Origin of the sequence: Kitasatospora sp. NPDC058190 (genome assembly GCF_042883685.1) — a bacterium.
In the GTDB taxonomy this organism is placed as follows: domain Bacteria; phylum Actinomycetota; class Actinomycetes; order Streptomycetales; family Streptomycetaceae; genus Kitasatospora.
The window spans coordinates 1-55,365 of sequence record NZ_JBHVVI010000027.1; the positions used below are offsets into that span (position 1 = coordinate 1).

Here is a 55,365-nt window from a genome sequence, read left to right on the forward strand (position 1 = left end):
GCCGACCCCGAGCGCCGGGGCCGGTTCACGCCGAAACGCACGCGAGCGGGGCCACGGGGCGATCCGCCCCGTGGCCCCGCCTCCGTCTCGCAGGCGGGTGACGCGTGCTCAGCAGTCGCCCGCCGGGCGCTCGCGCACCACCAGGTCGGCCCGGCCGGGCGTGGCGTCCAGCCACACCACCCGGGTGCCCTGGTCGGCGGCCGGGCTGTACTGGCCGCCGCGGTCGCAGGACAAACGCTGCGGGGCGCCGCCCGCCAGCGGGACCTGCCAGAGCTTGGGCAGCGCGGCGTTGGTCCAGCCGCCGGCCGGCCGCTCGGAGGTGAGCTGATAGGTGACGGCCTGGTCGGAGGCGGTCAGCGTGGTGTGGCGCGGGGCGTTCGGGGAGTCGGCGGACAGCAGGTCGACGACGCCCGATCCGTCCACGGCCCCGGAGCGGATGGTGCTGCGGGCGGTGGCCTGGGCGGGGGTGGTGAACCGTTGGCAGCTGAGTGTTGTTGAGTGATCTTTGGTGTTCATGAGCGGACTTTGCCGGTTTCTGCTGAAGTGTTGTCGAGAAGGTTCCGCTTTGCCTGTTTCGGGCCGTTGATGCTGCAGCGTGTGCCAGCATGTGCGTGGTCGAAGGATTCGCGAGGGTCGGGGGTCGGGGTGGCGGTGTTGCGGCAGATCGCCCGGCCGTTCGTCGCCGATGCCGTGTCGGGTGTGTGCATACGGGACCGGCTCAAGGGCCTCACCGCCAAGGACGACGCGGTGCTGCGCCTGGTCGGCGGGCACCTCGGTTCCCTCGCCTCGCGGGATCTGGCCCGGCGTGTCGCCGACGGCCTGGAGCACTCCGCCGGGACGTGGTCCGCCCGCAAGCGGGACCTCAGCCCGGAGTCGTCGTCGCGCTGGGCCGGGTCGATCACGAAGGCCACGCACGACCAGTGGGGCTTGTCGCGTCGCGCGCAATGGCAGCACCTGCAGACGCTGGAGGCGGGGATCGCCACGGTCCGCCACCGCCTCGCGCTGCCACTCGGATGAAAGGGCACCAACCGGCAGCCCGGCGGCTACCGGTCGCGGCGGGAATGGCACGCTAAGTCCCGCCGCCTGGCACACCTGGAGCGCGAGTGCGAACGGGTGAAGGCCGACCGCGAGGCCGGCCGGGTCGCGGTGGTGCGCGGCGGGTGGAAGCTGCTCAACAACCGGCACAACCTTCAAGCCGTCGGCAGGACTGTCGAGCAGTGGCGCGCCCAGTGGCATGCCGCTCGCTGGTTCCTCTCGGCCGACGGGGAGTCGGGCAAGCGCTACGGGAACGAGACGATCCGGGTCACCCCCGACGGTGAGATCAGCATCAGGCTGCCGGCGCCGCTCGCTCACGTGGCCAATGCCCCGAACGGCCGGTACGTTTTGGCTTCCAAGGTGTCGTTCCCGCACCGGGGCGAGGAATGGCGCGATCGTATCGAGGCGAATCGGGCCGTGGTCTACCGCATCCACGTCGACGTCGAGCGGGACCGCTGGTACCTGGACGCGAACTGGCAGCGCAAGGACCTGCCCGTCGTGCCGCTGGAAACCCTGCGGTGCGGCGAAGTGATCGGCGTGGACATGAACGCCGACCACCTCGCCGCCTGGCGGCCGGACACCCACGGCAACCCCATCGGCCGGCCCCGCCGCTTCGACTACACCCTGTCAGGGACCGCCGATCACCGGGACGCGCAGGTCCGGCACGCGATCATCCGCCTCGTGCATTGGGCGCGGGCCACCGGCGCCAAGGCGATTGCGATCGAAGACCTGGACTTCACCGACTCCAGGACCCGCGAGAAGCACGGCCACAAACGCCGCTTCCGGAAGCTCGTCAACGGCATGCCCACCGCGAAGTTGCGCGCCTGGCCCCTCGCGATGACCGCCGAAGCGGGAATCTCGGTCATCGCGGTCGATCCCGCCTGTACCTCCATGTGGGGAGCCGAGCACTGGCAGAAGCCCCTCACTGCACCGAAACGCCCCGTGAACCGCCACCAGACAGCGAGCGTGGCGATCGCACGACGCGCCCTCGGATACCGGATCAGGCGACGGACGGCACCGCCCCGTGCACACCAGAGTGATGTGTACGGGCATCGGACCGGACAGGCCCGACCCGGCGACCGGGGGCGTGAGGGAAACCGCCCCCGCGTACCCGGACCACGGACAGGATCCGCTGGCGCTGAACGCGGCAGGAACGCGGTGGACCAGAACGCCCAAGACCGTTCGGGGCGTTCGGCTGAGCAAAGGTCCTGGCAACAGGACTCACTCCCGCTCAGTCTTTAGGAACGGTGTCCAGCCACAGCAGGCGGCCGCCGGCCAGGCTGGCGGAGGAGGTAGTGCTCGCGCCGGAGCCGGCCGGGGCATGGACGGGCGCTTCCACAGCTGGGTCGCCACCGACGGCACCACCGTAGCCTGGGCGGCCCGGGGCGGCTCCCGGGGCCCGGGCCAGGAGGCTCGCCGTGGCCGTCGGTGGTGCCGGTGTACAGCCCGGTGCCGTCGGGGCCGTTGGCCAGGACCACCCAGTGCCCGTTCGCGGCGACCGGGGTGGCCATGCCGTTGGGGATGCCCGGCAGCAGGGTACGGCTGTCCATGCCGAGCCGGTGCTGCCAGCCGGGGCGGATCCCGTGGGCGTCGAAGGCGGCGTCCAGCGCGTGCAGTTGGCAAGGCCGCGGGCGGTGACCTCGATCGCGTCGCCGAAGTAGTCGGCGATCCCGTCGTTCTGGGCGGTGCGCCGGCACGGCGGCCGGCGCACCGCCCATAATAGGCAGTCCGGCGACATATGTCGATCGACTGTCCATGTGGCCGCCCATGGGCGCGCAGTGCCGCCCCACTCCCGTCCACGTCCGTGCGCGGGCGATCCGTTCAAGGCCGCACCCGTCGCCAACCCCTGGTGGCCCGTCAGGCGGAGCCCAGGGTGATCCCGAGCATCCGCGCGCCGGTCTCGGTGCGCGGCCGATGGCTGCTGCCCGGCGCGAACACCACGTAACTGCCCGCCGGATGGCGCTCGTCCCCCTCGATCACCTCGCCGCTGAGCACGTAGTAGCGCTCCTCGGTGTGGTGCACGTCCACCTCCGGCCACTGGCTGCCCGGCGCGAAGTCGATCAGCCAGCCGCGCGCGTACCCGGTGGCCGTCAGCCGCCGCCGCACGATCCCCGGCCCCACCGCGACCGGCTCCACGTCCCCGGCCAGCAGCGTCGTCTTCAGCCCGTCGTTTCCGTCGTTTCCGTCGTTCTCGCTCATGTCCCCACTGTGGCCGCCGCCGCCCCCACCGCCCCAGAGTCCGAAAAGACATCCTCAGGTACATTCCTGCCATGGACGCCTCCGCTGCGAACCCGGCCCGCCACCGCGTGGTGGCCCTGCTCGGCGCGCCCCAGGCGCCCTTCGAACTCGCCTGCGCCGCCGAGGCCTTCGGCACCGAACGCGCCGGACTGCCCTCCTACTACGACTTCACCCTGTGCGCCCGGACCCCCGGCCCGGTGCCGACCACCCTCGGCGTCCCGCTGCTGGTCCACGCGGGCCTGGAGGCGCTGGAGCGGGCCGACACCGTGGTCGTCCCCGGCTGGCAGCCGCCCGGCTCCCCGGTACCGTCCGCCGTCCTGGACGCGCTGCGCGCCGCCCACGCCCGCGGCGCCCGGATCGTGTCCATCTGCAGCGGCGCCTTCGTCCTGGCCCAGGCCGGACTGCTGGACGGGCGCCGCGCCACCACCCACTGGGCCCGCACCGCCCAACTCGCCGCCGAGTACCCGGCCCTGACGGTCGACCGGGACGTGCTGTACGTCGACCACGGCGACGTCGCCACCAGCGCCGGATCCGGCGCGGGCATCGACCTGTGCCTGCACCTGCTGCGCCGCGACCACGGCGCGGCCTACGCCGCCCAGGTCGCCCGGCACATGGTGCTGCCCCCGCACCGCGAGGGCAGCCAGCTGCAGTACGCCGCCGTCCCGGCGCCCGCCCGGGCGGACGAGTCGCTGGCCCCACTGCTGGAGTGGGCCGAGGAACACCTGGGGGAGCGGCTGGCCGTGGAGGATCTCGCCGCCCGCGCCGGGCTCTCCGGGCGCACCCTGGCCCGGCGCTTCGCCGAGCAGCTGGGCACCAGCCCCGGCCAGTGGCTGCTGGCCCGGCGCGTCGACGCCGCCCGGGTGCTGCTGGAGCAGACCGACCTGCCGGTGGAGGCCGTCGCCGTGCGGGTCGGCCTGGCCTCCGCCGTCAACCTGCGCCGCCGCTTCCGCGCCGCCCTCGGCACCACCCCCGGTGCCTACCGCCGTACCTTCGGCAGCGCCCGCGCCGACTGAGTACCGGGTGCTCGGCGGGCTCGGAGACGTGATCGCCGAGGGGGGCGGTGGCCGTCGCGACCGGCATCGACAGCCGGGAGGGTTGTCCGATTCATGTATTTATGCGGCGCTTTGTCAGCCAATGTGGCATTCCATCAGATCTTTGCCGAATTTTCGTGTGATGTGGATGATACGAACTTGTGTCTTCCGGGTCGATCTGCCTAGCGTTCGACCTGTTCGCACCTGCGGACCCTGCCGCCGGGACGCCGAGTCCTGTCCACCGGTCGGCCGGACGTCGAGCAGTGCACCGGGCAGGAGCGGGGGAACCAGGTAGTTCGCCGCGCCCTGCTCGGTCCGTTCGCGGACGAGACGGGTGTGGCTAGGGGTGAAGCCGCTGCGTGCGGCCGGGCTACCTCACGGCCCGAACCCGACAGCTCACCTCGCAGGCGTCGCAGAGGGACGCCCCATGCTGACTTCAAGTACCGGCCGGCATCGCCGTGCGCGCCGGAGACACACCCCGCGTCTGGCCGCCACCGTCGGGATCGCCGGTGCCGGCCTCATGCTGCCGCTGCTGAGCGCGAGCGGAGCCTCCGCCGCGCCCGGCTCCCACACGTACGCGAGCCACGTCGGGTGGCAGGTGCACCACCAGCACCGGCACCAGAGCGACTCCGATGGTCAGCACCGCCACCAGGCCGACCCGCACGCGGCGGGGCCCTCCGCTGCGGCCTCGGCCGAAGCCTCGCACGCCTCACCGTCGCCGTCCGCCCCGGCCTCCCACGCTCCGGAATCCGCGACCGCGCGCCCCGGCGGCGAGTCCCAGGGCTCCCACTCGGCGCGGCCCTCCGCTCCGGCTCCGGCCCCGGTGTTCCACACGTCCGCGCCGTCGTCCCCGTCCGTCCCGGCCACGCACGCCCCCGCCCCCGCGGCCACACCCACCGCCCCGGCTGCGCAGACCGCCCCGGCTGCACAGACCGGTTCGAGCTCGGACGCCGTGCAGCAGGTCCTCAAACTGATCAACCAGGCGCGAGCCGCCCAGGGCCTGCCCGCCTACACCATCACGTCGGGGCTGACCAGCAGCGCCGGGGCCCACGACCAGACGATGGCCGGCGGCTGCGGCATGTCCCACCAGTGCCCGGGCGAGGCCGAGTTGGGGGCGCGGGAGACGGCCGCAGGCGTCCAGTGGAACGCCGTCGGGGAGAACATAGGCTACGGCAACGGGGTCTCCACCTCGGCCCAGGACATCGCCGCCATGGCGGTCAGCCTGACCCAGGACATGCTGAACGAGACGCCGCCGAACGACGGCCACCGCAAGAACATCCTCAGCAGCGAGTTCACCCACATCGGCATCGCCGTCCACCGGGATGCCAGTGGAACCGTCTGGCTCACCCAGGACTTCTCCAACTGACCCGTCCGTCAAGGACGTAGGACGAGCCTGACCACGGACCCCGATCCACCGGGCCCTACGTCGTACCGCCCCACAGCGGTGCCACCACGCCGGGGCGCAGCGGGATCGCCCCGGCCTGGTGGACGCGGTCGGTCAGCCCGGCGGGGCGGGCCTCGAAGAGGACTTTGCGGACGGTGTCGGCGTGCCGTTCGGCGGCCGCCGACCTGCGCTCGGAGGCGCGGGGCATCGCCTACTCACCCTGGAGCAGGCGGGCCGGCTCGCCGTCCATGTCGACCTTCCCGGTGTCGACCGCGGTCTCGATCCAGTCGGGGGTCGCTCGCACCCGCGCCCAGAGCGGCCTGATGGCCGACCACGCCGCCGAGACCCTCGCCCTGTGCGACCTCATCGGCGAACTCATCGACGGCGTCAGCGAGTTCTCCGACACCTTCGCCGAACGCGCGGCCGGCCTCGCGGTCACCTACCCCGGCGCCCCCGACGCCCACCCGCTGACCGGCACCCGCGCCCCCGACCTGCGCTGGGACACCACCGGCCTGTTCACCCTGCTGCGCCCCGGCCGCCCCGTCCTGCTCGACCTCGCCGGCGAGGTCGAGCAGGACGAACTCGCCCGCCCGGGCCCGACCCTGCACAGCGGCCCGCCCAGCCGCCCCACCCCGCCTGGCACGACGTCACCGCGGCCCTCGTGCGCCCCGACGGGCACCTGGCCTGGCTCACCGAGGAGCCCGACGTCCCGTCCGCGGCTCGAACCGCCCTCGCGGCCTGAGCGCTCCCGGTACGGCCGGACACGGCGGGGCCCGCTGGCCCGCCACGACCGGGACCGTGCCCCGGCTCCCTGTCGCGCGGTCACCGGACCGCTGTGGCCCGGGCGGTGAACCGGTTCGCCCGCGAAGACCCACCGCCTTTCCCCGGCACACCGGTCGGCCGGTTGCGTTTGGATTACGGCGTGTCCGATTTGTGGATCTTGGGCGGGAGTGCGGTGGTTGAATTTGTTGGCACCGCTGTCATCGAACTCTCATAATGCCTGCTGAGCCACGTGGCGGACGGTCCGGAGAGCCGCGGGGGAGCGGAATCCGAGAGTGGTCCGCGTGCGAAATCCACTTTTCCCCTGGGGGAGTCCTTTGTCCGCGCCCGAAAACGAGAGCGCTTTCACCGATCCGCCGCCGAAGCCGGTCGCGGAGCCGGAGCCCGCCGTCGTGCCGGAGCCGGCCGTGAAGCCGGTGCCCGAGGTCGTCGCGGGTCCCGTACCAGGCCCCGCCCCGCGCCGTCTGCCCCGCGCCGTCGGCGTCGCGCTGGCCACCGCCGGGCTGCTCGCCGTCACGGCGGCCAGCGCCGCGGTGACCGTCGCGGTCGGCAAGCCGGACAGCCGCCCGGCCGCCGCGGCGCCCGCCCCGCGCGCCACCGCTTCGGCGAGTGCGAGCGCGAGTGCGACGCCCTCCGCGACCCCGGTCCCGGTGCCGACCGCCGTCCCGACCGAGCCCAAGCCCACCAGCACCGTCAAGGGCACGGTCAACGGCTCCAAACACGAGGGCGACCTGCGCTACTTCCTGCTCCCGATCCCCGACGGCGGCGAGTCGTACGGGCCCGCGGACGGGATGGCGCTGACCCACGACAACGTCTCCGAGATGTTCGGCAAGCCGGACGACATCGACACCCTCCTCGGCAACATGGGCTACAAGGACGGTGCCACCCGCACCTACCGGACGGCCGACGGCAAGGCCGAAGTGACGGTCACCCTGCTGCACCTGGGTTCCGCCGACATCGCGAGCAGGTTCGTCAAGTTCTACAACATCAAGTCGGAGGAGCCGATCGACATCGACGGCGACCCGAACGCCCACGGCTTCCGGAAGAAGCCCAAGAACGAGGCGTTCACCGGCTCGATGACCGGCATCGGCAGCCAGGGCGACGTCCAGTACACCATCGACGTCGAGGTGAAGGGCACGCCGGACAAGGCGCTGCTGAGCGACGTGATGAAGCGCCAGCGCGAGTGGCTCGCCTCCGGCGGCTGAGCCCGCGCCCGCGCCCGCCCTCCGACGCCACCCCTTCCTCCTCTGGAGCCATTTCCGTGACCACCGAACCCACGCAGCCGCCGCCCGCGCCGGCCGCCGACCCGGCCGCGCCACCCGTCCCGCCCGCGCCACCCGTCCCGCCGCAGCCCCAAAGCCCGCCCACCGAAGGCGAGTTGACCGGCAACCCCGACCTCCCGACGGCCGCCACCGAGCCCGAGGCCGCGCCCGAGCCCGAGGCCGCGCCGCGTGCCCCGCGCCGCCCCCGCCCGGTGCTGCTGTCCACCTGCGCCCTGGTGCTGGGCGCCCTGGCCGGCGGCGGCGTCGGCTACGCGATCCAGGCCCAGCGCCCGCCCACGCCGCTGCCCAAGCTGCAGGTCGCCCGCCCGTCCTACCCGGCCCAGGTGGTCGACCCGGCCGCCTTCGCCGCCGAGCAGCCGGCGCCGCCGGCCATCGACGGCGACCTGCGCAAGCTGCTGGTCAGCGCCCCGGCCGGCAGCGGCCCCTGGAGCGACCTGCCGGACAAGCCGAGCTGGGTGTCGGTCGGCGACCTCGCCGAGCTCAGCGACAAGCCGGAGCTCGCCTTCAAGAACCTGAACTCCACCGGCTTCCGGCGCGCGGTCGAGGTGAACTGGAAGAAGGACGACATCAGGTACCGCGTCCTGCTCACCCAGTACGCGCCCGACCACTCCAACGAGGCGAGGACCCGCCACGGGGAGCCCTTCGCCGACGACGCCAACGGCGGCTACACGGTGGACGACGTGCCCGAGCGCTGGTCCGACAGCAGCGACCAGTACTACTACGGCTTCGCCACCGCCAAGCGCGGCACGGTGCAGATGTCGGTGGAGATCTTCAGCCCCAAGCCGGTGGACTCCGGGGCCCTCAAGGACCTTGCGAAGCAGCAGTGGGAGCGGCTGGTATGACCGACGACACCGTGACCGGAACCCTGTCCGGAACCCCGTCCGCCCCGGACACCCCCGCCCCGGACGCCCCCGCACCGACCCCGCCCGCCGCGGAACATGCCCCGGAGCAGCCGCCCGCCGCGGAGCCCGCTCCGGAGCAGCCGCTTGCCCCGCCCCGCCCAGGCTCCCGCCGCCTGCTGCGCGCGGGCGCCGCGACCGTCGCGGCGGCGCTGGTGGGCGTGGCGATCGGCATCGGCATCATCAAGACCCAGTACGACGACCCCGCTCCGGCCGCCGCCGGCCCCACCGGCGCGCCCGCCCCGACGGCGAGCGCCACGCCGTTCGGCGCCAAGTCCAACGGCAGCCACTTCGGCTCCCTGCGCGACCTGCTGCTGCCCGTCCCGGCCGGCTACGAACTCGGCCCGGACCAGGGCGGCTACGGCAATGACAACGAGTACGGCACCGGGCAGCTGGCCGACGAGCTGGAGGCCGACCTCCAGGAGATCCCCAAGGACAAGCGCGAGAAGCTCCGCTCCTACTGGGAGGGCCTGCACATCAAGGGCACCGGCGTACGGACCTACCGCAGCAGCGGGGACGACCTGGTGATCGGGCTCCGGCTGCGCCAGTTCAACCAGCAGGAGGTGCAGAAGATCAACGAGTACACCGCGGTGTTCACCGGCGACACCGGCATCTTCCGCGTCGGCCCGCAGATCCCCGGCCACCCCGAGGCGCACTGCTACCTGATGCCGGCGCCGCCGTCCGCGCCGATCGACCACCTGGAGTGCTCGGCCGCCGAGGGCGACCTCCTGGTGGTCATGGAGACCGAGGGCGTGGCACCGCTGCCCAAGGACAAGATCGTCGCTCTCTTCACCCTGCAGCTCGACCGCCTCGCCCTTCCGGGAGCTTCCGTTTGACTTCCTCCCCCTCCTGAAGGGAGGGGGATTCCCCTCAGCCTCGCGGCTGAGCCGCTGCGCGCATGCGCTGCGGTGGGACGACTTCCTGCTTCACCGACGACCGCCCGCCCGGAGTGCTCCGTTGAGGTCTTACACCGTCTCCACAGGCTGCAACCGCCAGTCCGGCGGCCAGGATGTTGCGTGCCGCGTTCACGTCCCGGTCGTGGACTGCTCCGCAGTCGCACGTCCACTCCCGGATGTTGAGGGGCATCTTGTCGCGGATGGTTCCGCAGGCCGAGCACAGCTTGGAGCTGGGAAACCACCGGTCGACGGTTACCAGGTCTCGGCCGTACCACTGGGCCTTGTACTCCAGCATGGTCCGCAGCTCGGTCCAGCTCGCGTCCGAGATGGCTCGGGCGAGCTTGCGGTTCTTGAGCATGTTGCGGACCGTCAGGTCCTCGATCACGACCGTTTGGTTTTCACGGACGAGTCGGGTGGTGAGCTTGTGCAGGAAGTCCCTGCGCCGGTCGGCGATCCTCACGTGGACGCGGGCGACCTTGCGCCGGGCCTTCTCATGGTTGGCGGATCCCTTGGCCTTGCGGGACAGGTCCCGCTGGGCCTTGGCCAGTCGCTCGCGGTCGCGGCGTTCGTGCCGGGGGTTGGTGATCTTCTCCCCGGTGGAGAGCGTCACAAGGGACGTTATGCCGGCGTCGATTCCGATGGCCGTGCTCACGGGTGCGGGCATCTTCGGCCCGTCGTCGCACAGCAGGGAGACGAACCAGCGGCCGGCCGCGTCCTGCGACACCGTCACCGTGGACGGAACGGAGCCCTCCGGGAGACGCCGGGACCACACGATGTCCAGCGGATCGGCCATCTTCGCCAGCGTGAGCAGACCGTCCCGGAACCGGAACGCCGACGACGTGTACTCGGCCGACTTCCGGGACTTCTTCCGGCTCTTGAACGTCGGGTACTTCGCCCGCTTCTGCCAGAAGTTCGAGAACGCCCCTTGGAGATGCCGGAGCGCCTGCTGCAACGGGACAGAGGAGACCTCGGAGAGGAACGCCAGCTCCTCCGTCTTCTTCCACGCCGTCAGCATCGCCGACGTGGCGTTGTAGTTCACCCGCTCCTGACGCATCGTCCACGCCTCGGAACGGGCGGCCAGCGCCTTGTTGTAGACGAGCCGCACGCACCCGAACGTGCGCGACAGCTCAGCCGCCTGTGCATCGGTCGGGTAGAAGCGGAACTTGAAAGCCCGCTTCACGCGAGTAGCCGTCACGGGTCACACCATAACAGTCATCCTTGTAACCATCTGACGGATGATCAGCTACGAGGCGCCATGCCGCCTTGGTAGCGGTCCAGCTTCCCCCGCCCCGCTACGCGGGAGCCTCGTTTCCTCCCTCGGCTGAGGCCGGGGGCATCCACGAAGGAATCCTGATGACCGACCAGCCCGCCGCGCCGCAGCCCGTGCCGGACCAGACCGCCCCGGCCGAGACCCCGGCGGCCCCCGTCACCCCCGAGGCGCCGGAGGCCGGCGAGGCCCCCGAGGCCGCGCAGGACCCCGGAACCCAGGAACCCCTGGAAACCCCCGAGGAGCAGGCCGCCCGGCGCACCCGCCGCCGCAAGGCCGCCGTGCGCTGGAGCTGCGCCGTCCTGGTGTTCGCCCTCGCCGGCACCGGCGCCGCGCTGGCCGTCACCACCCCCGAGCGCACCGACATCCCGGGCCTGGCCACCGCGAACGACGGCCGCTACACCTTCCCGCCCCTGACCCTGCCGCCCCTGCCCTCGGGCAAGGCCGCGCCGGACGCCAAGGGCAAGGCGCTGCACTACGCGGACCTGCGCTACCTGCTGCTGCCCGCCCCCAAGGAGGCCGGCGGCTCCCTGACCGCGCCGGTCTTCCCGGTGCCCACCGCGACCCCCGCGGCGTCCTCCTCCGCCACGCCCTCCGCCACGCCCTCGGCGAGCGCGAGCCCGACCACCCCCACGGCCTCCGCCGCCCCCTCCGCGCCCGCCGGGACGGCCCTCGCCTCCTGGGTCCCCTGCGACGCGATCGCCGCCGAGCAGAAGGAGCCGGCCAAGCTGCGCGTGCTGCTCCTGCAGAACGCGTGCCGGGCGGCCACCGTCCGGGAGTGGACGGCCTCCGACGGCACCCGCACCCAGATCCGGCTGCTGCGCTTCGGCTCCACGGCCGAGGCCTGGAACACCTTCTCCGGCCTGCGCACGGACATTCCGGCCAAGGCCGCGCCCGACGCGAAGACCGCCCCGCACAGCGACTGGGACACCGTCGACGGCGTCGACGTGACGCTCAAGGACTCCCCGGCGACCGCCGGCCAGGGGGTGCCGACCGCCCGGCTGGCGTACCTGTCCGCCTCCGACGTGGTGGCCGTGGTCACCATGACCAACCCCCAGGGCGTCCCCGCCACGGCCTTCCGCCAGGTCGTCACCCTCCAGTCCGACCTGCTCGCCTGACCGCTCCTCGGGCCCGGGCTCCTCGCTCTTCCCCCGCACACCCGCCCGTCGGCCACCAAGGCCGACGGGCGGGTGTGTCACCGGGCCCTGGGGGAACGGCACTTCGCTTCGGCCGCGCGCGCCCGCCGGGCGGAGACGAAACAGTGACAAACCCACGATGGATCCCTTGCCGATTCCCCGGCCCCCGGGTCTACGATCATCGGCACCCGTGGACAACACACCACACCATCGGGCCATCAGACATGGGGGATCAGCAGATGAGCACACCAGGACCGGGCGGATTCGCGGTCAACCACGACGCGTTGGACAAGGCGCACGGCACGCTGGTCAACCTGGCCCACGACTGTCCCACCGCCGGCGCGGTCGCGAACGACGCGACCGGGACGGCCGTCACCGCGCTCAAGGGCTGGACCAGCGCCGGGGCGCTGAAGGACTCGCTGGACGAGTGGCACCAGCAGGTCCAGCAGCTGACCGGCCGGCTGAACGCCAACGCCGCCGCGATGCAGGGGACCTCGTTCAACTACCGCAACACCAACCTGTCCATCGCCCAGTCCCTGCAGGTGCAGTGACCATGCTCGGATACGAGGACGTACTCGACGCCAACCCCGGCGCCCTGTCCGCCGCCGCCACCCAGTGGCGCGCGATGGCCGCGCGCTTCCACACCATGCAGACCACCATGGAGCAGGACGTGCTGGGCGGGACCGGTGCCGCTCCCGGGGCCGGTCAGTGGTGGACCGGTACCACCGCCAGCCTGGCCAACGCCCAACTCCTCGCCACCAAGGGCCAGATCGTCGACGCCCAGACCGAGGCCAACGCGATGGCCTCGCTGCTCGACGAGGCGCACACCGACTTCGCCGCGGCCCAGAAGCAGACCCGCGACGCCGCCGACGGCGCGGTCAAGGACGGCTTCAAGGTCACCGGCACCGGTACCGCCGTGTTCGACGAGAGCACGCTCGACCCGGCGACCCGCCAGGCGCTGCACCACGACCCCGAGGCCCGGCAGTCGTACGAGGACGCCGCCGACAAGTGGACCAAGGCGATAGCCGCCGGCGTCCAGGCCGCCACCCGCGCCGACGAGCGCATCGCCGCGGCCCTGCGCAGCGCCTCCAAGGCCAACAGCCTGCTGGACACCACGTTCAACGGCAAGGCGGTGGGCGGCGGGGACGCCGGCGACGCGCAGCAGGCCTACGACCTGGCCACCAACCTGGACAGCCTCGACCCCGGCCAGCTCTCGCAGCTGCAGGACCTGATGAAGGACAAGGCGGACCACCCCGGGTTCTCCCAGGCGCTGCTCGACAAGCTCGGACCGGACGGCATGATCAAGCTGGCCCAGAAGCTGGGCAGTCCGAGCGACGACAAGAAGGCCGCCTACACCGACCTGCAGGGCGGCCTCACCCATGCCCTGGCCTCCGCCACCCAGGACACCAACACCGACTTCTACCGCCGCTGGCGCCAGGGCGTGAAGGACGCCGGCTACCGCAACTACGGATCCAACACGGATCCGGTGTACGGGTACCAGATCCTCACCACCCTGATGACCAAGGGCGACGGCAAGTACTCCGCCCCGATGCTCGCCGACCTGGCCGACGACATCACCGAGACGGAGAAGAAGCACCCCGACGCGTGGAGCTACAAGGCCGGCCACGGCGGTGACCCGCTGGGCGCCGACCCGCTGGACAACGTGCTGTCCATCATGGGCCGCGAGCCGGATGCGGCCACCGCCTACCTGGACCCGAACTCGGGCGGCGGCAACCAGCACCTGCACTACCTGCTCAAGGACCGCAAGTGGCCGGACGGTTGGATCGCCAACCCCTACGCCGGCGTGGTCAAGGCCCCGGACCCGCTGTCCCAGAGCGGTCTGGGCGCGGCGCTGGAGGCCGCGACCACCGGCCAGCCGGCCGGCGCCCCGCACACCGGGCAGCACACCGAGGCGCAGGCCCGGATCATGCACGACACCATCACCACCCTGGACGAGGGGCAGGGCGGCAACAAGATCAAGGACACCCTGCGCCAGCCGCTGGCCAACGCCCTGGCGGACTACACCAACGACACCCACGAGATCTTCAACGGCCGCAACTCCCAGTACATGGACCACGGCAGCTCGGTGTGGACCGACGGCAACGGCACGGTGCACATGGGCGTCGGCGAGGACAGCCTGGTGCGCGTCATGCGCGGCCTGTCCGACAACCCCGACGCCTACGCCACCCTGCACAAGGCCGAGAGCGCGAAGATCGCCCAGGAGCTGTCCTCGATCGGGCCCAACCCCTCGCAGAACGACATCCAGGACGTGATGAACAAGGGCGCCGCGAGCCTGGGCGTCTACGACGCGATCCGCGCGGACGTCGCGATGGGCCAGCGCGACGACGCCAACCTCCAGGCCGACTGGAAGGCCAAGGTCGCGTACCACGTCATCGGCGCGCCGCCGACCCTCATCCCGTGGGTCGGCGACAGCGCCCAGCGCCTGGTCGACACCTGGGCCTGGGAGTGGGACAACCAGATGAAGGACCACAACAACAGCGTCGCCAACGCCCAGATCTCCGACACCTACCTGGACGCCAACAACGAGATGACCCACCTGGTCAGCGGCTGGGCCAAGGACCGCGGCATGGACCCGGACAGCAGCATGATCCACGTCGTGGAGGACGCCTCCCACGACCGCCGCTCCACCAGCGCCACCACCGCCGGCCACTTCCTCGGCCGCGGCCGTCGTACGGGTGCCGTCAGGCGCGGTGGTACTGGACGGGGGAGTGGACCTCGCCGCCGAGCTCGGCGGCGGCGTGGCGGGCCCAGAAGGGGTCGCGCAGCAGCGCGCGGCCGATCAGGACGGCGTCGGCGCGGCCGGAGGCGAGGATGTCCTGGGCCTGGGCGGGGTCGGTGATCAGGCCGACGGTGGCGACCGGCAGGCCGGCCCCGTCCCGCACCGCCTCGGCGAAGGGCACCTGGAAGCCGGGCGCGGCCTCGATCAGGGCGTCGGGGACGAGGCCGCCGGTGGAGACGTCCAGCAGGTCCACGCCGTGCGCCTGGAGCTCCTTGGCGAGGCGGACGGTGTCCTGCGAGGTCCATCCCTCGCGGCCGTCCTGCGGGTTCTCGGTGAGCCAGTCGGTCGCGGAGACGCGGAAGAACAGCGGCAGTTCCTCGGGCCACACCGCGCGCACCGCGTCGACGACCTCCAGGGCGAAGCGGATGCGGCCCTCGAAGGAGCCGCCGTAGGCGTCGGTGCGGTGGTTGCTCTGCGGGGAGAGGAACTGGTGGATCAGGTAGCCGTGGGCGCCGTGGAGCTCGACGATCTGGAAGCCCGCGTCGAGCGCGCGCCGGGCGGCGTCGGCGAACTTCCGCACGATCTCATGGATCTGATCCACCGTCAGCTCGTCCGGGGTGCTGTGCTCGGGGGAGAACGCGGCGGCACTGGGGGCGAGCGGCTGCCAGCCGTGCTCCTCGTCCGGGGTGAGGGCGCGCCCGCGGTCCACCCAGGTCCGCTCGGTGGAGGCCTTGCGCCCGGCGTGGCCGAGCTGGACGGCGGGAACGGTGCCCTGTTCCTTGAGGAAGGAGGTGATCCGCCGGAAGGCCTCGACCTGGGTGTCGTTCCAGAGGCCGAGGTCGTACGGGCTGATGCGCCCCTCGGGGGTGATCGCGGTGGCCTCGACGATGATCAGCCCGGTGCCGCCGGCGGCCCGCGCGGCGAGGTGGGTGAAGTGCCAGTCGGTCGGGACCCCGGCGGCCTCGCCGGACGGCGCGGCGCTGTACTGGCACATCGGCGGCATCCAGACCCGGTTGGGGATGGTCAGTTCCCGCAGGGTGTAAGGGCTGAAGAGGTTGGTGCTCATGGTCGGACTCCCGGTGGGGTCGGCGGCGGGGATGCCCAGCGACCGTTTGCAGGTGCGCTTTATGTGTCATCACAATAGTTGCATGGGACGGTAAAATTCAAGAGTGGCCCACCCGCGGCCCCACCGCCGGGTCCGCCACAGCCCGCCTCGGCCCGCCTCAGCCCGCGGCGTCCGAGCGCAGGAGACCACGGGCCCGGGCGGCCAGACCGTCGGCGCCGCACCGGACGGCCAGCTCCAGGCCCCGGGTGAGCGCGGCCTCGGCGGCCGGGGCCGCGCCCAGCGCCTCCCCCAGATCCACCAGGGCGAGCGCGTGCTCGTAGCGGGCGGGCGAGCGCTCCAGATGCCGCACCGCCTCCGCCAGCAGCTCGGCCGCGCGCGCCCGCCCGTGCACCGCGGCGCCGAGCCGCAGGGCGCTGCCGATGGCCGAGTCCGTCCCGGACTCCCGGGCCCGGCGGACCGCCTCCTCGGCCAGGCCACGGGCCCGCTCCGGCTGGTCGACGGCCACCGCGCGGGCCAGGTGCCCCAGCCACGGCGCCCACACCGTGTTGCGCCACCCGCGCGCGTCCAAGGCCGCGCCCGCGGCGGCCAGCGCCTCGGCCGCGCCCGACGTGTCTCCTTGGGCCAGCAGCAGCCGGCCGTACAGCGTGGAAGCGTCGGGCAGCACCATCACCGTCGGGTACGGCGGCCCGAAGGCGTGCTCGCGGGCCAGCTCCAGGGCCTCGTCCAGCCGGCCGCGCGCCGCCAGGGTCTCGGCCAGCGCCCCGACCGCGTCCCAGTGCAGCGGGGTGCCCGGGCCGATCCGCTCGGCGATGCGCAGGGCCCGGCGCAGGTAGTCCTCCGCCTCGGCGAGGACACCGCAGCGGAACCGGAGCATGCCGGTCAGCAGGTAGGCGAAGCCGAGGTGGCCGCCGCTCCACCCGGCCACCTCGTAGGCGCGCACCGCCTCGGTGAACAGCTCCTCCGCCCGGTCGACCCGGTCGGCGTACAGGTAGCTGATGCCCAGGACCCCGGGCAGCTCGAAGCCCCACGTGGTGTTGGTCCAGCCGAGACCGCGGGGCAGCCGGCCGCCCGGCAGCGCCGACTCGGCCAGGGCGATCACCTCCGCGCGGTCGCCGCCGCGCAGCGTGAGGTCCCAACAACGCAGCACGGCCACCGCGTGAGCCAGGCCGTCGTGCTCGAACACGGCCTCACCCGGGGCCGCCCCGTCCTCGACGGTGTCGGTGAAGGCCAGGCCGACCGTGTCCAGCATCCGGGCGAACTCCGCGAGCCGCCGGGAGCGGCCCGGGCCGTCCTCGTCCTCGAACCGGAACGCGGCGAACATGAAGTGGGCGACCTCCAGCCGAAGCCGCCCCGGGCCGGGCCGGGTGCGCGCGGCCTCCTCGGCGCACAGCGCGGCCGCCTCGCCGAGCCGGTTGCTGTGGGCAAGCGCCTGGGCCAGCCGGAAGACCGCGTCCACCCGCAGCTCGGGGCCCAGCCCGTACGGGTCGGCGAGCGCCTGACGCAGCTGGTTGACCGTGGTCGCCGGATCGGTGAGCAACGCCGAGCACCCGAGTTCGTAGAGCACCGGGGCCCGGTCCTCATCGGCGGGCGGCTCACTGATGGCACGGCGCAGGCAGCGCTGCGCCGCTTCGGGCGCGCCGATGGCCAGGTGCTCGCGGGCCGCCCGGCGCAGCTTGTCGACGATGGCGCCGTCCCCTTCGGGCAGGATCTCCAGCAGGTGCCGGGACGCCGCCAGCAGGCCGAGGCCGGCGTTCTCGACCTCGACGGCGGCGACTCCGTGCATCCCGGTCCGGGCGGCGGGATTCATCGACTGGTAGACCGAGGTGGCGACCAGCGGGTGGACGAACTCCAGCCGGCCCGACGGTGTGCCGGTCAGCACCTGGTGCCGGCGCAGCTCCCGGATGGACTGGGCGGCGGTCTCCGGCCCCTGGGCGCAGATGGCGGCGGCGAGGTCGGGCCGGATGTCGGTGTCCAGCACCGACGCCGCCCAGGCGAAGCGCAGCGCGGTCGGACCGAGCCGCTCCAGCCAGTGCCGCAGCGTCATCCCCCGTGCCGTGGCCGCGAGTTCGCGCAGCTGCCCGGTGCTCTCCTCGACCGGGTCGAGCCGCTGGTCGGCCACCTCGCGCAGCAGGGTGGCGGTTTCGTACGGGTTCCCGGCGGTGACCGCCCAGACGTGGCGGCAGAAGGCGTCCTCGGCCCGCGCGCCCAGGGCCGCGCGGACCAGGTGTGCGACCGAGGAGGGCTGCAGCGGCCGCAGTTCGTGCCTGCGGTCGGCCCGGTCGGTGAGACCGCGCTGCAGCGGCAGGGCGTCGTCGGGGAACTCGTCGCGGCAGGCGAGCACCAGCAGGGCCGGCAGCTCCCGGGCGCGGACCGCGAAGCCCGCCAGCCAGCCGAGCGACTCCGGATCGGCCCAGTGCAGGTCGTCCACGATCACCGCCACCGGCGAGCGGAGTTGCACGAGGCGGGTGAGGACGAAGTCCAGTCCGTCCCGCACCCCTTGCGGATCGAGCTGCCCGGCCGGCGGCCGCAGTCCCGCCGCCGGGCCGACGATCTCCTCCCACGGCCCGAAGACCTGCGCCCGCTCCGCGTCGGACAGGGCCGACAGCAGCGGGCGCACCAGCTGGCGCACCACGTGGAACGGCTCGTGGCACTGCCGCTGCCCGCCCCGGGCGAACAGCACCGTGGAGCCCGCCCGCTTCGCCGCCCGCCGCACCTCGGTCAGCACCGCGGTCTTGCCCAGCCCGGCCGCACCGGTGTACAGCAGCAGTTCCCCGACCCCAGTGCCGGCGGGCCGGGTGAGCGCCTCGATCGCCCGCGCGGCCGACCGGATCTCGGCCTCGCGCTCGTGCAGCGCGAACTCCTCGCCCCCCTCGCCGTCCCCGGCCTTTCCCTCGGTCACTGCTGCCTCCAAATCGCCCCACCAGAACCGCCGTTGCAGAGGGCCGAGGCTACTGCCGATCGGTCGGCTCCCGGTACGGGCTTGACAAAAGCCGCCCCGGTCAAGGACATCGACGTCCGGTGAAGCCGCAGGCGGCGCCGCCCGGGAGTACCCCGGGCAGCGCCGCCTTTCACACATCAGCCGTCAGCGCACCGTCTGCGGCACGCGCTGCGCCGGAACGGCCGGCGCCTTGCCCGTACGGTGGGGCGCCGGCGAGGCGCCCAGCGCCGTTCCGCGGGTCTCCTCCGCCCACAGCGCGCACACCAGCAGTCCGAGGGCCGTGATGCCGGCGGCGATGAGCATGGTCGGGCCGGTGCCGAGCCCGGTCAGCGACAGCGGCAGCAGGTAGGTGCCGACCGCCGCGCCGATCCGGCTCACCGAGGTGGCCACGCCCACGGCGGTGGCCCGGATCTCGGTCGGGAAGAGCTCGTTGGGGTAGGTCCAGTCGAGCACGTTGGGCCCGCCGCACAGGAAGGCGTACGCGCACAGCGCGGTCAGCGCGACGGCGGCCGGCGCGGCGGGCCACACGCCCAGCAGGGCCAGCGGGACGGTCATCAGGGCGAAGGACCAGATGATGACGGGGCGCCGGCCGCGGGTGTCGATCAGGCGCAGGGCCGGGTAGCAGCCGAGCAGGAAGACCAGGCTGATCAGCCCGGTGCCCAGGGTCTCCATCACGGTGCCGCCCGGCATGCCGAAGGAGGAGAGGATCTGCGGGCCGAAGGTGAGCATCGCGAACAGCGGGCCGACCTGGCAGAGGAAGAACAGGCCGCAGAACAGGGTGCGGCGCCGGTAGGGCGGGGTCATCAGCAGCCGCAGCCCGCCGGCGCGCCGGGCGCGCCCGGCCGCATCGGGCATCAGCTCCCGGCCGTCCACCCGGACCCCGAGGTGCTTCTCGACCACGCGCACCGCCTCGCCGACCCGCCCGTTGGCGGCCAGCCAGCGCGGCGACTCGGGGGAGCCGCGGCGGATCACCAGGAAGACCACGCACAGCACGGTGGAGCTGGCCAGCATCCACCGCCAGCTGCCCGGTCCGGCCAGCTCCAGGAACAGGTAGCCCACCACGTAGGCGAGCACCGAGCCGGCGTACCAGGCGACGATCTGCTGGCCGAGCAGGCGCCCGCGGTGCTTGGTGGGCAGCCACTCGGCGAGCAGGGAGGTGGCGATGGGGTAGTCGGCGGCAACCGCCATGCCGAGCACGAAACGCAGCACGGTGATCGCCCACACCGAGTCCACCCAGAAGGAGAGCACCGAGCAGGCCACCATCACCAGCAGGTCGGCGGTGTACATCACCTCCCGGCCGATCTTGTCGGTCAGCACGCCGAACAGGGCGCCGCCGACGAACATGCCCACCAGGGCGGCGGCGCCGATCAGGCTGACCTCCGCGGTGGACAGGCCGAGGTCGGGGCGCATGCCGATCAGGGCGACGCCGACGATGCTCAGGATGTAGCCGTCGAGCAGCGGTCCACCGGAACAGGCGAGAGCCAGCCTGCGGTGGAAGGCGGTATACGGGGCGTTGTCGATGGTCTGGGACATCTGGCTGGGGTCCTCCGGAGCGTACGGCCGCGTCTCGCGCACCGTGCGCCGGGTAGACGGCAGGGAAGACGCCGCCCACCTCGGACGGCGCCACCGCCCGTTCACACCGGGCGACCGTCCACGGTTGCCCGGGTACGCACGTGCCACCACCGGGTCGAAGGTCGGCCGGATTCATGACCAAGGTCCCGAAGCGGACAGGCCCTCCGGCCGTGTCGAACCGCCGCCTGGCCAGTCCCCACGGGCCCGGGCGCCGTTCGGACGCCCGCGGGCCCGCGTTGAGTGACCCTTTTCACCTCGGAGCCCCTGGAGCGTGTCCCACGCCACATTGCGGGCCTGTTCCGGTCCAGACCAATGGCCGGATCGGCGTGCACCAAGCGGCACCACCATCTACGTGTTCGCCCACCCCTGCCCGATGTGCCTGGGCTCGCTGTACTACTGCTCGCCGGACGAGGTTGTCTTCCTCACCACCCCGGCGACGGTGCCGCTGCTGTAGTTGCGCCGCGGCTTCTTCGGTGAAGTCATGTGTGCCCTCCCTTGAGTGATGGTGTATCAGCAACCGTAGGAGTCGCCACTGACACTCGAAGTGGCCGCAGCGTGACGCCCGGTGCCTGAGCTGAGCTTTCAGGCCGGCCAAGGGAGACGGCCGGTCGTCCGGGCCCCGGGGCGGGAGGTTAAGGTCGCCCACGCATCTGTCCAGGTCTCGCCTGGAGCAGCCGCACGTCCATGCCCTGGTCTCTCCGTAGAAGTGGTGGAACGGGTGCCGGCCCCTGCCCGGGCACTGGGGCCCGGGGAGGGGCCTTCGGTGGTCTCGATCAGCCGACCGGGATCGGGATTCCCGGCACGAGGAGGTGGAGACTGGCGCCATGCTCCCGTGCGTCCCCGGCGTCCTCGACGCGGCGGTACTGGTCGTTGGCCATGGCATCGCGGAGCTCGGACCGGTCCTGGGCTGGTCTCCAGCGCGATGACACCTTATTCGCCGCGCTGCGTAGGAAGTCGGGTGGGTCGACTTCCTGTGCTTACGGGTGGGTTGTGTGGGTGGCTTGGGTGCGGCAGTGGGTGAGGGCGGGTTTGATGCGGGGGTCGGGGGTGGGGGTGGCGGAGAGGAGTTCGCCGGCGGTGACGAGGGTGGTCCAGTAGGCAGTGGGGTTGCCGGTGCGGGGGAGGGGGTGGGCGGCGGCGAGGGAGAGGTAGGCGGCGGTGAGGTTGCCGGTGGTGAACCAGCGGGCGAGGCCGTGCTGGTGGCCGGCGCGGATGCCGCCCATGGCGTCGATGGCGTTCAGGAAGAGGTCGACGACGGCGAGTTCGGTGGGGGTGAGGGACTTGGGGATGTCGAAGACGCCGAGGGCTTCGAGCAGTTCGCCGGTGTCGGTTTCGGTGCCCGGGCGGGGATCGGCGAGTAGGGCGTCGTAGCAGTCGTTGAGGCGGCGGGTGGTCTCGGCGAGGGGGATGTCGAGGGCGAGGCACACCGCGCGGGCGGAGGGGAGGGGTTTGCGGGTGCGGCGGGCGAGGAGGGCGTACGTCTCGGCGGGCGTTCTGCCGCGGGAGAGGGCGTGCGTGGCGAGGGTGGCGAGGTGCATGGTGGGTCGGGCTTTCAGGCGGTGACGAGGGCGGGGACGGGCTTGGGGGCGACGAGGGCCCAGACCAACTTGCCGATGCCGCCGGGCCGGGAGGCACAGCCCCAGCGTTCGGCGAGTTCGTTGACGAGGAACAGGCCGCGTCCGTGTTCGTCGTCCGGGGCGGGGGTGTGGAGGGTGGGGTGGCCGGTGCCGGCGTCGTGGACTTCGAGCCGGAGGCGGGAGTTGACGACGGCGAAGCGGACTTCGATGTGGTGCTCGGTGGTGGCGTCGGAGTGCTGGACGGCGTTGGCGAAGAGTTCGCCGAGGAGGAGTTCGGCGACGTCGGAGTAACGGTCGCCGGTGGGGAGCGCGGAGAGGTAGGCGCGGAGCAGGTGGCGTGCCAGGGGCGTGGACTCGGTGCGAGAGTCGAGGCGCGCGACGAATGTGCGGGGGTGATGGGCGGTGAGCATGGGGGAGTGCCTCAGGGGAGGATTGCGGGCGAAATCCGGCGGTCAGGTGCTGTCTCCGGGCGCCAGGTGGCAGCCGCAGCGCCGCCTTGGTCAGCCGACCGGGACCGGGACGCCTCGGATGAGGAGGGGGAGGCCGGCGCCGTGCTCCCAGGCGTCCCAGGCGTCTTCGGCGCGTCGGTGCTGGTCGTCGGCCATGACGTCGCGCAGCTTGGACTGGGGGACCCAGTGGAGGCCGCGGATCTCCTCCGGCGGCTGGTGACGGCGGACGGTCTCGACCTGCTGGGGCGTGACCATCCCGCCCGCGTACACGAAGTTGACGCCTTCGGGGAACCTCGCGGCGGGCACGTAGTCGATCGTGAGGATCGTGCGGAGGGACAGGGCGAGTCCGGTCTCCGTTTCGAGGTGCCGGCGGGCCGCGAGGTGCGGCAGCTCGTCCTGCTCGGCGCTGCCGCCGGGCAGGGTCAGCCCGTCGCGGTAGACGGGATCGACCAGGAGGACGAAGAACTCGTCCGACCCGTCGGGGTCTTCGCGCAGGACGAAGACCTGCTGGCCCGATCGCCGGACGGGAGGTTTGGTCATGATGCGGGTCCTGCTCAACTCTGCTCCAGGCGCGAGAGGGGTTCGAGGTTGCGCTGTGCGCCCGGCGAATCACCGGGTGTAGCCATGGTGGCGCTTCGTCCCCTACGATCGGAAGGCTTTCCCACTTGACAGTTTCCCTGGGTGGGATTCGTGTAGCGGCGGAGGTCTGACGATGCGTGAGACGCAGCTGGATCCATCGGCTTCACCCCTCAAGGCGTTTGGGGCTCAACTGCGCAGGCTGCGAAAGGCGGCAGGCCTGACGCAGACCGAACTCGGCGAGCTGACAAGCCTGAGTGATAGTCAGATTTCGAACCTTGAAAGGGGGACGCGCAATCCCACACTTGACTGGGTTCGTAGTGCTGACAAGGCCCTCGATACCGGTGGAACATTGGAACTGACGTACTGGAGTCTCAGCGGGTCATCGTTGCTGGAAGGCTTTCCCGAGTACGCGCAGCAAGAGGCGAAAGCCCAAGGCATCTCCCACTTCGAGCTGGGCATCGTGCCTGGCCTGGCCCAGACAAGGGAGTACGCCGGGGCCTTCGCGTCCGCAGCGGTACGGCGCGGCAGCATCACCGAGGAGCAGGCCGCAGATCGACTCGACTTCCTGGCCACGCGTCAGAAGCTGCTTGACCGGGGGACAGCGCCGCGCCTGTACTTCGTCCTGGATGAAGGGGCCTTGTTGCGAACGGTGGGTGGGACCAGGGTCATGGCGCGGCAGTTGGCGCATCTTGAGGACCTCGCGAGCCGCCCGAACATCACCATCCAGGTGGCGCCGTTCTCGCTCGCGGAAGAACTGCCGTTCACCATGATGGTCACGCTGCTGACCCTGGCGGATCGGACGCTCCTGGCATACTCGGAGTGCCAGCTGCGCGGCTTCCTCGCGCGAGACACCGAGACTGCTCAGGCCTGGGAGCGGGACTACCATCAGCTCCAGGTGGAAGCGCTGTCGAAGGCCGCGTCGCTGGAGATGATCCGCAAGCAAGGCGTGAGAGGAACGTCATGATTCGCCCTGTAGATCTGTCGGACGCCGCATGGTTCAAGAGCAGTTACAGCAACAACGGCGGGTCTTGCGTCGAGGTGGCGCCCAACTTCCCCGGCCTGGCGCCCGTCCGTGACTCGAAGGATCCTCAGGGGCCGGCTCTCGTCTTCCCGTCCGGGGCCTGGAAGTCGTTCGTCGCCGCCGTCCGCAGCGGCGAGTTCGGCGACGTCTGAGCCGGAGTCCTGAACCGCAGGCCCGGACCGCATCCATGGCGGTCCGGGCCTGCGGTCACTTCCACAGCCGCGGCTACGGGGTGCGCGGCTCCCCGGTCTCCTCGTCGTAGGAGGAGGTGCCCTCGTCCAGCAGCGGCTCCTGCGTCCTGAGGTGCGCCGGGGCCAGCGCCCGCAGCGCGTGGTAGCCGGTGATGACGACCAGCGTGCCCAGCGCGATGCCGCTGAGGCTGAACGTATTGGTGAACTTCATCGTCACGTTGCCGATGCCGATGATGATGCCCGCGGCGGCCGGCACCAGGTTCAGCGGGTTGCGCAGGTCCACCTGGGCCTTGGTCCAGATCTGCGCGCCGAGCAGGCCGATCATGCCGTACAGGATCACGGTGATGCCGCCGAGCACCCCGCCGGGGATCGCGGCCACCACCGCGCCGAACTTCGGGCAGATGCCGAACAGCAGCGCGAAGCCGGCCGCGGCCCAGTACGCCGCCGTGGAGTAGACGCGGGTGGCCGCCATCACGCCGATGTTCTCCGAGTACGTGGTGTTGGGCGGGCCGCCGAGCGCGGTGGACAGCACGGAGCCGACGCCGTCGGCCGAGATCGCGGTGCCCAGCTTGTCGTCCAGGTTCGTGCCGGTCATCTCGCCGACGGCCTTGACGTGTCCGGCGTTCTCGGCGACCAGCACGGGCAGGGCGACCAGGATCGCGGACCACCAGATAACGCCAGGGTGCCATCGGCTTTAGCCGACGGGGGAATGGCGCTTCCCGTGCAGGTCAGGGATTGCCGAATCGCCGTCAAGGCGATCCGGTGTCTCGGGAGAGACGGTGGCTGGAGCGATCTCAAGAAGGTGCAGCAGCTCGGAGTTGAGGGGACTTTCGGTCCGTTGCGGCTTTGGCTGTCAGTCGGTCGTGCAAGTCTGTGGGGAGACGGAGCGTGAAATTGATCACGCCGTCATATGTGCCGCTGAGGTGAGGTCATGGCAAGGTTCCGGATGTATCCGACGAGCGAGCAGACGAGCGTCATGCTCGATCACTGCGCGCACGCCCGGTACGTGTGGAACCTTGCCGTGGAGCAGCACTCGCATTGGTACTACGGCCGTAAGTCCGCTCCGGGTTTCGCCGAGCAGTGCCGTCAGCTGACTGAGGCCCGAGCCGCCAGCGAGTGGCTGCGCGCCGGTAATCAGACCGTGCAGCAGCAGGCGTTGCAGGACTTCTCCAGGGCTAAGAACGCCAAGTTCACAGCCGGATTCGGCGAGCCGACCTGGCGTAAGAAGTTTCGGCACGAGGGCTTTCGGGTCATCGGCACCGACCGGGTACCCGAGTACAACGAGGACGGCAGTGCCAAGCTGAACGCGAAGACCGGTAGGCAGGTCATGGGCCGCTCCGTGGTGGTGCAGAAACTGAACCGCCGCTGGGCGCAGGTCAAGGTGCCCGGCTGCGGATGGGTACGCTTCCGTAACTGCCGCCCCGGCCTGCCGGATGCGAAGACGTTCCGGGTCACCTTCAGGAACGGCCGGTGGCACATCGCGTTCGCGGTCATCCCCGAGCCGACCGATGCACCCGGAACAGGCGAGATTATCGGCATAGACCGGGGTGTGACCGTCACCGCCGCCCTCTCGGACGGGCGCACCCTGAACTGCCCGCAGCTCACCGTCAAGGAACGCGCGCAGGTCCGCAAGCACCAGCGCCGCGCGGCTCGAGCCCCCAAGGGAAGCGACACCAAGACCGCCGAATACGCCAAGGTCGCCAAGCTCAAGGCCCGCGAGGCCGACCGCCGCAAGGACTGGTGCGAGAAGACCAGCACCGACCTGGCCAGGTCGTACGACCTGATCCGGTTCGAGAAGCTGAACATTCGCAACATGACCGCCTCGGTCAAGCCGAAGCCCGACCCGGACAACCCCGGCACGTTCCTCAAGAACGGTCGCGCCGCCAAATCTGGACTCAATCGGGGCATCCTCGCCCAGGGCTGGGGCCTGCTCCGCCAACGCACCGAACACAAAGCCCCCGGACGCGTCGAAGACGTGCCCGCCCCCTACACCAGCCTGCGATGCAGCGACTGCGGATGGATCGACAAGAACTCGCGCAAGAACCAAGCCGAGTTTGTCTGCACCGTCTGCGGTTTCACCTGCAACGCCGACACCAACGCAGCAATCAACGTCGCGGTAGGACAGGCCGTAAGGCCCCAGCGCGCACACGCGCCGGTACCGGAGGGACAACACCGCGCAAGCGGTCGAGTGTCCGTGAACCTCAACACCCCACGGGTGTTGGAATCCCCCCGGCTTTAGCCGGGGGAGGATGTCAATGGAAGGAGGGGCCGTGGAAGGCGGGCAGGCCGATCCAGTCGGGCTTGCCGACGCCCGACAGGCCCAGGCGCCAGCATGACGACAGCGCCGGTGACGATCGACGGCATCGCCGCGTGGATGATCTGAGCGCCGAATCGCCGGACCGCGAGTCCCACCACGAACAGCGCCACGCCCACTGCGAAGACCGCGCCAGTCACCGTCGCGCTGGTGCCACCCTGCGCCCGGATTTCCTGATCTATGGCACCCCCGTGCCCGGCTACCACGCGCCCGAGGACACCACCGCGATCTCCGCCGAGATCATTGACGATCCTGCTCGACGCGTGCGTAGCCGCCCTCGTCGGGCGGGAGTCTCCCCCCACCGCGCTCGCCGCCCACCTTCGCCGACCACCACGACTGGGCCCAGGGCTACCCTGCCCCGCCCGAGGCGCTCCACCGCTTCTTGAGCCTGTGGACCCGCCTGCACGGCGTGCTGTCCCTGAAACTGGCCGGCCACTTCACCGCGATGGGCTTCGACGCCGCCCGCTCTACGCCGCCGAACTTGACGGCCTGCTCGCCTCCTGGCCGTAAAACCCTTAGGCCGTAAAGCCTCTACAGCAGCTCCGCCCGGGCCGCCTGGATGCCCGCCTGGAAGCGGGTCCGGGCGCCGAAACGGTCCATCAGCTCCCGCACCCAGCGCTGCACCGTACGGGTGGAGACCCCCAGCTGGCGGGCGATCGACTCGTCGGTGAGCCCGGCCGCCAGCAGCGTCAGCAACTGCCGGTGCCGGTCCTGCGGCGGCTCCTCGGACAGCTCCGGCAGCCGCATTCCATGCGCCCAGTACAGCTCGAACAGCCCGGCCAGCGCGTCCAGCAGGGTGGAGGGCCGGATCAGCAGTATGCTCTCCAGCTCGGTGCCCGCGCTGACCGGAAGCAGCGCCCACCGGTCGTCCAACAGGGCCAGCTTCAGTGGCACTTCGGTGTGCACCCGGGCCTGCTCCCCGGCCGCCGTGAAGGTCCGGATCTCCGCCAGCCGCTCCGGGTCGCGCAGCACCCGGCTGTGGTACACCACCCGGGTCGCCACCCCCCGCCCCAGCAGCGCCAGTTCGGTCCGCGGATCGGATTGCCGCACGTACGGCGGACGGTCCAGCACCCGCACCCGCTCACGCACCCCCAGCTGCAGGGTGCGCCACAGCTCGGCGATCGAGCGGCGCCCGCTGATCACCTCCACCGGCCCGGCCGCCTCGGCGTCCGGGCGGCCCTGCCGGTAGGTGCGCATCAGCTCGCCGATCCGGCCCCGGGCGCGCCGCAGTTCGACCTCGCGCCGCAGCAGCAGCTCCTCCAGCGCCACGTCCGGCGGCACCGCCGTCCACGCCCCCGCCGCGCACGCCTCCACCAGTCCCAGCTCGGACAGCACGGCCAGCGCCGCGACCACGATCGAGGCCCGCAGGTTCAACTGCGCCGCCAGCCACTGCGGATCGGCGGCCGGAAGGCCCAACAGCCGCAGGTAGAGCTGCTCCTCCAGCGCACCGAGGCCGAGTCCGGCGAGCATGCCCGTCCCCGACACGGCACCGTTCCTAATCAGTGAGTAGGAGTGAGTCAACGAACGGCGCGTCGATCCGCCGGAGCTTCCTCTTCGGCCCGGTCACGTCATCCCCCTCCCCGTCAGTGCCACCACCCTCACACACACCATCGACAGTCGTCCCATCGATCCGACAATCCGTCATCGACAACAAACTCATGGACATCTATGGGCACCAAAACGACCTCAATCCACAGCAGTTCACAACCCCTCCTCGCGCGCTGCACTGCCAGCGGACGTGCCGACTCTGCGCCACCAGGTGACCTAAATCAAGGGATTGACCGTTCGACATGTTCCCGCCATGTCGGGTTCCGGTCCGTCCGAATCCCTTCCCGGCCGCCCGAAGCGGCCCCCAAGCTGGGCGGCACCCCCACAACGCCCAGTCAAGGAGCCCTCCATGGCCCTGTCCCGCACCGGCCGCCTCGCGCTCGCCGCCCTGCTGGCCCTGCCGGCCGCCGCGGTCGCCGCCCCCGCGGCCACCGCGGCCCCCACCGCGCACAGCTACGCCGCGCACCACTACGGTCACGGCCCCCGCTTCGACGGCGGCGTCTGGGGCGGCTACGTCGCCCAGGGCAGCGGCTTCCAGAGCGTCTCCGGCTCCTGGACCATGCCCACCGTGCAGTGCAACACCTCCAACGACCTGTTCGCCCCCTGGGTCGGCATCGACGGCTACGGCTCGCAGACCGTCGAGCAGACCGGCGTGCAGGTCGACTGCTCCAGCGGCTCCCCGGTCTACTCCGCCTGGTACGAGATGTACCCGGCCCCGCCGCAGTACTTCAGCGACCCGGTGGACGCGGGCGACAGCTTCACCGCCTCCGTGGTCAACAGCGGCGGCTCCGACTACACCCTGCAGATCACCGACACCACCAAGGGCTGGACCGAGAACACCGTCCAGCGGCTGGACGGCCAGAACGTCAGCGCCGAGGCCGTGATCGAGTCCCCGAGCCAGAGCTACCCGTCCTTCGGCCGCCTGGACTTCTCCGGCGTCACCGTCAACGGGCAGGTCTTCGACAGCTACGCTCCGCAGGCCATCGACAGCGGCCCCTACACCGAGACCTCGCTCAGCAACGGCTCCTTCGCCATCGTCCCCGCCTGACGCCTCCTCGCCCCACCCCGCCTCGCCCCGCCCCACCCCGCCTCGCCCCGCCCCGGCCCGCCTCGCCCCGCCCCGGCCCGCGCTCCCGCGTGCCGGGGCGGTGCGCGTGCCGGGGGAGCGCGTCAGGCGCGGCCGGGGGAGCCGAGCCCGTTCAGCAGGGCGTCGAGCCCGGCCCGGAGCCGGGCGTCGGTCCCGCTGGGGACGGGCCCCTTCGCGATCGGGCACTGCCGACGCGCCCTCGTCGCGGTCAGCTGATGTGAACAAGTTTTAGTCAAAGCTTTCACGGCAGTTGACGGTCCATCACCACATCCCCCACGCTGGGCGACACCGACCACGCGCTCCACCACACACCTGGTCGGTCCGTGTCCACCGGAAGGGGTCCTTCGCATGCGCCGAACCTTCGCCGCCTTACTGACCGCCCTGCTCGCCCTGGTGGGTGTCGCCGTCCTGCCGTCCGTCGCGCAGGCCGACACCCCCGGCAACTGCTCCACCGGCCGAGGCGCCGGGATGGCATCCGCGACCTGCAACAACGTGCCGGCCGGCACCGTCTGGCACGTCGAGACGGTCTGCTTCTACGTCATCTCCAACCAGCCGATCACCTACTGGGTCGCCGGCAACACCGTGGTCGGCAACGGGACGTCCACCTCGGTCTGCCACCCCGGTGACATCGCCACCGACACCATCCGCCCGGTCGTCATCGGCATGCAGGGCAAGCAGGGCCGCCTGGTCGGCTACGGAGGCAAGTGCGTGGACGTCGCGCACGGCAGCAGCAACGTCGCCACCCCGGTGCAGATCTACGACTGCAACGGCACCGCCGCCCAGTGGTGGACCCTGGGGCTGGACAACTCCGTGCGGGCCCTGGGCATGTGCCTGAACGTGGTGTGGGGCAGCGCCGACAGCCCCAACGGCACCAAGGTCGAGATCTACAACTGCGTCGGCAGCCCGGGCGAGCAGTGGGTCCCGCAGCCCGACGGCTCGCTGAGGAACGTGCTGACCGGCAAGTGCCTGGACGAGCTCGGCTTCAACACCGCCAACCGCACCCAGCTGGGCATCTGGGACTGCAACGGCCTGGACAACCAGAAGTGGGTCCTCACGCCCTGACGTCGTTGAGTGCCGTCGGCGGGCCCGCCTCCCGGGGGGAGGCCGGGGCCGCCGAGCGGCGCGGCGCGGCCGCGGCCGGTCGTCAGCACCCTCCGGGCAGGGCCCGGCCCGCCCTCGGCCGTGCGGCGCGCGGCTCGGCGCCCGCCGTACCCGCCGCCGTGGCGGGCAGGGCGCGCAGGGCCGCCTCCGCCGCCGCCTCGCCGTCGCCGAACTGGTGGGCCCGGGCGGAGCGCAGGGCGGCGTCGAGGTGGAGCGCGGCCTCCTCCGGGTGTCCGGTGGCGGCGAGCGCGCGGCCGTAGAGGGTCTGCAGCACGACCCGGCGGGTGACCGGGAAGGGCGGCTCGGCGAGGGCCAGGCCGCGGGCGGCGTGGTGGGCGGCCTGTTCGGGGTCGCCGGCCGCCAGGCACTGGTCGGCCAGGTGCTGGCGGGCGAGGGCGACGAGGTCGGCGCGGTCGGCCTGTTCGGCCAGCGTGAGGGCCTCGGCCAGCAGGGCGCGCACCCGCGCCGGTCCGCCGTGCCGTGCGTCGTGGCCGTACCGGGCGAGGGCGACGGCCAGGTTGGCCAGGGCGACGGCCTGCGCGGTGCGGTCGCCTGCCAGGGCGGCGAGGCCGGGCGCCCGCTCCAGGTGGACGAGGGCCTCCTCGGGCCGGTCCTCCTCCAGCAGCACCCAGCCCAGCAGCGCGCGGGCGCGGGACTGGGCGCCGGGGTCGAGGTCGGCCTCGGCGGCGGCCAGGCCGTGTTCGAGCAGCGGCGCCCAGCCGTCCCGGACCTGCCACACGATCAGCGGCCACTGCAGGAGCACCAGGCGCCAGGCCCGGTCGTGCAGCCCGGCCGCGACCGCCGCCTCGACCGCTCCGCGCAGGGTGTCGCGTTCGGCGGCGTACCAGGCGAGCGCGCTCGCCCGGTCCGGGAACGGACGGACCTCGACGGGCCGCCGCGCCCCCGGCGGGGGGACGCAGCACGGCTCGCTGCCCGGCTCGGCGGCGGCGCACGCGGCGAGCATGGTGTTCACCAGGTGGTCGAGCAGGCGGGGCAGCACCTCGGCGTCGTCCTCGTCCGGGCGCGGCGGCAGGCTGCGGGCGTAGAGGCGGACCAGGTCGTGCAGGGTGTAGGCGTCGCGGCCGATCTCGACGACCAGGTGGGCGGCGGCCAACTGCCCCAGCGCGCCCGCGGCCCGGGGCAGTGCGTCGCCGGCCAGCGCGGCGGCGGTGCGGCTGTCGAGGGTGGTGCCGGTGTGGGTGCCGAGGCGGTGGAACATCCGGCGGGCCGGGTCGGACAGGTGCTGCACGGTCAGCGCCAGGGCGGCCGCGACGCTGGTGTCCTCCACGTCCAGCAGGCTCAACCGGCCCTGCTCGTCGGCCAGTTCGTCGGCCATGGCGGCAAGGCTCCGGGTCGGGCAGGTGGCGACGCGGGCCGCCGCCAGGCGCAGCGCCAGCGGCAGCCCGTCGCACAGGGCGGCCAGCCGGGCGGCGGCCTCGGGCTCGGCCGAGACCAGCTCCGGGCCCAGGGTGTCGGTGAGCAGGGTGACGGACTGCGGCGCGGACAGTTCGGCCAGTGGGACGGGCCGGGCGGCGTCCGAGGCGACCAGCCCGCCGAGCCGGTCGCGGCTGGTCACCACGGTGACGCAGCCCTCCCCGTCGGGCAGCAGCGGGCGGACCTGATCGGAGGTGCGCGCGTTGTCCAGGACGATCAGCATCCTGCGCCCGGCGGTCAGTTCCCGGTAGCGGGCGGCCAGCGCCTCGGGGGAGTGGGGCATCCGCTCGGCCGGCAGCCCGAGGGCGAGCAGCAGTTCGCGCAGCACGGCGGGGGTGGAGCGCGCGGGCAGCGGACTGTGCCCGCACAGGTCGACGAACAGCCGCCCGTCGGGGAAGTCGGCCCGGCGGCGGTGGGCCCAGTGCACGGCCAGGGCGGTCTTGCCGACCCCGGCCCCGCCGGCGACCACGGCGATCGCCCCGGGGGAGGCGGCGGCCCGGTCGAGCGCGGCCAGCTCCTCCTCGCGTCCGGAGAAGCCGCGGGGGCGCCGGGGGAACGGCCACTGCGCGGGGGCGGCGGCGGGGGCGGGGGCGCCCTCGACGGCCGGCGGGACGGGCCGCGCGGCGGGGGCGTCGGCGCGCAGCAGCGCCTCGTGCGCCTCGACGAGCTCCGCCCCCGGACCGATCCCCAACTGCTCGGCCAGGGCCCGGCGGGCGCGGTGGAACCACTCCATCGCCTCCGAGCGCCGCCCGGCCTGCCCCAGCGCGGTCATCAGCGCGGCCACCAGCGACTCCCGCAGCGGGTTCAGCGCGGCCTCGGTGCCCAGCACGCCGGCTGCCGACCCGTGGTCACCGAGCCGCCCGTACGCGCGCGCCAGCTCCTCCACCGCCGCGAGCCGCAGCTCCTCCAGCGCCTGCGCGGCGCACCGCAACGGCAGGCTCGGCGTCGTCCCGGCCAGCGCCGGCCCCCGCCACAGCCCGAGCGCCTCGCGCAGCACCGCCACCGATGCGTCCGCGTCCGGCGCCGAGCGGGCCGACCGTACGAGCCGCTCGAACCGCCTTGCGTCCACCGCCGACTCGGGCACCCGCAGCAGGTACGCGCCGCCGTCGGTCACCAGCTCGCCCCCGCCGTCGCCGGCCCCGTGCGCGGCCAGGACCGCGCGCAGCCCCGACACGTGGTTCTGGATGACCGTGCGCGCATGCCGCGGCGGCTCCTCCTCCCACAGCGCCTCGGTCAGCCGCTCGACCCCCACCGGCGCACCCGGGTTCAGCACCAGCATCGCCAGCAGACTCCGGCGCTTCACCGACCCGACAGCGAGCTCCCGCCCATCCGCGGCCACCACGGCCACCGAGCCCAACAACCGGAAGTCCACCCACGCCCCCACCGCGCCACCAGCAAATATGACAAGCATATTGCGGCGGGCGACCTGCCCATCGCCGAGCGTTCCCCTCCCCGGAGCCCCGGCCCCGGTACCCCGGACGGCCGTGCCGCCACGCCCTCAGTGTGGGAGGTGCCGCCGACCGAGAAGGTTCAGGGCGTGCTCCAGCGCATCGCGCTGAGTGGCATTCAGGTCCGCGGTCAGCTCGGCGTCCAGGTCCTGAGCGGCGTCCGCACAGCGCGAGAGCAGGGCACGCCCTTCGGCGGTGAGGCTGAGGACCTGTCGACGGCGGTCCTCCGAGTCCCGGACACGCTCCACGGCTCCGAGCTCCTGCAACTGGTCGGCGAGGGCGACGACCAGACTCGGCGCCACCCCGAGCCGCTTCGCCAGTTCCTGCTGAGAGACCGCGGGTCCCGAGTCGAGCGCCGCAAGCAGGCCGGCGTGTTTGGGCTTGAGTCCCAGCGCCTCGACCCGCGCCGCGAACCGGTCGGCGGCCACGGCGCCGAGTGTCCCCAGGTTGAAGACGATCGTGGCCCTCAGCTCTGCTGCTCCCTTGACATCACTCACGCACAGAATGATACCGTCTCATTATCGTTCACAGCTCGAATGATTCATGAGGGGATTCAATGAACGCCCTGCTCGCCGCCAACGCCGTAGCAGCTCTTGTGAGCGCCGGTTCGAGCATCGCCGGGGTCCTGCGCCCAGGCCTCGCCCTCCCCGGGGGAGGGCCGGTCACGGCCGGGACCGACCTCTACGCCCGCGCCTACGCGGTCAGGGCCGTCCCGCTCGGGCTGGCCGTCGCACTCCTGTCGCTGACCGGTTCCACCGATGCGGCCACGTGGCCGCTGCTGGCCGTCGCCGGGCTGGCCCAGGCCGGCGACAGCGCGATCGGCGTCCGGTACCGCAACCGCGGCATGACCTTCGGCGCGGGCGCCTTCGCGGTCCTCCACCTCGTCTCCGCCTACTGGATCGCCCGATGAACGCCGCGACGCTCGCCGAAGCGACACTCGCCCTCCTCCTCGAAATGGCCGTGTACGTCTCGGCCGGCTACTGGGGCTGGACCCGCACCACCCGCCTGCCCCTGCGTCTCGCACTGGCCACCGGCGCGGTGGCCGTCCTGGCAGAGGTCTGGGGGCTCTTCGGCGCACCGACCGCGACCCACCCGCTGCACGGCACGGCTCGCGTGCTCCTCGAACTCGGCTGGTACGGCACGGGAACCCTGGCCCTGCTCACCGCCCGACGGCGCCGCACGGCTCTTCGACGTCCACCGGCAGGGACGCCGGCGACCAAGTGACGCGCCCAGTCGCACGAGCACTCCCGCACGACGCCCTCGCCGCTACCGGCCGCCGGTATCCTCCTCCCGTACCCCCAGCTCCGACAGCTCCAGGTCCTGATGAACTGTCAACACCCGCCCCGGGGAGGCACCGTGCCCAACGACGACACCCCGCTGTTCGCCGCCGTGCGACAGCCCGACAGCACCCCCGACCGGCTGCGCCGCCAGATCGAGTTCATCATCGAGGTCGACCGGCTCAAGAACGTCTTCCGGCAGAGCCCGCTGCTGGCCGCCGACCGGCGCGAGAACGACGCCGAACACTCCTGGCACCTCGCCCTGATGACCCTGGTCCTCGCCGAGTACGCGGACGAACCGGTCGACCCGGTCAAGGCCCTCGCCATGGTCATCCTGCACGACCTGGTCGAGATCTACGCCGGGGACACCTTCCTCTACGACTCCGCGGCCACCGCCGACCAGGAGGAACGCGAACGCCAGGCCGCCGACAAGCTGTTCGCGATCCTCCCGGACGACCAGCGCGACCACTTCCGCGCGATCTGGGACGAGTTCGAGGAACGCGCCAGCGCGGAGGCCCGGTTCGCCAAGGCGATGGACCGCCTCCAACCGCTGCTGCTCAACTACGGCAACCAAGGCGGCACTTGGCGCACCCCCGGAGTCACCGACGCCGACGTCCGGGCCCGCAAGTCCGTCATCGGCGACTCCTCCGCCGACCTGTGGCGCTACGCCGAGACCCTGATCCGCACCGGCGCCGACAACGGCTGGGTCCCACGCGCCAGCGCGCCCCCCGAGTCGTGACACCCCGGCCCCGTCCGGCCTCGACGTCCACGCGCGGCGGCGCACCGCGGCTCAGGGCGTGGGCGCGGCGGCCTCCAGGGCGTCGACCGTGCCGGACATGACGGTGCGCAGGTGCCGGGTGAGGTGTTCGGCGGGTCAGTGCCACCAGGCGACGGCCGGCAGACGGGCGATGGCGGACGCCCAATGGCCTGCTCCACGAACTCCCCCCCACCCCGGCCCGGCCATCCGGCCACGCCCCAGGACCCCCGCCCTACGCGCCACCCGGCCCCGGGGTCGCTCTCCCCGGCGCGCCGCCACTGCCGCCGGTCACCACGCCCCGGCACCGGCATCTCGGCCGCCGCACACCCCCCCGGAAGTCGTACAACTGGCGGCTTCGACGCGGGACGTCACCGGCCTGCGCCAGGACCCGCCGGCGCCACGGAGGTCGGATTGTCGGACCCTCCCGTTACCGTCGCGGTGGAGGAGGTGCGACATGGGTGGCACAGGGCGGTTGGTCGTGGCGATGCAGGTGTCCGCGGACGGCTACGTCGACAGCGAAGTTCCGGGCGCCAACTGGCAGTTGTGGAACTGGGGCCCGCAGTGGCCGTGGAGCGCCGACCTGCGGGCCTCGTTCAACGGCCTGCTGGCCGGCGCCTCGGGGATCCTGCTGAGCCGGCCGATGGCGGACGAGGGGTACCTGGGGCACTGGGAGCGCATGGCCGCTCTCCATCCCGCCGACGCGGACTGGGAGTTCAGCCGGGCGATCGGGGTGCTGCCGAAGTTCGCGGTGTCCCGATCGGGGCGGCCGGCGCGACGGTGGCCGCGCACCGAGGTGCTCAACGGCGAGCTGGCCGAGACGGTGGCGCGGGCGAAGGAACGGGCAGGCGGGGCACTGCTCTGCTTCGGGGGCGCGGGGCTGGTCTCCGCGCTGCTGCGCGAGGGCCTGGCCGAGGAACTGCGCCTGTTCGTCAACCCCGGCTTCGCCGGATCGGGCGGCAGCGTGTTCGGGCCGTGGCTGGTGCGACACGCCTACCGGGCGGGCGGGGTGACGGCGTACGACTGCGGGATCGTGGAGAGCCGCTGGTCACGGGGGTAGCCGGGCCCCAGGGGGCTGACGCCGCTTTGCGAACCCTTTGCTAGCATCCGCCGCACCGAACAGTGGATCAAGAAGGAGCACCGGTGGACCAGGAGCGGGTGGAGCTGGCGTACACGCCGACGGGCGAGGACTTCCGCGAGGCCATCGCGGTCCAGACGCGGCGCACCGTGGCGGGTTGGCTGCCGCGGGTCGCGCCTTCGGCGGTGGCGGCCTTCACCGCGTTCGGCTTGGCGGCGAAGCTGGCGGACGGCCAGACGGTCGTGTCGGACGCTGTGGCGTTGGCCGCGCTGGTGGCGCTGGTGGTGTTCACGCCCCGGCTGCAGGCGATGCTGGCGCAGCGGCGCGCGGCCCGGCGCGGCGGCGAGTACCGCGCGGTGGTGGACGGCAGCGGCGTGAGCGTCACCGACGGGAGCGGCATCCGCACCCTGAGCTGGACGGCCGGGCCCCGCTTCGCCGAGACGCGGAACCTCTTCGTGGTCCTGAACCGCAGCGGCTCCTGCCTCCTCGTCCTCCCCAAGCGCGGCACCTCCGCCCCCGACGCCCTGCGCGCACTCCTCACCCGGCACGCGACCCCCATCGGCCGCCCGGCGAACAGTGGAACGGCCGCAGCAGGACGCTGACCGACACCCCGTCGGGCGACGGGGGATCAGTTCCGGACGGTCGCGGCGGGGTTGTGAACTGTTGGGGATTGAGGTCGTTTTGGTGCACATAGGTGTCCATGAGCTTGTTGTCGATGGCGGTTTGTTGGATCGATGAGGCGACTGTCGGTGGTGTGTGTGAGGGTGGTGGCACTCACTGGGAGGGGGATGGCGTGACCGGGTCGAAGAAGAAGCTCTGGCACATCGACGCGCTGTTCGTTTCCCTCGGCCCGACGGGTGTGACGGTCCGTGACCGTCTCGAGGGCCTCACGCCCGAGGATGAGAAGGTGCTGCGGCTGGTCGGCGGGCATATGGGGGCTCTGGCGTCGAAGGACCTGAAGGCGCGCTGCGCGGACGGGCTGGAGCATGGCAAGGAGACGTGGGCCGCGCGCAAACGTGACCTGACCGTGGAGTCGTCGTCGCGCTGGGCGGGGAGCGTCACCAAGGCCACGCACGACCAGTGGGCGCTGTCACGTCGCGGGCAGGCCGCTTACCTGGACTCGTTGGACACAGGGATCAAAACAATCGCTCACCGGCTGTCGCTGCCGGTCGGGGAGAAGGGCACCAAGCGGGCACCCGGCGGTTACCGTTCCAGGCATGAGTGGTTCGTCAAGTCCCGTCGGCTCGCGGCGCTGGAGGAACGGTACGCGGCTGCTCGGGTCGATGGTGAGGCCGGTCGCGTGCATGTGGTGCGCGGCGGGCGGAAGTTGCTGAACACCCGGCACAACCTGGCCGCCGCCGGTCTTACCGAGGCTGAGTGGCGGGCGCGGTGGGAGAGTGCGCGGTGGTTCCTCGCCGCCGACGGGGAGTCGGGCAAACGGTTCGGCAACGAGACGATCCGGGTCTCCCCGGACGGTGAGGTGTCGATCAAGCTGCCCGCGACGCTTGCCGAGTATGCCAACGCCGCCAGCGGCCGGTATGTCCTGGCCGCGAAGGTGGCGTTCGCGCACCGGGGCACCGAGTGGGCCGACCGGATCGAGGGCCACCGGGCGGTGGCCTATCGCATCCACCTGGACGTGGCTCGTGGCCGCTGGTACCTGGACGCGTCCTGGGTCCGGCCCGTGGTGCGGACGATGCCGCTGGAGGCGGCCCGCGCGGCCGGGATGGTCGGGGTGGACACCAACGCCGACCACTTCGCCGCCTGGCACCTCGACGCCCACGGCAACCCGGTCGGCGAACCCCGCCGGTTCCGCTACGACCTGACCGGCACCGCCACCCACCGCGACGCCCAGATCCGCCACGCCATCACCCGACTCCTCCACTGGGCCAAGCGGTGCGGTGTGAGGGCGATCGGCCTGGAGAACCTGGACTTCACCGCCGAGACCACCCGCGAGAAACACGGCCGCAGGAAGCGGTTCCGGCAGCTCGTCTCCGGCATCCCCACCGGCAAACTCCGCGCCCGGCTCATCTCCATGGCCGCCGAACTGGACATGGTCATCGTCGCCGTGGACCCCGCCTACACCTCCCAATGGGGCGCGCAGCACTGGCAGAAACCGCTCGCGACACCCAGCCGAAAGACCACCCGACACGACAGCGCCGCTGTCGCGATCGGGCGACGCGCCCTCGGACACCCGATCCGGCGACGGACGGCACCGCCCCTCCAGCACCAGAGCGATGCTGGCGGGCATCGGACCGTCCAGGCCCCATCAGGCATCCGGGGGCGTGAGGAGACCCGCCGCCCCGTCACGGACCGTGCACACGATGCGCGCAGCCGAGCGGGGACAAGGAGAACGCGGGCGACCAGTCGGGCATCCACCACCGTTCGGGATGCACGCAGTGATCAGACCTGGGTCCAAGACTCACTCCTGATCACTTAATTGGAACGGTTCCCCGGTTCCGCGACGCCGCCGGTCCGCCCGTACGGCTTCACCCAGGGCAGAACGCCGATCCCTTCCCCCGGCGCGCCGGATCCCTAGGCTGAAGAGGTGAGCACTCATGCGCCGGACGAAGCCCGCGTCATCCCCCTGCGCCCGCAGACCTCGCCGCCCGCATCCGGCGGGGCGACCCGCGCCCCGCAGCGACCGGCGGGGGCCCCACCGGCGCCCGCGCCGAGGGAACCCCTGTGGCGCGACCTCGTCGGCGGTGTGCTGCGGCGCGAGCGGCTCGCCCAGGAGCGCACGCTGAAGGACGTCGCGGAGACGGCCCGGATCTCGATGCCGTACCTGTCGGAGCTGGAGCGCGGACGCAAGGAGGCGTCCTCCGAGGTGCTCGCGGCCGCCGCCAGGGCCCTCGGGCTCGGCCTCGGCGACCTGCTCTCGCTCGCCCAGGACGAGCTGACCGGGCACACCCGGAGCTCGATCAGCCACGGTCGCACCGCGCCCACGGCGCACTCCAACGGCCTCTGCCTGGCGGCCTGACCACACCGCGTGAGCGAACCAGCGGCCGGTACACCCCCGTCGTACCGGCCGCACCGGGTCAACGGGGTCAGCCGAACGCGAGCCGCCGGCTCAGCACCTCGTCGGCGAGCCCGTAGGCGACGGCCTCCTCGGCGGTGAGCACCTTGTCCCGGTCCAGGTCCGCGCGCAGCGTCGCCACGTCGTGGTGCGTGTGCCGGGACAGGACCTCCTCCACCTGTGAGCGGATGCGGACCATCTCCTTGGCCGCGAGGCTGAGGTCGGAGACCGTCCCCTGCCGGCCGCCGCTGGCCGGCTGGCCGAGCAGCACCCGCGCGTGCTGGAGCACGAACCGTCGCCCGGGATCTCCGCCGGCCAGCAGCACCGCCGCCGTCGACGCCGCCTGACCGACGCAGAACGTGGAGATCGGCGCCTGCACGAACGTCATCGTGTCGTAGATCGCCATCAGCGAAGTGAACGATCCGCCGGGCGAGTTGAGGTAGATCGAGATCTCGCGCTCCGGGTTCTCCGACTCCAGGTGCAGGAGCTGCGCGATGACCACGTTGGCGACCCCGTCGTCGATCTCGGTGCCGAGGAAGATGATCCGCTCGTTCAGCAGCCGGCTGAAGACGTCGTAGGACCGCTCACCGTGCGCGGTCCGCTCGATGACGTAGGGAACCGTGTACGACCCCATGTCACAGCCCCATCCGTCGGCGCGAGGAGGCCGGGCGGATGTCGGCGACCGACTCCACCACCCGGTCCACGATCCCGTACTCCCTGGCCTGCTCGGCCGTGAACCAGCGGTCCCGGTCGCCGTCGCGCGCGATCGTCTCCTCGCTCTGTCCGGTGTGCTCGGCGGTGATCCGCTCGATGGACCGCTTGGTGAACTCCAGGTTCTCCGCCTGGATCTCGATGTCCGCGGCGGTGCCGCCGATGCCCGCCGAGGGCTGGTGCATCATGATCCGCGCGTTCGGCAGCGCGAACCGCTTGCCGGGCGCCCCCACCGTGAGCAGGAACTGGCCCATGCTGGCGGCGAACCCCATCGCCAGCGTCGACACGTCGTTCGGGATCAGCCGCATGGTGTCGTAGATCGCGAGCCCCGCCGTGACCGACCCGCCGGGGCTGTTGATGTACAGGCTGATGTCGGTGCGAGGGTCCTCCGCCGACAGCAGCAACAGCTGCGCGCACACCCGGTTGGCCGACACGTCGTCGACCTGGGTGCCGAGCAGGACGATCCGCTGGGCGAGCAGCTGTGCCGCCAGATGGTCGTCGAAGCGGCTGGGCGGGGTGTCGCCCTGCTCCGCGCGGAGCGGGGGCGTGCTGAGGGGAGTCATCCGGTCTCCTTGTCGAGGAGGTCTGCTGTCGACTCCACTCTTGACCGGGGGAGCGCCCCGGATGCGGTTTCTCTGCCCGCCGCAGATTCGCCACGGGCAGAGCCGACAGCCGCAGCCCGGGCCGTGCCCGCCGTGGAGGCGGGCCCGTCCTCACCCGAGGGCGGAGTCGAGGAAGTCGCGCCAGGCGGCGTGCACACGCCCGGCGTGGGGGCCGTCGTCGCCGTTCCCGCCGTCGGTGAGGAGGTCCAGCAGCAGGCCGCGCAGGACGGCGAGTACCACGGTGGCGTTCGCCCGGGTGCCGGCAAGGACGCGTTCCAGCGGCGGCAGCCACTCGTCCAGCGAGGCGGTGTCGAAGTCCAGCCAGGGCTCGCAGCGGTCGAAGGCCCGGACGTACCCCTCGAAGAACAGCCGCAGCGCGCCCCGGCGTTCGGGCCTCGTCAGCCACTCCCAGAGCAGTTCGAGGGTCTCGCGGGCGCTGCCGCCCTCGACCTCGGACCGTTCCAGCAGCGCCAGTTGCTCGGCCCGTCCGACCGCCAGGACCTCCCGGACCAGCTGCTCCTTCGACCCGAACAGGTACAGCAGCACGCGTGGGCTGGAGCCGATCTCCGCCGCCAGCGGGCGTAGCGAGAGGTCGGACACGCCCCGCTCGGCGACGTAGCGGACGGTCGCCGCGAGGATCTCCTCGCGGCGCGGTGACGGGCGGCAGACGGCGTTGGCGGGAGTGGACACGTGGTCTATCGTTCCACTGAAACGAGTGTTTCAGTGGAAGGGGATGCTGCCATGGCCGCCACCGAGCCCGCGATCGCGACCGTCCGCGAGGCCGACCGCCCCGGCGACCTCGGCGCCGTCGCCGCCCTGCACGGCGTCCTCTACGCCCGCGAGTACGGCATGGACGCGACCATGGAGGCCTATGTCGCCGCCGGCATGGCGGAGTTGGTGCTGGCCCGCGTCCGTGAGGGCGACGCGGCACCCGGCTGCCTGTGGGTCGCCGAACTCGACGGCCGCGTGGTGGGTGCCACCGGGCTCGTCCGCGCGCAGGAGCGCCCGGGCTGGGGCCAGTTGCGGTGGGTGATCCTCGCCCCGGACGTCCGGGGCCGGGGCCTGGGCCGTCGGCTGCTGGAGACCGCCCTGGCCGAGGCCCGCGCCCGTTCGTACGAGGGCGTGCTGCTCTGGACGGTCGCCGGCCTCGACGCCGCCCACCACCTGTACGCGAAGGCCGGCTTCGAGCTCACCGTCTCCCGCCCCGCCCACACGTTCGGCCTCGACACGGTCGAACAGCGGATGGACCTGCGCCTGTGAGGGGCCGCGGGGCGCCCGGCGGCCCCCCGGTGCGGATCGGAGCCGCCGCGCCCCGGTCGCGGCGCCGCGTTGCGCTGCCCGCCCGCATCCTCGGGGACGCCGGACGAGGGCCGGGTCTGCGGGCCGTAACGGAGTTCCGTGTCCGCCGCCACCGCCACCCCGCCCCGGGCCCGCCCGCGCCCCTCCACCTGGTCCCGCACCTCCGCCACCGGACGGGCCCTGCTCACCACCGTCCTGGCCACCGGCGTCACCACGTTCATGTTCCTGCCCCTGCTCGCCCTGCACCTGAGCGCCGCCGGCACCCCGGTGGGGCGCGTCGGGCTCCTGATCGGGCTGCTCTCGCTGTGCGGGCAGGGCTTCTCGGTGATATCCGGCCTCCTCGTGGACCGCGTCGGCGCCCGCGCCACCACCACCGCCGGCTTCGGCTGCCGCATCGTCGGCTACCTGCTGATCGCCGCCGGAGGACCGGCCCTGGTGCCCGGCATCGCGGCCGTCGGCATCGGCGGCTCACTGCTGGTGCTGTCCGTCAAAGCCCGCCTGGTCACCGAAGCGGCGGCGCACGACGACACCCGCGGGATGCTCGCGCTGCGCTCCACCTTCGGCAACGTCGGCGTGGTCCTCGGACCGGCCCTCGGCGCGGTCGCCTACCCGCTCGGCTTCGACACCATCCTCGCCGCGGCCGTCCTCTCCCACCTCGTCCTCGGCTTCCACCTGACCTTCCTCACCAAGGACGAAGCCAACGCCGAAGCCAAGAACGAAGCCAAGAACGAAGCCGACGACGGACCGGCCGCGCCCCACCCCCCGCACGCCGCGGACCGGCGGCCGGCGCCCGAGCGCACCGCCGCCCCCGGCCGACGCGGGCCAACCGTCCTCTTCCTCGCCGCGGTCGCCTACTGGGCCATTTACAGCCAGCTCAACTCGGTGATCCCGCTCACCGCCAAGACCCTCACCGGCAGCACCGCGGCCATCTCGGTGGTCTTCACCCTCAACGGCGCCCTCGTCCTGCTGTGCCAGTACACGCTGCTGCGCCGCTTCCTCGGGCACCTGCCGCCCCGCACCCTGCTCACCGCCGGGTTCGCGGCCTTCGCCCTGGCCTACCTCGCCCTGCTGCCGCACGCCGGATGGCTGTCACTGCTGCTGTTCACGGTGCCCGCCACCCTCGCCGAGATGCTGATCGGACCGAGCCTCGACGAACTGGCCGTCACCACCGCCCCGCGCCGCAGGACCGGCCGCGCCCTCGGCCTCCTCGGCCTGGCCGGGGCCGTCGGCTCGCCCCTGGGCGCAGGCCTGGGCACCCACCTGCTCCAGTCCCTGCACGGCGGCCCCGGCGTCTGGCTCACCATCACCACGACCGCCGCCCTGGCCGCCGGCGCCTGCCTCCTCCTCCCGCGCACGGCCCGCTGACCGCCCACAGACCTCGTACGATGCCCCCCGACTGCCCTTTCGGCCCTCGCGGGAAGCGCGCCGAACCCATAGTCTCGGCCCCTCGGGGCCGAGCGGCGACTTCGAAGGGGCTGGGGAGCGTGCGAAAGACAGCGACACACTCGGTGCCACCGACACCCGAGACGGCGCCGAGGAGGCGTGCACAGCGGGTGGCCCCCGAACCCGCCGCGGGGAGGGCGCCGCACCCCGCCGAACTCGCCCTCCTCCAACGGACGGTGGGCAACGCGGCCGTGACGCGCCGGCTGCAGCGCCAGGAGAGTCCCGCGGTCCGGGAGGAGGCGCGGCGGCACGCCGCCGATCCCACCGCGCACGGCGAGTGGGGCACCTTCCGCGACACGATGGCCGAAGTCGGCTTTCCCAGGGACGTCACGGACATCGCCTGGCAGCTCGTTCTCGGCGGCATCGCCGAACAGGGACAGCTCAACGACGAGGCCGCGGCGAAGTTCACCGAACGCCAGGAACAACGCGACCACCGCGCGTCGAACAGCTGGTACCAGGAGCTGGTCAAGGTCATCGGCGACTACCTGGAGATCGACACGCCGACACTGGCCCTCTGGTCCGGCGGCCGGGAGGTCAGTGACTACGCCCGCGCCAAGGGCCACACCCCCCTGGAGGCCACCCCCTTCGGCGGCGTGGTCGACAAGCTGACCCTCACCTCGGACTGGATGCTCAAGACGCCGATGTGGAACGTCCTGTCCAAGGCCTTCGTGAGCCGCGCCCGCGGCCCCGTCCACATCTTCCTGCGGGCGTACGACCCCGACAGCGTCCTCATCGCGCAGGAGGTCCCGCAGCTGCGCGTGGTCATGGCGCTCAACCCGGCGGTGCGGCTCATCTGGCACCCCACGTACGCCGCAGCCGACGGGAAGCTGATGGAGGTCACCGACAGCCTTGAGCTGGCCTCCGACGCGTCCTACCTCACCCGGGACAAGTGCGTGCAGGTCCTCTACGACTACCTCCGGCTCGTCCACGACCCGGCCAACACCCACTCCCGGCGCGCCCATGCGGAGATGAGCGCCCGCCTCGCCGCCAACGGCAACCCCCAATAGCCGCCGGCCCCGCCACCCCCGCGGTGAACCGCTACCGGTCCGGCGCGGCGGTCTCGATCGCGGCGAGCAGACGGGCGTGGACGGCGCCGGCGGCGTCACGGGTGGCCGGGTCGGGGTCGTCCAGCTGCCCGGCGATCAGCTCGGCGGCCGCGGCCAGCACCGGGACCGGCACGGCGGCGGTGCGCAGGTGGAGCAGCTGGGAGGCGGCGCGCTCACCGGCGGTGGTGGTGCGCGTGGTGGGGATGAGGTGCTGGAGGCCGCGCGGAAGCTGACTGGTCATCCGGCCATTGTCCCGGCTCCGGCGCGGACGTCGCCCCGCCGCACCCGACGGCCGTCGAGGCGGGCGACAACCTCGCCGTCGCAGGCGCAACGGGCCGGAACGGGTTGTCAGTGCCCCCTCCTACTGTTGGGAACAACGCCGGAGGGGACGCCGAAAAGGCGCCGAAAGAGCGTTGGAAAAGGGGTAGAGCCATGTCTGCGAACCGGATCAAGCACAAGGTCAACCACGTCTCGCTCGTGGTCGACAAGTCCGGCTCGATGCGCCAGCACCAGGAGCAACTCGTCCGCGTGGTCGACGAGTTCGTGAAGGGCCTGCAGGAGGAGTCGGACCGGCTCGGCCACGAGACCCGCATCAGCCTCTACGCCTTCGACCACGAGGTGCAGAACCTGGTCTGGGACATGGACGTCAAGCACCTGCCGTCCCTGCGCGGCCTCTACAAGGTCGACAACGGTGCGACGGCGCTGATCGAGGCGGCCGTGAAGTCCGTCGACGACCTGAAGAACATCTGGGAAGGGTACGGGGAGCACTCCTTCCTCCAGGTCGTCGTCACCGATGGCGAGGAGAACGCCTCCGGCTGCTCGCAGAGCGGCCAGATGCACACCCGCATGGGCGCCGGCCAGGGCAAGGCCGTCCTGCGCTCGTGGATCGACCGCATCCACGGCGCCATGGACAACCTCCCCGACCACTGGACCTCGGCGATCCTCGTCCCGAACTCCCTGGCCAAGCGCACCGCCCAGGAGTACGGCTTCCCCGCGGGCAACATCGCGATCTGGGACGCGGACTCCAGCAAGGGCGTCGAGGAGGCCATCGGCACCGTCAAGAACGCCGCCACCAGCTTCCTGCGCGGCCGCGAACAGGGCGTGCGCGGCACCAAGAACCTGTTCGCCATGGGCCAGGACCTGAACACCGCCGAGGTCAAGGCCAACCTCGACGCCCTGGACACCGGCAAGTACATCCTGATCCCGGTCGACCAGCAGACCCAGATCCGCGACTTCGTCACCAGCGCCGGCCACACCTACAAGACCGGCTGCGCCTTCTACGAGCTGTCCAAGCGCGAGAAGATCCAGGTCAACAAGCAGATCGCCGTGGCGGAGAAGGACCCGACCACCGGCCGGATGACCGGCAGGGTGTTCTCCGGCCCGGCCGCCCGCCAACTCCTCGGCCTGCCGGCATCGGAGGCCACGGTGAAGCCGGGTGAGAACCCCGCGTACACCGTGTTCGTCCAATCGACCTCCGTCAACCGCAAGTTGCTGCCGGGCACCAAGCTGCTCGTCCTCCTGTAGCCGCACACCACGACCCGGCAGCCGGACCCGGCGGGGCGCTGCCGACTCCGTCCGCACACGCCGAAAGACCGCCCCGCACCTTCCACAGGACCCCATCGGGGGCGAGCCGCTCACGGGGACCGAGGACGTCGAGCGCCGCTCCCCGTCCCGTGGGTCCGTACGGCCGGCCGCCGCGACCGCGCCCACCGAACTCCGGCGAATCGTCCGCACCCGAGCCCGGGCCTCCGGGGGCCGTACCGCTCCCGCCCCACGCTGCTCCCCACTCCACGCTGCTCCCACCCCGCACATCCCGGGGCCTCGTGCGCCTCGCGGTGTCAGCCCGCATCGACGCCGTGTTCCAACCGGCGGACAGGGGCCTTCGGTTGGCCGGTGCCGGGGCGGGCCGCACGGCCCGCCCCCACGCCGACCCGGCCGACATCCGGCCTACGGCTCCGTCCGTCCGCAGGACGTCCGGATGCCGCTGCCGGGCGGGCGGTCAGCCGGTGCAGCCGGGGACGGAACCGGGCGGGGCGCAGTTGTCCGGAGTGTCGGCGAACACCTGCGACCGGGTCAGGTTCACCGTGCCGAAGTTCGAGATGCCGCCGCCGTCACCGCCGCCAGTCCGGCCGCCGTCAGCGCCCGGTGCTTCCGTACTACTGGGGCTGTACGCAATGAGATCGTGCTCCTCGTGCTTTCACAGGCCCCCGTTGGCCCCGGTCACCGCGCAACGTAGGCAGCGGCGTTCATCCGGCCGGCCACAACACCGACCGCGTCCTCCGAACAGCTCGGGCCCACGACCGGGATGGCCCAGCGGGTCCCGCCGTACACGCGTGGGTCCGGCGGTCGAGGGCGAGAACACGGCGCCGCTGTCGATCCAGGTCGGGCGCGGACGGAACCGGGTGGTCCGATCGCTCGTCCACTACGATGATCGTTTGCTTGGGCCGGCCGACCGGGGGAAACGTGCCGACATCCGTTCGCCCGCTCCCGGCCAGGCCGCCCACGCGGATCCGCTCGACCGGACGGCGTCAACCGCTATCGCCTGTCCCGCTGCCGCGCGCACGAAACCGAACGGCGAAAGGCCGACAGACATGACCACACACACCGGCGGCGTCACCGAGCAGCCCTCGGCGGACCCCGTCGACCGCGCGGTGTCGCGGCGGCGCCTGCTGCGGCTCGGGGCCGGCGTCGTGGGCGGCGGTGCCCTGCTCGGGGCCGCGGCGGGGGGCGGGATGCTCGCCGGATGGCTGCCCGGTGGGGTGACGCTGAAGAAGGCGCTGGGGATGACCGGGACGGACGGCACGGTGCCGGACGCGGCACCGGGACCGGTGCAGGTCGAACGGGTCCATTCGGCGGCCCGGAACCGGGAGGTCACGATGGTGACCATGCTCCCGCCCGGCGCCGCGGCGAGCACGAACCTGCCGGTCTGCGTCCTGCTGCACGGGCGAGGCAACGACGCGCAGGGCATGGTGGCGCTCGGGGTACCGCAGTTCCTGGCGGCCGCGGTCAAGGGCGGCGTGCCGCCGTTCGCCGTCGTCGCGGTGGACGGCGGGGACGCCACCTACTGGCACCAGCAGGCCCCCGGCGACGACCCGCAGGCGATGCTCCGCGAGGAACTCCCCGGCTGGCTGCACGCCCGCCAACTGCCCACGCCACGCGCCGCGATGGGGATCTCCATGGGCGGCTCGGGCGCCCTGCAGTACGCCGTCGGGCGCACGCAGAGCGGCCGCAACCTGGACGCCGTGGCGCTGCTCAGCCCGGCCGTCTTCCGCACCTGGACGGACGCCCGCACCACCGGCGGGTACGCCGACGAGGCCGACTGGCAGGCCCACGAGCCGACACTGCGTCTGGACCGGACGCAGGTCGGCGCCCTCGGCGTGTGGTGCGGCCAGGAGGACCCGTTCTGCCCCGCCGCCCGCCAGGTCGCGCGGCAGGCGCGAGCACGGGAGCAGCACTTCCCCGACGGAGAGCACACGGACGGCTTCTGGCGGCGGGTGATGCCCGACGCGATGTCGCTGCTGGGGCACGCACTCGCCACCGCCTGAGCAGGTACCGCCGCCGCTGTCCGCGGCGCGGGCGGACCTGTTCGCAGGCGACGTTTCCCGCGCCGGTCCCGCCGCCACCGCCGTCATCGCCGCCGCCTGTGGCGGCAGGTGACACCGTGACGGTTGGTGTGCGACGCTGCACCTCGCGCGCCGTCGCGCGCGTTGGAACCGGGGGGTTTCGCATGGACGGTGGATCGCCGTCGCGTACGCGCTGGCGGAGCGGTCGGCCGACGGGGGTGCTGCTGGTCGTCGTCGGGCTGCTGACGGCTGCCGCGGCGCTGCGGCCCGAGGGCGGGCTCCTGGGCACGGCGGCGACCGGGCCGGTGGCCGGCCTGGGGTTCGTGGTGCTGCTCGGGCTCGGCTGGGCCGCGCTGGTCGGCAGGTTCGCGGTGCGCTTCCGCGAAGAGGTCCGCCACCTCGACGGGCCGACACCCCGGGCCGAGCGCCTGCGGGAGACGGCCATGCTCCTGCTGCCGCTGGCCGCCGCCGCGGTGCCGGTCCTGCTGCTGGTCCTGCACGGCCGGGCCGGCTCCGGGCCGGTCCTCGTGCCCCACCCGCTGCCGGTGACGCCCACCCCCAGCCCCAGGGACGTCCCGTCGTCCCCGCGGGTACCGGTCCCGCCGACCGTCGACGACGGGCTCGGGGTGCTGTTCACGGCACTGTCCGCCCTGGCGGCGGTGGCCGCGGTCGTCCTCGGCGTCGTCCTCGTGCTCCGGCTGCGCCGACTGCGGCTGCGCCGCCAGGAGGTGCCCGTGGCGCCGCCCGCCGCGCCCGCGAGCCCCGAGGCCGCTCTCGCCGAGGCCGTCGCCTCCGGCCGCAGGGCCCTGGAGGGCGCGGACGCAAGGGCGGCGGTGATCGCCTGCTACGCGGCGATGGAGGGCTCACTGGCCGCCTCCGGCCTGCCCCGGCACGCCTGGGAGAGCCCGACGGAGCTGCTGCGGCGCGCGCTGTCCGACGAGCGGGTCGACGCCACCGGGGCGCGGGAGCTCACCGCGCTCTTTCGCGAGGCCCGGTACTCGACCCACCGGATGGACGACGACCAGGTGCGCCGGGCCCGTAGGGCCCTGGACGCCATCGCCGCCCGGCTCGCGGACGCCGCACCCCCGCCCGCGGCCACCGGGACGCACACCGCGGGGACACACACCGCGGGGGAGCACCGATGAGCAGCGCGACGCCCCGCCGCGACGGGCCCGCCGACGAGGCGGGCCGCGCACTCGCCCGCCCCGGCTCGGTGCGCCACAGCCTGATCGAGCTGGCCGCGCCCGCCGTCCTCGCCGAGATCCTGTTCGCCCTGGTCGGCGGCTGGCCCGGGGCGGGGGCCGGCGTGGTCCTGCTGACCGTCACCGCCCTGCTCGTCGCCCGCCGCATGGCCGGCGCGGGAGCCGAGACCCTCTCCCCGCGCAGCCGGCCGCGGCAGATGGAGGCGTACGAGCCCGGCCTCGGCGACTGGCGCTGGACGGTCCGCCAGGGCCTCGACCCCCAGGGCGACGCCGCACCGCTGCGCGCCAGGCTCCGACGGCTGTACGCGGTACGGCTCGCGGAGGTCCACGGCCTGGACCTGACGGCCGACCGCGACCGGGCCGCCGAGCTCCTCGGGCCCCGGCTGTGGCCGTGGATCGACCCCGTGGCGCCCGTCCCGGCCGAGGTCTTCCCGGTGGAGGTCCTGCGCGAGCTCGTCGACCGGCTCGACGCCCTGTGACCCACCGCGTCCCAGGACCGAACACCCCCGGACCCGTCACCGCCCCTCACCGACCGAATCGTTTCCGCAGGAGAGTCATGCCCGACCTTTCCACCACCCTCCACGGCCCCGCCCACCCCGCCGGCCCGGGCACGGTGCCGGGGCAGGCACCGCAGGCCGTACCGGCGCTGACCCCGCAGCAGGCCGGCGAGCGGGCTCGCGCGGTGATCGGGGAGATCGAACGGGCCGTGGTCGGCAAGCCCGAGGCACTGCGCCTGGTCATGCTCGGCGCGCTCGCCGGCGGACACGTCCTGATCGAGGACCTGCCCGGGCTCGGGAAGACCCTGCTGGCCCGCTCGTTCGCGACCACCCTCGGCCTGGACTTCCGCCGGATCCAGTTCACCCCCGACCTGCTGCCCTCCGACGTCACCGGTGCGCCCTTCTACGAGCGCAACACCGGCGAGATGGTGTTCCGGCCCGGCCCGCTGTTCACCCAGCTGCTGCTGGCCGACGAGATCAACCGGACCCCGCCCAAGACCCAGGCCGCCCTGCTGGAGGCGATGGCCGAGGGCCAGGTCTCCGTCGACGGCGCCACGCGCCGCCTGCCGGACCCCTTCCTGGTCATCGCCACCGCCAACCCGATCGAGTACGAGGGCACTTACGCCCTGCCCGAGGCCCAGCTCGACCGCTTCCTGCTGCGCGTGCGCATGGGCTACCTCCCCACCGCCACGGAGGCGGCGATGCTGCGCGCCAGGATCGACCGGGCGGCCCCCGAGCCGGTCCTGGAGACCGTGGCCGGTCCGGCGGAACTGCTCGCCATGCGGGCCGCGGTGGAACGGGTCGAGGTCGACGACGACCTGGTCGACTACGTCATCGCCCTCGTCGACGCCACCCGCAACGACCAGCAGATCCAGGTGGGCGCCTCGCCCCGCGGAGGGCTGGCGCTGATCCAACTGGCCCGCGCCCACGCCATGGTGGAGGGGCGCGACTACCTGACCCCCGAGGACGTCAAGGCGCTGGCCGGCCCGGCCCTGGCTCACCGCATCACGCTCAAACCGGAACTGTGGGTGCGCCAGATCGAGGCGGACGACGTGATGGCGCGCCTGATCGCCTCCGTCCCCGCGCCGCAGACGCTGCCCCGCGCGGTGGCACCGTGAAACCCGCCCCGGCCACCACCCCCGCCCAGGACGCGGCCCCGGCCGAGCCGGCCACCACGCAGGCCCCGACCACCACGCAGGCCCCGGCCACCGCCCCTGCCCTGGCCACCGACCCCGCCCCGACCCCCGACGACACGGACCGCCCCGCCCGCCGCGCCCGGGCCCTGGCCGTCGCCCGCAGCGCCCGGGCCAGCGCCGCCGGCCTGCCCGACAGCCCGCCGTCACCGCACTGGCGGCCCGGTGAGCAGACCCTGCGCCTGCTCACGGTGGCCACCGTCGCGGCCCTCGCCGCCCTGGTCACCGGCCACGCCTGGCTGCTCGCCCCGGCCGCCTTCGCGGCCGTCCTGCTCGCGCTGGCGGCCCCCGGAGGCAGCCGCCCCACCCGGCTGTCCGCCGAGAGCACCGCCCGGCCGCGGCGCTGCTTCGAGGGCGAGCCCGTCGCCGTGCACGTCACCGTGGACCACGACGGCCGGATCGGCCCGCCCGAGCCCGTCGTGACGCTCGGCCCCGGCCTCGCCCTGGACGCCCTGACCGTCACCCCGAACGGCGTCGACCTCGTCCTGCGCGCCGACAGCTGGGGCCGCCGGCACCTGGGCGTCGTCGACCTCGACGTGCCCGACGCCCGCGGCCTGACCCGCCGCACCGTGCGCACCGACCTCGGCACCGTCGACGTCTTCCCCGTCCCCGACGCCGCCCACCTCACCCCGATCCCGGTCCGCCTGCCCGAACGGATCGGCGAGCACACCACCGCGCACGAGGGCACCGGCATCGAGGTCGTCGGCGTGCGCCCGCACGTGCCCGGCGAACGGCAACGGCGGATCCACTGGCCGTCCACGACCCGCCGCGACGCCGTCCAGATCAACCAGTTCGCCGCCGAACGCGCCGCCGACGCCGTCGTCCTGCTCGACACGCTCGCCGACTACATCGACACCGCCACCGGGCGGCGCAGCCTGGACGAAACCCTGCGCGCCGCCACCGGCCTGACCCGCGCCTACCTGCGCCGGCACGACCGGATCGGCCTCGTCGCGGTCGGCGGACGCCTGCGCCAGCTCACCGCCGCCACCGGGGACCGGCAGTTCTACCGCATCGTGGAGAGCGTGCTGGAGGTCCGTCAGGACCGCCCCCGGCGCGGCCCCCTTCCACCCCTGCCACTCGCGGCCCTGCCCGGCCACGCCCTCGTCTACGCCTTCACACCGCTGTCGGACCAGCGCATCCTCGACGTCCTCGGCCAGGTCCGCGAACGCGGCAACCCGCTCGTCGTGGTGGAGATCCCGGTAGGGGAACCGGCGGCCCGCCCCGACGACGAGACCGACGCCCTCGCGCTGCGCCTGTGGCACGCGGAACGCGAGGCGATGCGCGCCACCCTGCGCGGGCGCGGCATCCCGGTGGTCCGCCACACGCCCGGCGAGACCCTGGACCTGGCCCTCGGGCCCCTGCTGCGCCGCCGGATCACGGGAGCCGCCCGATGACCGGCCCGTCGAGCACCAGGACCGCTCCGACGGCCGCCCGGACGACCGCCCAAACGACCGCCCAGACGGCCGGCCCGACGCGCGCCACGGAGCCGGGGCCGCCGGCCCGTACGGTCGCCGAACCGGCCCGCCGCCCCCGTAGCGCCCACCGCGCCGAGCGGGCCGTACGCCTCGAACGCGCCGCCCTGCGCGGCACCGGCACCGCCCTCGCCCTCGCGGCGGCGGGCACCGGAACCGGTACGCTCACCGACCGGCTGGGGCCCGTCGTCCTCCTGCCGGTCGCCGTCGGCGCGCTGTGGGCCGCCGTCCCCACGCCGGACGGCCCGGCCCGGGCCACCTGGCCCGCGCGCCTGTCCGCGACCCGCACCACGCTCCTCGCCGCCGGATCCGTCCTGCTCGCGGCCCTCGGCGAGCCGTCCTGGTGGCGGGCGCTCGCGGTGACCGTCCTGCTCGCCGGCCACCTGCTGCTGCTCGACGCGCTGGGCCCCCGCCGTCCGAGCATCCGTCCCGCCTCCGCGGCCGCCGCCCTGGCCGCCTCGCTGCTGGTCCTGCCGCCGGCCTTCGCCCCCACCACGGCGGGGGAGTGGTCCCGCCCCCTCGCCGTGCTGGGCCTGGTCACGGCCGCCGTCGGTGTGGGACTGGCCCTGCGCCCGGAGCCGACGCCGCCCTCTGACGGTCCGTGAACGCGGCGGTGGGGGCGGCCCTTGGTTCGGGCCGTCCCCACCGCCGGGTCGCCCGGTGCCTACCTGCCGTCCCGGCGCAGTTCCTCGAACAGCGCGGACTGGCCCTCCAGGAGGCTCTCCAGGAACCGGCCGTGCCTGGTGAGCGTGGTGCTCTGGGTTTCCAGGGTCCGGGTCTGGGCCCGCAGGATCATGGTCTGCTCCGCCTGGCCGGAGACCATGACGCCGAGGACATCGGCGAGGCCGGTCATCGACTGGCACTGTTCGGCCCGGTCCGCGCGGACCGCGTCCGGCACCGGGGTGCGCTCGGGTGCGGAGAAGCGGGCCCCCGCGCGGTCGCGGTCGGCCGCTGCCGGCGCGCGCGTCGCCGCGGACTCCTCGCGCAGGCGGTCGACCTCCGCCTCCAGCACCGCCAGCCGTGCCCGCAGGTCGTCCAACTCGCCCATGTTCTCCACCGTCCAGTACCCTCCCCGGCCGTTGACGGCCATTGACGTGCGGCTTCAGCGTAGTCAGCCCGGCGCCGTGTCCCCCCGTCGGGCCCCGGGGGAGGCGGCGGCCGAGTCATCCTCGCGCGCCGCCACTGACGTGGCGTCAGGATCCCGCCCCTGTGGGTGAGTCGGGCCGAGGCGTCGGGCCGGGCCCGGACGTCCCGCCGGCGGGGCCGCCGCCGCGGAGCCCGTATCCGGCCCGCGAAGGACACCGAATCCGACACGCCTTGAACACATCTGCCCCGCAAGTAGCCAGGCGTCACCCTTGACGCCCGGTTCGTCGGCCAGGCCCGACGGACCTCCCGCCCGGCACCGGCAGTTGTTACTGACAGTTTCGGCCTGCGCCTCTCCGTGTTCGCCGCGTCTTTGACGAATGCGTTCAGGAAGATAACGAAAAGGACCGGTCTGGTCTCTTATTGGATTTACTTCTTGACTACATCTGGCGTGTAAGGGTTGACTCCCTCCCACCCCGCCGCACCGTCGCGGCGACGTCAGGGAGGCACCCCCACATGAACGCAACGATGCGTCGCGCCGTCATCGCCACCGCGGCCGTCTCGATGGCCCTGTCCATGGCCGCGTGCGGCAAGGCCGGCGGCGACAAGAAGGACTCCGCCGCCTCAGGCGACACCAAGTCCATCGGTCTGCTGCTGCCCGAGAACGCGTCCTCCACGCGCTACGAGTCGTTCGACCGCCCGTTCATCGAGGCCAAGGTCAAGGCCCTGTGCGCGGACTGCAAGGTGCTCTACAACAACGCCGAGGGCAGCGCGGCCAAGCAGAAGCAGCAGTTCGACACCCTGATCGCCCAGGGCGTGAAGGTGATCGTCCTGGACGCCTTCGACGCCACCTCCACCCAGGCCTGGGTCAAGGAGGCCGCCGACAAGGGCGTGAAGGTCGTCGCCTACGACCGCCTGGCCACCGGCCCGGTCGCCGCCTACGCCTCCTTCGACAACGAGAAGGTCGGCGAACTCCAGGGCCAGGCCCTGGTCGACGCCCTCGGGGACAAGGCCGCCGACGCCAACATCGTCATGATCAACGGCGACGACGCGGACCCGAACGCCGGCCAGTTCAAGGCCGGCGCCCACAAGGTCCTCGACGCCAAGGTCAAGAAGGTCGTCTACGAGCAGTCCGGCGAGTGGAAGCCCACCGTCGCCAGCCAGAAGATCGGCGCCGCGATCACCCAGTTCGGCAAGGACGGCTTCCAGGCCGTCTACTCCGCCAACGACGGCATGGCCGGCGCCATCATCACCCAGCTCCAGGGCGCGGGCATCAAGGTCCCCGTCGGCGGCCAGGACGCCGGCCTCGACGCCGTCCAGCGCATCGTCAACGGCGACCAGGCCTACACCATCTACAAGGCCTACAAGCCGCTCGCCGACTCCGCCGCCGAACTGGCCGTCGACCTGCTGCAGGGCAAGGACGTCAAGTCCGTCGCCACCGCCAGCGTGGACAGCGCCACCGACAAGGGCATCCCGGCCAAGCTGCTCGACCCCAAGGTCGTCACCAAGGACAACATCAAGGACACCGTCATCGCCGACGGCCTCTACAAGGCCTCCGACATCTGCACGGCGGACTACGCCGCCGCCTGCGCCGCGGCCGGCCTGAAGTAGCACGCGCGGGCGGAGCTCCCCACCTCCCCGGGGAGCACCGCCCACACCGCGCGGCGGGCCCCGCCCCGCCCCGGCACCCCACTTTTCGACGCTCACCCGCCCGCCCCGCACGGCGCGCGGGCCAGCCCGGCCGCCGACCCACCATCACGGCGCGCACGGGGAAGAAGGAGATGGTTCACGTGACAGGCGCACCCGTACTGGCGTTGCGCGGGGTCTCCAAGCGCTTCGGCGCCGTCCAGGCACTGACCGACGTGCACCTGGAGGTACACGCAGGCGAGGTGGTGGCCCTGGTGGGCGACAACGGCGCCGGAAAGTCCACGCTGGTGAAGACCATCGCCGGTGTCCACCCCATCGACGAGGGGACGATCGAGTGGGAGGGCCGGGAGGTCTCCATCGGCCGCCCGCACGACGCCCAGGCCCTCGGCGTCGCCACCGTCTACCAGGACCTGGCCCTGTGCGACAACCTCGACGTGGTCGGCAACCTCTTCCTCGGCCGTGAGCTCAAGC

At 72.8% G+C, this 55,365-nt stretch carries 52 protein-coding genes, 6 pseudogenes and 1 riboswitch (1 of these 59 only partly in view); of the genes and pseudogenes, 36 read left to right on the forward strand and 22 right to left on the reverse strand.

Annotated elements, in window-relative coordinates; all coding sequences use genetic code 11:
- Nucleotides 1–108: 108 nt before the first annotated feature.
- The gene (locus ACFVWU_RS15140; protein ID WP_387620102.1) at nt 109–516 is read right to left on the reverse strand and encodes a hypothetical protein; all 408 of its coding nucleotides are present in this window, start codon (nt 514–516) and stop codon (nt 109–111) included.
- A gap of 138 nt (nt 517–654) precedes the next feature.
- Between ACFVWU_RS15140 and ACFVWU_RS15145 the strand changes: the two genes are divergently transcribed.
- On the forward strand, nt 655–1,017 hold the full coding sequence (locus ACFVWU_RS15145; protein ID WP_387620104.1) for a hypothetical protein: 363 nt from the start codon (nt 655–657) through the stop codon (nt 1,015–1,017).
- A 96-nt stretch (nt 1,018–1,113) separates the two neighbouring features.
- Complete coding sequence (locus tag ACFVWU_RS15150; protein WP_387620107.1) at nt 1,114–2,277, forward strand: transposase; 1,164 nt, start codon at nt 1,114–1,116, stop codon at nt 2,275–2,277.
- A gap of 615 nt (nt 2,278–2,892) precedes the next feature.
- Here the strand turns inward: ACFVWU_RS15150 and ACFVWU_RS15155 are convergent.
- Nucleotides 2,893–3,234, reverse strand: a complete 342-nt coding sequence (locus ACFVWU_RS15155) for a cupin domain-containing protein (protein WP_387620109.1) — start codon at nt 3,232–3,234, stop codon at nt 2,893–2,895.
- Between the two features lie 71 nt (nt 3,235–3,305).
- Here ACFVWU_RS15155 and ACFVWU_RS15160 point away from each other — a divergent pair, with 71 nt between their 5' ends.
- The gene (locus tag ACFVWU_RS15160; protein ID WP_387620112.1) at nt 3,306–4,286 is read left to right on the forward strand and encodes a helix-turn-helix domain-containing protein; all 981 of its coding nucleotides are present in this window, start codon (nt 3,306–3,308) and stop codon (nt 4,284–4,286) included.
- A gap of 274 nt (nt 4,287–4,560) precedes the next feature.
- A riboswitch (cyclic di-AMP (ydaO/yuaA leader) is annotated at nt 4,561–4,729 on the forward strand.
- Between the two features lie 2 nt (nt 4,730–4,731).
- Entirely contained in the window at nt 4,732–5,670 is a 939-nt protein-coding gene (locus ACFVWU_RS15165; RefSeq protein ID WP_387620115.1) for a CAP domain-containing protein, read from the forward strand.
- 133 nt (nt 5,671–5,803) lie between these two features.
- Here ACFVWU_RS15165 and ACFVWU_RS15170 read toward each other — a convergent pair.
- Nucleotides 5,804–5,896 (reverse strand): annotated as a pseudogene (locus ACFVWU_RS15170) (RacP protein); the annotation flags it as partial.
- A 3-nt stretch (nt 5,897–5,899) separates the two neighbouring features.
- Nucleotides 5,900–5,998 (reverse strand): annotated as a pseudogene (locus ACFVWU_RS15175) (DUF6192 family protein); the annotation flags it as partial.
- A 13-nt stretch (nt 5,999–6,011) separates the two neighbouring features.
- On the opposite strand from ACFVWU_RS15175, the gene ACFVWU_RS15180 reads away from it, so the two are divergent.
- The 4 genes from ACFVWU_RS15180 to ACFVWU_RS15195 all read left to right on the forward strand — a co-directional run bounded on the left by ACFVWU_RS15180 (nt 6,012) and on the right by ACFVWU_RS15195 (nt 9,486).
- Complete coding sequence (locus tag ACFVWU_RS15180; protein WP_387620118.1) at nt 6,012–6,539, forward strand: hypothetical protein; 528 nt, start codon at nt 6,012–6,014, stop codon at nt 6,537–6,539.
- A gap of 246 nt (nt 6,540–6,785) precedes the next feature.
- Complete coding sequence (locus ACFVWU_RS15185; protein ID WP_387620121.1) at nt 6,786–7,673, forward strand: hypothetical protein; 888 nt, start codon at nt 6,786–6,788, stop codon at nt 7,671–7,673.
- A 56-nt stretch (nt 7,674–7,729) separates the two neighbouring features.
- A complete protein-coding gene (locus ACFVWU_RS15190) occupies nt 7,730–8,593 on the forward strand; it encodes a hypothetical protein (protein WP_387620124.1) in 864 nt (287 codons plus the stop codon).
- Nucleotides 8,590–9,486: a hypothetical protein gene (locus ACFVWU_RS15195; RefSeq protein ID WP_387620127.1), complete on the forward strand. Its 897-nt coding sequence runs from the start codon at nt 8,590–8,592 to the stop codon at nt 9,484–9,486. The genes ACFVWU_RS15190 and ACFVWU_RS15195 overlap by 4 nt, the downstream gene beginning before the upstream one ends.
- A gap of 34 nt (nt 9,487–9,520) precedes the next feature.
- On the opposite strand, the gene ACFVWU_RS15200 is transcribed toward ACFVWU_RS15195, so the two are convergent.
- On the reverse strand, nt 9,521–10,741 hold the full coding sequence (locus tag ACFVWU_RS15200) for an RNA-guided endonuclease InsQ/TnpB family protein (protein WP_387620130.1): 1,221 nt from the start codon (nt 10,739–10,741) through the stop codon (nt 9,521–9,523).
- A gap of 158 nt (nt 10,742–10,899) precedes the next feature.
- Between ACFVWU_RS15200 and ACFVWU_RS15205 the strand changes: the two genes are divergently transcribed.
- Together ACFVWU_RS15205 and ACFVWU_RS15210 are read left to right on the forward strand one after the other, a co-directional pair.
- Nucleotides 10,900–11,931 carry a hypothetical protein gene (locus tag ACFVWU_RS15205; RefSeq protein WP_387620133.1) on the forward strand — a complete coding sequence of 344 codons (1,032 nt, stop codon included), beginning with the start codon at nt 10,900–10,902 and terminating at the stop codon, nt 11,929–11,931.
- Nucleotides 11,932–12,188: 257 nt separating this feature from the next.
- The gene (locus tag ACFVWU_RS15210; RefSeq protein WP_380616433.1) at nt 12,189–12,500 is read left to right on the forward strand and encodes a hypothetical protein; all 312 of its coding nucleotides are present in this window, start codon (nt 12,189–12,191) and stop codon (nt 12,498–12,500) included.
- Between the two features lie 2,151 nt (nt 12,501–14,651).
- Here the strand turns inward: ACFVWU_RS15210 and ACFVWU_RS15215 are convergent.
- From ACFVWU_RS15215 to ACFVWU_RS15225, 3 genes are all read right to left on the reverse strand, one after another.
- Nucleotides 14,652–15,755 carry an NADH:flavin oxidoreductase/NADH oxidase gene (locus ACFVWU_RS15215; protein ID WP_387620136.1) on the reverse strand — a complete coding sequence of 368 codons (1,104 nt, stop codon included), beginning with the start codon at nt 15,753–15,755 and terminating at the stop codon, nt 14,652–14,654.
- 157 nt (nt 15,756–15,912) lie between these two features.
- Nucleotides 15,913–18,654 carry an ATP-binding protein gene (locus ACFVWU_RS15220; RefSeq protein WP_387620139.1) on the reverse strand — a complete coding sequence of 914 codons (2,742 nt, stop codon included), beginning with the start codon at nt 18,652–18,654 and terminating at the stop codon, nt 15,913–15,915.
- Nucleotides 18,655–18,837: 183 nt separating this feature from the next.
- Nucleotides 18,838–20,226 (reverse strand): MFS transporter, encoded by a 1,389-nt coding sequence (locus ACFVWU_RS15225; protein WP_387620141.1) that lies wholly within the window; start codon nt 20,224–20,226, stop codon nt 18,838–18,840.
- A 373-nt stretch (nt 20,227–20,599) separates the two neighbouring features.
- Here ACFVWU_RS15225 and ACFVWU_RS15230 point away from each other — a divergent pair.
- Nucleotides 20,600–20,695 (forward strand): annotated as a pseudogene (locus ACFVWU_RS15230) (nucleoside deaminase); the annotation flags it as partial.
- Between the two features lie 547 nt (nt 20,696–21,242).
- Here the strand turns inward: ACFVWU_RS15230 and ACFVWU_RS15235 are convergent.
- From ACFVWU_RS15235 to ACFVWU_RS15245, 3 genes are all read right to left on the reverse strand, one after another.
- A complete protein-coding gene (locus tag ACFVWU_RS15235) occupies nt 21,243–21,803 on the reverse strand; it encodes a hypothetical protein (protein WP_387620144.1) in 561 nt (186 codons plus the stop codon).
- A gap of 14 nt (nt 21,804–21,817) precedes the next feature.
- On the reverse strand, nt 21,818–22,252 hold the full coding sequence (locus ACFVWU_RS15240; RefSeq protein WP_387620147.1) for an ATP-binding protein: 435 nt from the start codon (nt 22,250–22,252) through the stop codon (nt 21,818–21,820).
- A gap of 90 nt (nt 22,253–22,342) precedes the next feature.
- Nucleotides 22,343–22,831, reverse strand: coding sequence for an NUDIX domain-containing protein (locus ACFVWU_RS15245; RefSeq protein ID WP_387620150.1), 489 nt, complete (start codon nt 22,829–22,831; stop codon nt 22,343–22,345).
- A gap of 172 nt (nt 22,832–23,003) precedes the next feature.
- Between ACFVWU_RS15245 and ACFVWU_RS15250 the strand changes: the two genes are divergently transcribed.
- Both ACFVWU_RS15250 and ACFVWU_RS15255 read left to right on the forward strand, forming a co-directional pair.
- Entirely contained in the window at nt 23,004–23,834 is an 831-nt protein-coding gene (locus ACFVWU_RS15250; protein ID WP_387620152.1) for a helix-turn-helix domain-containing protein, read from the forward strand.
- Entirely contained in the window at nt 23,831–24,043 is a 213-nt protein-coding gene (locus tag ACFVWU_RS15255) for a DUF397 domain-containing protein (RefSeq protein ID WP_387620154.1), read from the forward strand. Before ACFVWU_RS15250 ends, ACFVWU_RS15255 begins: the two co-directional genes overlap by 4 nt.
- Before the next feature lie 73 nt (nt 24,044–24,116).
- Here ACFVWU_RS15255 and ACFVWU_RS15260 read toward each other — a convergent pair.
- Nucleotides 24,117–24,749, reverse strand: a pseudogene (locus ACFVWU_RS15260) (solute carrier family 23 protein); the annotation flags it as partial.
- A 127-nt stretch (nt 24,750–24,876) separates the two neighbouring features.
- Nucleotides 24,877–24,984 (reverse strand): toxin-antitoxin system HicB family antitoxin, encoded by a 108-nt coding sequence (locus ACFVWU_RS15265; protein ID WP_387620157.1) that lies wholly within the window; start codon nt 24,982–24,984, stop codon nt 24,877–24,879.
- Between the two features lie 29 nt (nt 24,985–25,013).
- On the opposite strand from ACFVWU_RS15265, the gene ACFVWU_RS15270 reads away from it, so the two are divergent.
- Complete coding sequence (locus tag ACFVWU_RS15270; protein WP_387620159.1) at nt 25,014–26,321, forward strand: RNA-guided endonuclease InsQ/TnpB family protein; 1,308 nt, start codon at nt 25,014–25,016, stop codon at nt 26,319–26,321.
- Nucleotides 26,322–26,340: 19 nt separating this feature from the next.
- Here the strand turns inward: ACFVWU_RS15270 and ACFVWU_RS15275 are convergent.
- Nucleotides 26,341–26,566: pseudogene (locus tag ACFVWU_RS15275) on the reverse strand (hypothetical protein); the annotation flags it as partial.
- Here ACFVWU_RS15275 and ACFVWU_RS15280 point away from each other — a divergent pair.
- Nucleotides 26,567–26,906: pseudogene (locus ACFVWU_RS15280) on the forward strand (TetR-like C-terminal domain-containing protein); the annotation flags it as partial. It lies immediately after the preceding pseudogene.
- 21 nt (nt 26,907–26,927) lie between these two features.
- Here the strand turns inward: ACFVWU_RS15280 and ACFVWU_RS15285 are convergent.
- On the reverse strand, nt 26,928–27,881 hold the full coding sequence (locus ACFVWU_RS15285; protein WP_387620162.1) for a LuxR C-terminal-related transcriptional regulator: 954 nt from the start codon (nt 27,879–27,881) through the stop codon (nt 26,928–26,930).
- Between the two features lie 412 nt (nt 27,882–28,293).
- Here ACFVWU_RS15285 and ACFVWU_RS15290 point away from each other — a divergent pair, with 412 nt between their 5' ends.
- A complete protein-coding gene (locus ACFVWU_RS15290; protein ID WP_387620165.1) occupies nt 28,294–28,992 on the forward strand; it encodes a G1 family glutamic endopeptidase in 699 nt (232 codons plus the stop codon).
- A 387-nt stretch (nt 28,993–29,379) separates the two neighbouring features.
- Nucleotides 29,380–30,093: a ricin-type beta-trefoil lectin domain protein gene (locus ACFVWU_RS15295; RefSeq protein WP_387620167.1), complete on the forward strand. Its 714-nt coding sequence runs from the start codon at nt 29,380–29,382 to the stop codon at nt 30,091–30,093.
- An 82-nt stretch (nt 30,094–30,175) separates the two neighbouring features.
- Here the strand turns inward: ACFVWU_RS15295 and ACFVWU_RS15300 are convergent, their stop codons facing one another.
- Together ACFVWU_RS15300 and ACFVWU_RS15305 are read right to left on the reverse strand one after the other, a co-directional pair.
- A complete protein-coding gene (locus tag ACFVWU_RS15300) occupies nt 30,176–32,869 on the reverse strand; it encodes a BTAD domain-containing putative transcriptional regulator (protein WP_387620169.1) in 2,694 nt (897 codons plus the stop codon).
- A 195-nt stretch (nt 32,870–33,064) separates the two neighbouring features.
- On the reverse strand, nt 33,065–33,511 hold the full coding sequence (locus ACFVWU_RS15305) for a MarR family winged helix-turn-helix transcriptional regulator (protein ID WP_387620172.1): 447 nt from the start codon (nt 33,509–33,511) through the stop codon (nt 33,065–33,067).
- Between the two features lie 59 nt (nt 33,512–33,570).
- Here ACFVWU_RS15305 and ACFVWU_RS15310 point away from each other — a divergent pair, with 59 nt between their 5' ends.
- The 7 genes from ACFVWU_RS15310 (at nt 33,571) to ACFVWU_RS15340 (ending at nt 39,100) form a co-directional block, all read left to right on the forward strand.
- On the forward strand, nt 33,571–33,924 hold the full coding sequence (locus tag ACFVWU_RS15310; RefSeq protein WP_387620174.1) for a hypothetical protein: 354 nt from the start codon (nt 33,571–33,573) through the stop codon (nt 33,922–33,924).
- Nucleotides 33,921–34,238, forward strand: a complete 318-nt coding sequence (locus tag ACFVWU_RS15315; protein WP_387620176.1) for a YrdB family protein — start codon at nt 33,921–33,923, stop codon at nt 34,236–34,238. Before ACFVWU_RS15310 ends, ACFVWU_RS15315 begins: the two co-directional genes overlap by 4 nt.
- Before the next feature lie 132 nt (nt 34,239–34,370).
- Nucleotides 34,371–35,030 (forward strand): HD family hydrolase, encoded by a 660-nt coding sequence (locus ACFVWU_RS15320; protein WP_387620178.1) that lies wholly within the window; start codon nt 34,371–34,373, stop codon nt 35,028–35,030.
- Between the two features lie 472 nt (nt 35,031–35,502).
- The gene (locus tag ACFVWU_RS15325; protein ID WP_387620180.1) at nt 35,503–36,105 is read left to right on the forward strand and encodes a dihydrofolate reductase family protein; all 603 of its coding nucleotides are present in this window, start codon (nt 35,503–35,505) and stop codon (nt 36,103–36,105) included.
- 83 nt (nt 36,106–36,188) lie between these two features.
- Complete coding sequence (locus ACFVWU_RS15330; RefSeq protein ID WP_387620182.1) at nt 36,189–36,725, forward strand: hypothetical protein; 537 nt, start codon at nt 36,189–36,191, stop codon at nt 36,723–36,725.
- 98 nt (nt 36,726–36,823) lie between these two features.
- Nucleotides 36,824–38,560: an IS200/IS605 family accessory protein TnpB-related protein gene (locus ACFVWU_RS15335; protein WP_387620185.1), complete on the forward strand. Its 1,737-nt coding sequence runs from the start codon at nt 36,824–36,826 to the stop codon at nt 38,558–38,560.
- 108 nt (nt 38,561–38,668) lie between these two features.
- Complete coding sequence (locus ACFVWU_RS15340; RefSeq protein WP_387620188.1) at nt 38,669–39,100, forward strand: helix-turn-helix domain-containing protein; 432 nt, start codon at nt 38,669–38,671, stop codon at nt 39,098–39,100.
- Nucleotides 39,101–39,167: 67 nt separating this feature from the next.
- On the opposite strand, the gene ACFVWU_RS15345 is transcribed toward ACFVWU_RS15340, so the two are convergent.
- The 3 genes from ACFVWU_RS15345 to ACFVWU_RS15355 form a co-directional block, all read right to left on the reverse strand.
- Nucleotides 39,168–39,770, reverse strand: a complete 603-nt coding sequence (locus ACFVWU_RS15345) for a ClpP family protease (RefSeq protein ID WP_387620190.1) — start codon at nt 39,768–39,770, stop codon at nt 39,168–39,170.
- Between the two features lies 1 nt (nt 39,771).
- The gene (locus ACFVWU_RS15350; protein ID WP_387620193.1) at nt 39,772–40,410 is read right to left on the reverse strand and encodes an ATP-dependent Clp protease proteolytic subunit; all 639 of its coding nucleotides are present in this window, start codon (nt 40,408–40,410) and stop codon (nt 39,772–39,774) included.
- A 150-nt stretch (nt 40,411–40,560) separates the two neighbouring features.
- Entirely contained in the window at nt 40,561–41,139 is a 579-nt protein-coding gene (locus ACFVWU_RS15355) for a TetR/AcrR family transcriptional regulator (RefSeq protein ID WP_387620195.1), read from the reverse strand.
- A gap of 51 nt (nt 41,140–41,190) precedes the next feature.
- Here ACFVWU_RS15355 and ACFVWU_RS15360 point away from each other — a divergent pair, with 51 nt between their 5' ends.
- The 3 genes from ACFVWU_RS15360 to ACFVWU_RS15370 all read left to right on the forward strand — a co-directional run bounded on the left by ACFVWU_RS15360 (nt 41,191) and on the right by ACFVWU_RS15370 (nt 44,198).
- Entirely contained in the window at nt 41,191–41,709 is a 519-nt protein-coding gene (locus ACFVWU_RS15360) for a GNAT family N-acetyltransferase (RefSeq protein ID WP_387620198.1), read from the forward strand.
- A gap of 138 nt (nt 41,710–41,847) precedes the next feature.
- On the forward strand, nt 41,848–43,113 hold the full coding sequence (locus ACFVWU_RS15365; protein WP_387620200.1) for an MFS transporter: 1,266 nt from the start codon (nt 41,848–41,850) through the stop codon (nt 43,111–43,113).
- Nucleotides 43,114–43,301: 188 nt separating this feature from the next.
- Entirely contained in the window at nt 43,302–44,198 is an 897-nt protein-coding gene (locus ACFVWU_RS15370) for a hypothetical protein (RefSeq protein WP_387620202.1), read from the forward strand.
- Nucleotides 44,199–44,229: 31 nt separating this feature from the next.
- Here ACFVWU_RS15370 and ACFVWU_RS15375 read toward each other — a convergent pair whose 3' ends face one another.
- A complete protein-coding gene (locus ACFVWU_RS15375; RefSeq protein ID WP_387620205.1) occupies nt 44,230–44,478 on the reverse strand; it encodes a hypothetical protein in 249 nt (82 codons plus the stop codon).
- Between the two features lie 191 nt (nt 44,479–44,669).
- Between ACFVWU_RS15375 and ACFVWU_RS15380 the strand changes: the two genes are divergently transcribed.
- From ACFVWU_RS15380 to ACFVWU_RS15410, 7 genes are all read left to right on the forward strand, one after another.
- Nucleotides 44,670–45,761: a VWA domain-containing protein gene (locus ACFVWU_RS15380; RefSeq protein ID WP_387620208.1), complete on the forward strand. Its 1,092-nt coding sequence runs from the start codon at nt 44,670–44,672 to the stop codon at nt 45,759–45,761.
- 1,067 nt (nt 45,762–46,828) lie between these two features.
- A complete protein-coding gene (locus ACFVWU_RS15385) occupies nt 46,829–47,782 on the forward strand; it encodes an alpha/beta hydrolase (protein WP_387620211.1) in 954 nt (317 codons plus the stop codon).
- Between the two features lie 182 nt (nt 47,783–47,964).
- Nucleotides 47,965–48,945 (forward strand): DUF4129 domain-containing protein, encoded by a 981-nt coding sequence (locus ACFVWU_RS15390; RefSeq protein ID WP_387620213.1) that lies wholly within the window; start codon nt 47,965–47,967, stop codon nt 48,943–48,945.
- Nucleotides 48,942–49,481, forward strand: a complete 540-nt coding sequence (locus tag ACFVWU_RS15395) for a hypothetical protein (RefSeq protein ID WP_387620216.1) — start codon at nt 48,942–48,944, stop codon at nt 49,479–49,481. Before ACFVWU_RS15390 ends, ACFVWU_RS15395 begins: the two co-directional genes overlap by 4 nt.
- A 77-nt stretch (nt 49,482–49,558) precedes the next feature.
- Nucleotides 49,559–50,617: an AAA family ATPase gene (locus ACFVWU_RS15400; RefSeq protein ID WP_387620219.1), complete on the forward strand. Its 1,059-nt coding sequence runs from the start codon at nt 49,559–49,561 to the stop codon at nt 50,615–50,617.
- A complete protein-coding gene (locus tag ACFVWU_RS15405; protein WP_387620221.1) occupies nt 50,614–52,086 on the forward strand; it encodes a DUF58 domain-containing protein in 1,473 nt (490 codons plus the stop codon). Before ACFVWU_RS15400 ends, ACFVWU_RS15405 begins: the two co-directional genes overlap by 4 nt.
- Complete coding sequence (locus ACFVWU_RS15410; protein WP_387620224.1) at nt 52,083–52,769, forward strand: hypothetical protein; 687 nt, start codon at nt 52,083–52,085, stop codon at nt 52,767–52,769. Before ACFVWU_RS15405 ends, ACFVWU_RS15410 begins: the two co-directional genes overlap by 4 nt.
- A gap of 59 nt (nt 52,770–52,828) precedes the next feature.
- Here ACFVWU_RS15410 and ACFVWU_RS15415 read toward each other — a convergent pair whose 3' ends face one another.
- Entirely contained in the window at nt 52,829–53,254 is a 426-nt protein-coding gene (locus ACFVWU_RS15415; protein WP_387620226.1) for a hypothetical protein, read from the reverse strand.
- 509 nt (nt 53,255–53,763) lie between these two features.
- Between ACFVWU_RS15415 and ACFVWU_RS15420 the strand changes: the two genes are divergently transcribed.
- Nucleotides 53,764–54,858: a sugar ABC transporter substrate-binding protein gene (locus ACFVWU_RS15420; RefSeq protein WP_387620228.1), complete on the forward strand. Its 1,095-nt coding sequence runs from the start codon at nt 53,764–53,766 to the stop codon at nt 54,856–54,858.
- A 170-nt stretch (nt 54,859–55,028) separates the two neighbouring features.
- Nucleotides 55,029–55,365: the beginning of an ATP-binding cassette domain-containing protein gene (locus ACFVWU_RS15425; RefSeq protein ID WP_387620230.1), read on the forward strand. Its footprint extends 452 nt past the window's final position; 337 of the gene's 789 nt are visible here — the first part of the coding sequence; its start codon is at nt 55,029–55,031; its stop codon lies beyond the right edge, outside the window.

Excerpts from the sequence above, each read along its gene's own strand:
- ACFVWU_RS15215 (WP_387620136.1), bottom strand. The coding sequence starts at position 15,755 with ATGAGCACCAACCTCTTCAGCCCTTACACCCTGCGGGAACTGACCATC.
- ACFVWU_RS15360 (WP_387620198.1), top strand. The coding sequence starts at position 41,191 with ATGGCCGCCACCGAGCCCGCGATCGCGACCGTCCGCGAGGCCGACCGC.
- ACFVWU_RS15395 (WP_387620216.1), top strand. The coding sequence starts at position 48,942 with ATGAGCAGCGCGACGCCCCGCCGCGACGGGCCCGCCGACGAGGCGGGC.
- ACFVWU_RS15235 (WP_387620144.1), bottom strand. The coding sequence starts at position 21,803 with ATGCACCTCGCCACCCTCGCCACGCACGCCCTCTCCCGCGGCAGAACG.
- ACFVWU_RS15240 (WP_387620147.1), bottom strand. The coding sequence starts at position 22,252 with ATGCTCACCGCCCATCACCCCCGCACATTCGTCGCGCGCCTCGACTCT.
- ACFVWU_RS15390 (WP_387620213.1), top strand. The coding sequence starts at position 47,965 with ATGGACGGTGGATCGCCGTCGCGTACGCGCTGGCGGAGCGGTCGGCCG.
- ACFVWU_RS15225 (WP_387620141.1), bottom strand. The coding sequence starts at position 20,226 with ATGTCCCAGACCATCGACAACGCCCCGTATACCGCCTTCCACCGCAGG.
- ACFVWU_RS15180 (WP_387620118.1), top strand. The coding sequence starts at position 6,012 with ATGGCCGACCACGCCGCCGAGACCCTCGCCCTGTGCGACCTCATCGGC.
- ACFVWU_RS15295 (WP_387620167.1), top strand. The coding sequence starts at position 29,380 with ATGCGCCGAACCTTCGCCGCCTTACTGACCGCCCTGCTCGCCCTGGTG.
- ACFVWU_RS15385 (WP_387620211.1), top strand. The coding sequence starts at position 46,829 with ATGACCACACACACCGGCGGCGTCACCGAGCAGCCCTCGGCGGACCCC.
- ACFVWU_RS15165 (WP_387620115.1), top strand. The coding sequence starts at position 4,732 with ATGCTGACTTCAAGTACCGGCCGGCATCGCCGTGCGCGCCGGAGACAC.
- ACFVWU_RS15195 (WP_387620127.1), top strand. The coding sequence starts at position 8,590 with ATGACCGACGACACCGTGACCGGAACCCTGTCCGGAACCCCGTCCGCC.
- ACFVWU_RS15380 (WP_387620208.1), top strand. The coding sequence starts at position 44,670 with ATGTCTGCGAACCGGATCAAGCACAAGGTCAACCACGTCTCGCTCGTG.
- ACFVWU_RS15160 (WP_387620112.1), top strand. The coding sequence starts at position 3,306 with ATGGACGCCTCCGCTGCGAACCCGGCCCGCCACCGCGTGGTGGCCCTG.
- ACFVWU_RS15245 (WP_387620150.1), bottom strand. The coding sequence starts at position 22,831 with ATGACCAAACCTCCCGTCCGGCGATCGGGCCAGCAGGTCTTCGTCCTG.
- ACFVWU_RS15155 (WP_387620109.1), bottom strand. The coding sequence starts at position 3,234 with ATGAGCGAGAACGACGGAAACGACGGAAACGACGGGCTGAAGACGACG.
- ACFVWU_RS15420 (WP_387620228.1), top strand. The coding sequence starts at position 53,764 with ATGAACGCAACGATGCGTCGCGCCGTCATCGCCACCGCGGCCGTCTCG.
- ACFVWU_RS15210 (WP_380616433.1), top strand. The coding sequence starts at position 12,189 with ATGAGCACACCAGGACCGGGCGGATTCGCGGTCAACCACGACGCGTTG.
- ACFVWU_RS15345 (WP_387620190.1), bottom strand. The coding sequence starts at position 39,770 with ATGGGGTCGTACACGGTTCCCTACGTCATCGAGCGGACCGCGCACGGT.
- ACFVWU_RS15290 (WP_387620165.1), top strand. The coding sequence starts at position 28,294 with ATGGCCCTGTCCCGCACCGGCCGCCTCGCGCTCGCCGCCCTGCTGGCC.
- ACFVWU_RS15310 (WP_387620174.1), top strand. The coding sequence starts at position 33,571 with ATGAACGCCCTGCTCGCCGCCAACGCCGTAGCAGCTCTTGTGAGCGCC.
- ACFVWU_RS15410 (WP_387620224.1), top strand. The coding sequence starts at position 52,083 with ATGACCGGCCCGTCGAGCACCAGGACCGCTCCGACGGCCGCCCGGACG.
- ACFVWU_RS15205 (WP_387620133.1), top strand. The coding sequence starts at position 10,900 with ATGACCGACCAGCCCGCCGCGCCGCAGCCCGTGCCGGACCAGACCGCC.
- ACFVWU_RS15350 (WP_387620193.1), bottom strand. The coding sequence starts at position 40,410 with ATGACTCCCCTCAGCACGCCCCCGCTCCGCGCGGAGCAGGGCGACACC.
- ACFVWU_RS15250 (WP_387620152.1), top strand. The coding sequence starts at position 23,004 with ATGCGTGAGACGCAGCTGGATCCATCGGCTTCACCCCTCAAGGCGTTT.
- ACFVWU_RS15415 (WP_387620226.1), bottom strand. The coding sequence starts at position 53,254 with ATGGCCGTCAACGGCCGGGGAGGGTACTGGACGGTGGAGAACATGGGC.
- ACFVWU_RS15325 (WP_387620180.1), top strand. The coding sequence starts at position 35,503 with ATGGGTGGCACAGGGCGGTTGGTCGTGGCGATGCAGGTGTCCGCGGAC.
- ACFVWU_RS15315 (WP_387620176.1), top strand. The coding sequence starts at position 33,921 with ATGAACGCCGCGACGCTCGCCGAAGCGACACTCGCCCTCCTCCTCGAA.
- ACFVWU_RS15400 (WP_387620219.1), top strand. The coding sequence starts at position 49,559 with ATGCCCGACCTTTCCACCACCCTCCACGGCCCCGCCCACCCCGCCGGC.
- ACFVWU_RS15270 (WP_387620159.1), top strand. The coding sequence starts at position 25,014 with ATGGCAAGGTTCCGGATGTATCCGACGAGCGAGCAGACGAGCGTCATG.
- ACFVWU_RS15375 (WP_387620205.1), bottom strand. The coding sequence starts at position 44,478 with ATGACCAGTCAGCTTCCGCGCGGCCTCCAGCACCTCATCCCCACCACG.
- ACFVWU_RS15335 (WP_387620185.1), top strand. The coding sequence starts at position 36,824 with ATGAGCTTGTTGTCGATGGCGGTTTGTTGGATCGATGAGGCGACTGTC.
- ACFVWU_RS15140 (WP_387620102.1), bottom strand. The coding sequence starts at position 516 with ATGAACACCAAAGATCACTCAACAACACTCAGCTGCCAACGGTTCACC.
- ACFVWU_RS15255 (WP_387620154.1), top strand. The coding sequence starts at position 23,831 with ATGATTCGCCCTGTAGATCTGTCGGACGCCGCATGGTTCAAGAGCAGT.